The sequence below is a fragment of the Streptomyces sp. NPDC005811 genome (assembly GCF_040630405.1).
In the GTDB taxonomy this organism is placed as follows: Bacteria; Actinomycetota; Actinomycetes; order Streptomycetales; family Streptomycetaceae; genus Streptomyces.
In genome coordinates this window covers 1-57671 of record NZ_JBEXXK010000036.1, presented here as the reverse complement: position 1 = coordinate 57671, position 57671 = coordinate 1, and the positions used below count along the sequence as shown (strand labels likewise).

Annotated in this window: 36 protein-coding genes and 1 pseudogene (1 of these 37 running past the window's edge); 10 read left to right on the top strand and 27 right to left on the bottom strand. The window is 70.9% G+C overall.

From position 1 onward, the window contains the following. The 3 genes from ABZ490_RS32845 to ABZ490_RS32835 all read right to left on the bottom strand — a co-directional run. Positions 1-3018: the 5' portion of a DEAD/DEAH box helicase gene (locus tag ABZ490_RS32845; RefSeq protein WP_358998241.1), read on the bottom strand. Its footprint begins 168 nt before the window's first position; only the first 3018 of its 3186 coding nucleotides appear in the window; it begins with the start codon at positions 3016-3018; the stop codon falls past the left edge of the window. After that, positions 3011-3838 carry a hypothetical protein gene (locus ABZ490_RS32840; protein ID WP_358998239.1) on the bottom strand — a complete coding sequence of 276 codons (828 nt, stop codon included), beginning with the start codon at positions 3836-3838 and terminating at the stop codon, positions 3011-3013. Before ABZ490_RS32840 ends, ABZ490_RS32845 begins: the two co-directional genes overlap by 8 nt. Positions 3839-3939: 101 nt before the next feature. Then, a complete protein-coding gene (locus tag ABZ490_RS32835) occupies positions 3940-4371 on the bottom strand; it encodes an ATP-binding protein (protein WP_358998236.1) in 432 nt (143 codons plus the stop codon). 172 nt (positions 4372-4543) lie between these two features. On the opposite strand from ABZ490_RS32835, the gene ABZ490_RS32830 reads away from it, so the two are divergent. After that, positions 4544-5344 carry a helix-turn-helix transcriptional regulator gene (locus tag ABZ490_RS32830; protein WP_358998233.1) on the top strand — a complete coding sequence of 267 codons (801 nt, stop codon included), beginning with the start codon at positions 4544-4546 and terminating at the stop codon, positions 5342-5344. Then, positions 5341-5538: a DUF397 domain-containing protein gene (locus ABZ490_RS32825; protein ID WP_358998230.1), complete on the top strand. Its 198-nt coding sequence runs from the start codon at positions 5341-5343 to the stop codon at positions 5536-5538. The genes ABZ490_RS32830 and ABZ490_RS32825 overlap by 4 nt, the downstream gene beginning before the upstream one ends. Before the next feature lie 3 nt (positions 5539-5541). Here the strand turns inward: ABZ490_RS32825 and ABZ490_RS32820 are convergent, their stop codons facing one another. The 4 genes from ABZ490_RS32820 to ABZ490_RS32805 all read right to left on the bottom strand — a co-directional run bounded on the left by ABZ490_RS32820 (position 5542) and on the right by ABZ490_RS32805 (position 19716). Further along, positions 5542-7188 (bottom strand): hypothetical protein, encoded by a 1647-nt coding sequence (locus tag ABZ490_RS32820; RefSeq protein WP_358998227.1) that lies wholly within the window; start codon positions 7186-7188, stop codon positions 5542-5544. Positions 7189-7307: 119 nt separating this feature from the next. Then, positions 7308-11420: a DNA methyltransferase gene (locus ABZ490_RS32815; RefSeq protein WP_358998224.1), complete on the bottom strand. Its 4113-nt coding sequence runs from the start codon at positions 11418-11420 to the stop codon at positions 7308-7310. After that, positions 11420-14440 carry a helicase-related protein gene (locus ABZ490_RS32810; protein WP_358998221.1) on the bottom strand — a complete coding sequence of 1007 codons (3021 nt, stop codon included), beginning with the start codon at positions 14438-14440 and terminating at the stop codon, positions 11420-11422. Before ABZ490_RS32810 ends, ABZ490_RS32815 begins: the two co-directional genes overlap by 1 nt. A 50-nt stretch (positions 14441-14490) precedes the next feature. Beyond that, positions 14491-19716 (bottom strand): DEAD/DEAH box helicase, encoded by a 5226-nt coding sequence (locus ABZ490_RS32805; RefSeq protein ID WP_358998218.1) that lies wholly within the window; start codon positions 19714-19716, stop codon positions 14491-14493. 199 nt (positions 19717-19915) lie between these two features. Between ABZ490_RS32805 and ABZ490_RS32800 the strand changes: the two genes are divergently transcribed. Then, positions 19916-20878, top strand: coding sequence for a serine/threonine-protein kinase (locus ABZ490_RS32800; protein WP_358998215.1), 963 nt, complete (start codon positions 19916-19918; stop codon positions 20876-20878). A 76-nt stretch (positions 20879-20954) separates the two neighbouring features. Here ABZ490_RS32800 and ABZ490_RS32795 read toward each other — a convergent pair whose 3' ends face one another. From ABZ490_RS32795 to ABZ490_RS32780, 4 genes are read right to left on the bottom strand one after another with little or no spacing between them, the layout of a single operon-like run. Further along, positions 20955-23921: a DUF3962 domain-containing protein gene (locus ABZ490_RS32795; RefSeq protein WP_358998212.1), complete on the bottom strand. Its 2967-nt coding sequence runs from the start codon at positions 23919-23921 to the stop codon at positions 20955-20957. Positions 23922-23936: 15 nt separating this feature from the next. Next, entirely contained in the window at positions 23937-27539 is a 3603-nt protein-coding gene (locus ABZ490_RS32790; RefSeq protein ID WP_358998209.1) for a hypothetical protein, read from the bottom strand. Further along, a complete protein-coding gene (locus ABZ490_RS32785; protein ID WP_358998206.1) occupies positions 27532-28689 on the bottom strand; it encodes a hypothetical protein in 1158 nt (385 codons plus the stop codon). Before ABZ490_RS32785 ends, ABZ490_RS32790 begins: the two co-directional genes overlap by 8 nt. Beyond that, positions 28686-30314 (bottom strand): PD-(D/E)XK nuclease family protein, encoded by a 1629-nt coding sequence (locus tag ABZ490_RS32780; protein ID WP_358998203.1) that lies wholly within the window; start codon positions 30312-30314, stop codon positions 28686-28688. The genes ABZ490_RS32785 and ABZ490_RS32780 overlap by 4 nt, the downstream gene beginning before the upstream one ends. A gap of 150 nt (positions 30315-30464) precedes the next feature. Between ABZ490_RS32780 and ABZ490_RS32775 the strand changes: the two genes are divergently transcribed. Then, positions 30465-31946, top strand: coding sequence for a serine/threonine-protein kinase (locus ABZ490_RS32775; RefSeq protein ID WP_358998200.1), 1482 nt, complete (start codon positions 30465-30467; stop codon positions 31944-31946). Positions 31947-31949: 3 nt separating this feature from the next. Here the strand turns inward: ABZ490_RS32775 and ABZ490_RS32770 are convergent, their stop codons facing one another. The 5 genes from ABZ490_RS32770 to ABZ490_RS32750 form a co-directional block, all read right to left on the bottom strand. Continuing rightward, the gene (locus tag ABZ490_RS32770) at positions 31950-33728 is read right to left on the bottom strand and encodes an N-6 DNA methylase (RefSeq protein WP_358998197.1); all 1779 of its coding nucleotides are present in this window, start codon (positions 33726-33728) and stop codon (positions 31950-31952) included. A gap of 441 nt (positions 33729-34169) precedes the next feature. Next, complete coding sequence (locus tag ABZ490_RS32765; protein ID WP_358998194.1) at positions 34170-36212, bottom strand: hypothetical protein; 2043 nt, start codon at positions 36210-36212, stop codon at positions 34170-34172. Beyond that, positions 36209-38008: an HSP90 family protein gene (locus tag ABZ490_RS32760; RefSeq protein ID WP_358998191.1), complete on the bottom strand. Its 1800-nt coding sequence runs from the start codon at positions 38006-38008 to the stop codon at positions 36209-36211. Before ABZ490_RS32760 ends, ABZ490_RS32765 begins: the two co-directional genes overlap by 4 nt. A 60-nt stretch (positions 38009-38068) precedes the next feature. Further along, positions 38069-38410 (bottom strand): MazG-like family protein, encoded by a 342-nt coding sequence (locus ABZ490_RS32755; protein ID WP_358998188.1) that lies wholly within the window; start codon positions 38408-38410, stop codon positions 38069-38071. Between the two features lie 42 nt (positions 38411-38452). Continuing rightward, complete coding sequence (locus ABZ490_RS32750; RefSeq protein ID WP_358998185.1) at positions 38453-39016, bottom strand: DoxX family membrane protein; 564 nt, start codon at positions 39014-39016, stop codon at positions 38453-38455. Positions 39017-39165: 149 nt separating this feature from the next. On the opposite strand from ABZ490_RS32750, the gene ABZ490_RS32745 reads away from it, so the two are divergent. Continuing rightward, positions 39166-39492: a nuclear transport factor 2 family protein gene (locus ABZ490_RS32745; protein WP_358998182.1), complete on the top strand. Its 327-nt coding sequence runs from the start codon at positions 39166-39168 to the stop codon at positions 39490-39492. A gap of 69 nt (positions 39493-39561) precedes the next feature. On the opposite strand, the gene ABZ490_RS32740 is transcribed toward ABZ490_RS32745, so the two are convergent. Together ABZ490_RS32740 and ABZ490_RS32735 are read right to left on the bottom strand one after the other, a co-directional pair. Next, positions 39562-40275: an ABC transporter ATP-binding protein gene (locus ABZ490_RS32740; protein ID WP_358998179.1), complete on the bottom strand. Its 714-nt coding sequence runs from the start codon at positions 40273-40275 to the stop codon at positions 39562-39564. A 129-nt stretch (positions 40276-40404) separates the two neighbouring features. Beyond that, positions 40405-41880: an ABC transporter permease gene (locus tag ABZ490_RS32735; protein ID WP_358998176.1), complete on the bottom strand. Its 1476-nt coding sequence runs from the start codon at positions 41878-41880 to the stop codon at positions 40405-40407. A 248-nt stretch (positions 41881-42128) separates the two neighbouring features. Here ABZ490_RS32735 and ABZ490_RS32730 point away from each other — a divergent pair, with 248 nt between their 5' ends. Continuing rightward, the gene (locus ABZ490_RS32730; protein ID WP_358998173.1) at positions 42129-43352 is read left to right on the top strand and encodes a serine hydrolase; all 1224 of its coding nucleotides are present in this window, start codon (positions 42129-42131) and stop codon (positions 43350-43352) included. Positions 43353-43638: 286 nt separating this feature from the next. On the opposite strand, the gene ABZ490_RS32725 is transcribed toward ABZ490_RS32730, so the two are convergent. Next, positions 43639-44436 carry an SDR family oxidoreductase gene (locus ABZ490_RS32725; protein WP_358998170.1) on the bottom strand — a complete coding sequence of 266 codons (798 nt, stop codon included), beginning with the start codon at positions 44434-44436 and terminating at the stop codon, positions 43639-43641. Positions 44437-44498: 62 nt separating this feature from the next. Between ABZ490_RS32725 and ABZ490_RS32720 the strand changes: the two are divergent. Beyond that, positions 44499-46045 (top strand): annotated as a pseudogene (locus ABZ490_RS32720) (alkaline phosphatase D family protein). 15 nt (positions 46046-46060) lie between these two features. Here the strand turns inward: ABZ490_RS32720 and ABZ490_RS32715 are convergent. From ABZ490_RS32715 to ABZ490_RS32705, 3 genes are all read right to left on the bottom strand, one after another. Next, a complete protein-coding gene (locus ABZ490_RS32715; RefSeq protein ID WP_358998168.1) occupies positions 46061-47047 on the bottom strand; it encodes a small ribosomal subunit Rsm22 family protein in 987 nt (328 codons plus the stop codon). A 74-nt stretch (positions 47048-47121) separates the two neighbouring features. Continuing rightward, positions 47122-48279 carry a serine hydrolase domain-containing protein gene (locus tag ABZ490_RS32710; RefSeq protein WP_358998165.1) on the bottom strand — a complete coding sequence of 386 codons (1158 nt, stop codon included), beginning with the start codon at positions 48277-48279 and terminating at the stop codon, positions 47122-47124. Continuing rightward, a complete protein-coding gene (locus ABZ490_RS32705; RefSeq protein WP_358998162.1) occupies positions 48243-49526 on the bottom strand; it encodes a multidrug effflux MFS transporter in 1284 nt (427 codons plus the stop codon). Before ABZ490_RS32705 ends, ABZ490_RS32710 begins: the two co-directional genes overlap by 37 nt. A gap of 98 nt (positions 49527-49624) precedes the next feature. Here ABZ490_RS32705 and ABZ490_RS32700 point away from each other — a divergent pair, with 98 nt between their 5' ends. The 3 genes from ABZ490_RS32700 (at position 49625) to ABZ490_RS32690 (ending at position 52080) form a co-directional block, all read left to right on the top strand. Continuing rightward, a complete protein-coding gene (locus tag ABZ490_RS32700) occupies positions 49625-50620 on the top strand; it encodes a Gfo/Idh/MocA family oxidoreductase (RefSeq protein WP_358998159.1) in 996 nt (331 codons plus the stop codon). Between the two features lie 16 nt (positions 50621-50636). After that, a complete protein-coding gene (locus ABZ490_RS32695; RefSeq protein WP_358998156.1) occupies positions 50637-51278 on the top strand; it encodes a TetR/AcrR family transcriptional regulator in 642 nt (213 codons plus the stop codon). 97 nt (positions 51279-51375) lie between these two features. Continuing rightward, entirely contained in the window at positions 51376-52080 is a 705-nt protein-coding gene (locus tag ABZ490_RS32690; protein WP_358998153.1) for a bifunctional DNA primase/polymerase, read from the top strand. 20 nt (positions 52081-52100) lie between these two features. On the opposite strand, the gene ABZ490_RS32685 is transcribed toward ABZ490_RS32690, so the two are convergent. The 5 genes from ABZ490_RS32685 to ABZ490_RS32665 form a co-directional block, all read right to left on the bottom strand. After that, positions 52101-53114, bottom strand: a complete 1014-nt coding sequence (locus ABZ490_RS32685; RefSeq protein ID WP_358998150.1) for a hypothetical protein — start codon at positions 53112-53114, stop codon at positions 52101-52103. After that, positions 53062-53946 (bottom strand): iron uptake transporter permease EfeU, encoded by an 885-nt coding sequence (efeU, locus tag ABZ490_RS32680; protein ID WP_358998147.1) that lies wholly within the window; start codon positions 53944-53946, stop codon positions 53062-53064. The genes ABZ490_RS32685 and efeU overlap by 53 nt, the downstream gene beginning before the upstream one ends. A gap of 3 nt (positions 53947-53949) precedes the next feature. Further along, positions 53950-55221 (bottom strand): iron uptake transporter deferrochelatase/peroxidase subunit, encoded by a 1272-nt coding sequence (efeB, locus tag ABZ490_RS32675; RefSeq protein WP_358998144.1) that lies wholly within the window; start codon positions 55219-55221, stop codon positions 53950-53952. A 10-nt stretch (positions 55222-55231) separates the two neighbouring features. Next, the gene (gene efeO, locus ABZ490_RS32670) at positions 55232-56371 is read right to left on the bottom strand and encodes an iron uptake system protein EfeO (RefSeq protein ID WP_358998141.1); all 1140 of its coding nucleotides are present in this window, start codon (positions 56369-56371) and stop codon (positions 55232-55234) included. Positions 56372-56560: 189 nt separating this feature from the next. Beyond that, positions 56561-57376, bottom strand: a complete 816-nt coding sequence (locus tag ABZ490_RS32665; RefSeq protein WP_358998138.1) for a heme ABC transporter ATP-binding protein — start codon at positions 57374-57376, stop codon at positions 56561-56563. Between the last annotated feature and the right edge of the window lie 295 nt (positions 57377-57671).

Sequence of the window (57671 nt, the reverse complement as noted above, 5' to 3'; positions counted from 1 at the left end):
CGAGCGCGGGACGCCTGCGAGCCGCATCGCGATCGCGTCTTCGGAGCGGACGCCGTAGAACGCGTACGACGGGATGTTGCGCAGTTCGCGTTGCGCGCCCGGAGGCAGTGACGCGAACTCCTGGCCGAGTGTCAGGGACTGGAGGGCCGACAAGCCCCAGGAGACGGTGGGAGCCATGTCGCCGAAGAGGCGCTGGCAGCACTTGGTGATCGCCTTGAGGTTGTCGGACTCACCGGCCTTCTTGAAGTGGTCGGCGGCCAGCTGTGTGACGGAAGCCCCGTTCACCCAGTCCTGCATGACCCGGGCGATGAAGTCCCCGCTGCGTCCTTCGTGCTCCTTGGCGACTTCGGTCAGGCCCTTGCGAAGCTCGGGCACCTCCAGCATGAGGCCGATGAGCTGGGCCAGGGGCCGCCGGTCGCCCTGAAAGAGAGGCTGCTCCCACACCTCCCGGTTGATCCGCGTGGCGCTCAGCCTGCCGAGCGTGGCCTCGACGCTCTCCCAGGAGAAGCCCGTGCTGTCGACCAGAGTGAGTGCCTTGCCGGTCAGCCGCTCGGCGTACACCCGCACGCTGCGTGTCAGTTCCGCCGCCCAGCCGCGGTCCCTGCGCCGCAGGTCCTGGAAACCCAGCGTGCCGCGGAGGACCTGCTCGATCTCCTCGGCGAACTCCTCGTGGTTCCCGATCTGCCGGTAGGTGTGGGCCAGGTACTGCACGAAGGCGGACCATTCCGGGATGTGGGCGAGGACGTGCAGGTCGAGGTAACCATGAGTGGCGAGGGCCTTGGCCACCATATCGACGAGGGTCGAGTTCAGGTCCGCCACCCGACGGTCGACGAAGTCGCGCAGCTGCCCGGCCCGTACCTCGTCCGGCGCGGCCAGGGCGATCAGGCCGACCTCGCCCTGCTCCACCCGGCCCGCCCGGCCTGCCAGGTTCCAGAAGTCGGAGGCGGGCATGTCCTTGCCGTACGGGTACTGATGGGACGCCAGGACGACGTTCGCCACGGGGAAGTTGACCCCTGCGGCGACGGTTGTCGTGGCCACGAGGTGGGTCAGGTCACCGGACTCCATCAGGAACTCCGTGACCGTACGGATGTCCTCCGGCAGACCTCGGTGATGGATGCCGACTCCCTTGGCGAGCAGCCCCACCAGCGGGAAGCCCGCCCCGAACTCCTCCGTCACGACCTCCTGTACGGCTCGCAGGTCCTCGCTCACCTCCGTCAGGTCCGCCCGGCCGCTCGCGATGCTCTTGGCGATCGTCCAGGCGTAGTCGGGCCGCCCGGCGAGAGTGATGGTCTGCCCCCGTTGGGCCAGGACCGCCGCGGTGGCAGCTGCGAGCTTGGTCGGTTGGCCGGCCTGTGACCAGGTCATGCGAAGGGGCCGGTTTCCGTCCAGGGGCAGCAGATCGGGGACGCTGAGCGTCCCCCGGCTGGTGACCAGGGTCTCCAGCTCCACCTGGAAGCCGCCGTTGCCCCCGGCGTGCCTGCGCCGGGCCAGTGCCAGGATGCGGTCGTTCGGTGTCCAGTCCACGGACAGCCCGACCGACTGCCGGCTCCCACTGTCCAGCCACTCGGCGATGACGTCCCCGTTGTCGATGAAGGGCGTCAGCAGCAGGAACCCCGCGTCCTGTGCCTCCCGGTTGACGGTCGCCAGCAGCAGCTCCAGTTTGATCCCGCGCTCGTCGACCCCCAGATGGTGCGCCTCGTCGGCCACGACGAGACACAGCGGACGGGCGATCTTCTCCTGCCAGCCCGACCGCAGCAGCAGATCCAGTTTCTCGGGCGTGGACACCAACACGCGGAACTGCCGCTCACCTCGGTCGGTGAGCATGTCTTCTTCCAAACCGTCGAACTCCAGGGCGGGACTGACCCGTTCCACCCCGATGCCGAGATCGGCGAAGTCGCGGCGCAGACGACGGGTCACCTGGTTGACGAGCGCCCGGTTCGGGGCGACGTACGCGACCCAGCCCCGCTGCTTGTCGTACGCGTTGAGTGCCTGGAGGATCCGGAACTGCGCGATCAGCGTCTTGCCCGCGCTGGTCGGCAGGCTGACCACGACACTCCGGTGCGCCGTCCGGATCAGGCCCTGCTCGGCGAGGGCGATCCGCTGCGGGGGCAGCACCTCGAAGATCGGGCGTGGCCGGCCCCGGTCGACGAGGGAGGCGACGAAGGCGTTCACCTCCGGGCTGACCGCGCGGGCCACCGTCCACAGACTGTTGTCGATGATCTGGTCCGCCGTGGCGGTCAGCAGCCGTACCAGCACTTCGAGATCGGGATCGGCGGAGGCGGTGGCCGCCTCCAGGGCACGGTCGCAGTGCGACTGCACGCGCTCGCGCACCCCGTAGTGGCGGCTGGGCCGATTCTCACGCAGGAGGCTGCCGGTCGCCAGGTACTCGGCGAGCAGCTCCGCCGTCTTCAGCAGGTGGTAGTGGGCCGCCAGCGCCCAGGCGGCGGGCCGGGCGTCGTCACCGGCCGCCGAGAGGTACGCCTCCTCCGCGCCGTTCTGCTCGCTCCTCAGCCGTGCCACGAGATGGTCCAGCGCGTCGAGGTCGTCCCACCCGCGCTTGCGGAGCAGCAGCAGCCACGTGTCGGCCGCCCCGCGCCGGATGCGGGACTCCCAGTCCTCCTCCGGATCCGGTACGGAGGGCAGCTCGACGTCCGCGAGCAGCCGGGCCGCGAGCGGGGTCTCGTCGGCGATCCAGCCCAGGCAGGCCGTACGCAGCAGTTCGAGCCGTGCCTCGGGAGAGTCGGCCTGCGGCAGCCGGGCCCGCGCCAGGGCGAACATCTGCGCGCACAGGCGTCGCGTGGACTCCGCCTTCGGATCCTTCGCGATCGCGTCCCACGCCAGCAGGTCCAGCGCGTCCACCGCGAAGTCGACCGCCTCACGGCTGTGCGGGGATCCCTCCGGCACCTCCCCGTGCACGGCGCGCAGGGCGGACCCGATGAGCACGCGCTGCGCCCGCTCCCCGGCCTCCTGTACGAGCCCGGGGTCGAGGGCGCCTTCCAGCCAGCCGAGGTCAGCCACCGTCACCCACCCCCGCGGAGGCGTGCGTGGGCCAGGTGGCCTTGGCGATGGGCAGGTACCAGGCCGTCAGCAGGGCGTGCATCGGCTCCACGACCGTCTTGGCGAGCTCGGCGGCGGGACCGCTGAGATCCGTCGCCAAGGGCGCGGTGTCCCGGACCAGGCACCCGAAGAGACGGAAGTCCTTGCCCGCGGAGCCGATGAAACGACGGGCGGCGGTCTGGTAGGCGCTGATGTGCTCCTCGGTCCGGCAGCGGTGCCGCAGCCACTTCAGGAGCGTCATGTGGTCGTTGATCTGGGTGAGCCGCTTGAGCTGCTCGATCATGCCGTCCGGGCGACCGGTCACGACCTGCGGCGGACTCTTCGCTTCCGACGAGGACTTGACTTCGCCGAACAGCAGGGTGGCCGAGCCGTCCGCCACGCATAGTCCGACCAGGTCGGCGCCCGGCAGACTGGCCTTGCGGGTCCGCCGGTCCCGGGCGCCGTCCCACAGCCACACCGCCCCGTGCCAGTGCTCCAACAGCACCTCGGCGAGGGCCTCGCCGTACTGCCAGTCCTTCGGCTCCGGCTCCGTCGCGAGGAGCGTGCCGATGAAGGCGGTCTCCATGTCCGTCGTGGCCAGGGACCGTAACTCGGTGACGATGTCGCGGGTGGCGGCCAGGTCGCCGGCCCGCTCGGCCCAGGGGCCGGCCTGTAACTCCCGCATCACGTCGGTCGTCAGTTCGACACCGCTCCATGTCACGGCCCCGTCCTCGCCGGCGTACACCTCGATCCCGCCCGGGATGCGCGGTAAGGCGCCGCCGACGGCGCTGTTCTCCCCCACGTGTTGTTTCCTTCCCCCAAAGTGATCGGAATTCTCTCCACCTCCCGAGGGGTTGTCCACGCCCCGTGTTCACCTGTGGACGGACTGTCTCGTATTCGCCGTCAGGAGAGTGAAAGACATGCCCAGACGGTCTTGCCGGAGGGCGGGTAGGGGGCTGTGCCCCAGGTGGTGGCGAGAGCCGTCACGAGAAGCAGGCCGCGACCCGATTCGGCGGTGAGGTCGAAGGCGGCAGCGTTGGCCGTACGGGGTTGGGGTGGGCGGTCGCCTCGAGGATCGGCCACTTCGACACGGAGCGTGTCCGGGGCGTCGATGGTGAGGGACAGGCGGAAGCTGCGGCCTCTCACGCGGGCATGCGTGACCGCGTTCGCCGCCAGCTCGGCGACCACCAGGGCGGCGGACTCGCTTGCCGTGCAGGAAGGGGGCCAGCCCCATTCCTTGAGCTGGTTCGTCGTCAGCAGGCGGGCCAGGCGGGCGCCTCGGGGGGTGGCGCTGAGGAGCTGGGTGAAGTGGAGGGTGGAGATTTGTGACTTCATGTCACCGAGTGTGGTCGGGGCGCTCTACGCTGATCAGCGAATCCGCCGGTACGGAGGGTGTGCGTACCGGTATAGACGGTGTGCTGTACCGGTGTCGGCCGTGACCTGACAGGGGGTAGTGGGTGTCCGAGGTGCAGAGTCGTACGACGAGGGTGAGCTGAGCGGTGACCTGATGCGGGCGGTCGGCAAGCAGGTGAAGCTGCTGCGGGAGCGGGCCGGGTTCACGCAGAAGGAGGTGGGGGACCGGTTGGGGTACAGCGAGGATCTGGTCTCCTCGCTGGAGCGGGGGAGGCGGACGCCGCAGGGGGAGTTCCTGGTGGCGGCGGATGAACTGCTCGACGCGGGTGGGTTGTTGAAGGCAACGATCGAGGACATCGAGAAGGCCAAGGCGAAGGCCAGGGTTCGGCATCCGGCGTGGTTCAAGGATTATGCGCGGCTGGAGTCGAGCGCGGTCGAGATCAACTTCTACAGCACTCTTGCACCGCCCGGGTTGTTGCAGACCGAGGACTTCATCCGGACCCTGCTGAACGGTCGACAGCCGCTGCTGTCCGAGGAGACCATCGAACAGCGGGTGGTCTCGCGGCTGGCGCGGCAGGAGATCCTGACGCGGTGGCCACCACCCATGGTCACGGCGGTCATCGACGAGTCCGTGCTGCGGCGGAAACTCGGAGGGCACAAGGTGCGACAGGGGCAGTTGGAGCACCTGCTGAAGCTCGGGCGGATGCGCAACATCACCCTGCAAGTGCTGCCGCTGGACTGCGAGGAGAACTCCGGGGTGGACGGGCCGTTCATCCTGCTCACGCCCAAGGGGAAGCCGCAGGTCGGCTACCTGGAGGTGCAGGGAGTTGGCCAGTTGATCACCGATCCCGAGGAAGTGCGTATCCTGGCCGCGCGCTACGGAAGCATTCGTGGGCAGGCCCTCACCCCGCGTGAGTCCCTCGCCCTGATGCAAGAACTGTTGGGAGAGCGATGAGCACAGACACGACCTCGTCCGAACTCGCCTGGTTCAAGAGCAGTTACAGCGGAGCCGAAGGCGGCGAATGCCTGGAAGCCGCCGCAAGGCCCGGCACCATCCACGTCCGTGACTCCAAGGCACCCACCCGTGCCCAACTGGCCTTCGGTGCCTTGGAGTGGACTTCGTTCGTACGGTTCGCCGTCACACGCTGACGGTCAGGTCTGCGTGTTGTCGGGGTGCGGGCCGATGTACCCGACGTAGACGAAACCCGTGCCGGGGCCGTCGTCGTGGAAGTACAGCCTGGGCGACACCGTGTTGCCTCCGCCGATGCGGAGATGGGCCTGCATGAAGAGCTTCTCGTCCGGGTCGACGGCCTTCGGTACGGGGAACGTGCGTTGGCGACGCCACTTCGTGTTGTTCCCGACCGTCTCGGACTCCTTCATCTTGACCTTGGCGGACGGGAAGCGGTTCTCGCAGGCGTCCGGCAGGTTGTCGCACCAGTGGCGGAAGTCGCCGTTTGCGGTACCTGCGGCGGAGGCCTTGGCGTAGTCGTTGAGGGCGCGTAGGGCGTCCCAGGCCACGGTGACCCAGTTGCCGATGCACTGGGCGTCGAGTTCCTTGGTCTTCTTGACGCTGCCGGTGAAACGCAGGCGCGGGAACTCGCCCATGCGGTCCAGGATCTCGGCGAAGGTGGTGGGCTGGTCGGCGGCTTCCGGGGGCGAGATGTGGGCGAGTCCGTGGACGCCGGCGTCTTCCAGCCGTTTCTGCAGGAAGCGGATCTTGCTGCGGGCGTCCTGGAGGTCGCCGTAGAGCTGGTCGTTCTCGACGATCTGCTCGAAGTCCCGGTCTTCGGCCTGCTTCAACTGCCGACGGAAGTCACGGATCTCCTCGGCGCGGGATTCCTCGCGCTGTTCCGCCTCCTGTATCAGCGCCTCGGCCGTCCGTAGCTCGCCGCGCAGTTCGTGGAGGCTGGAGTCGTCGGCGGCCGGGCGGGGGCGGGTGCGCTGGACGGGCAGGGTGTCCAGGGGGTCGGGGAGCGGGTGGCTCAGGGCCAGCCGTTGGGGGAGGGAGGCGAGGATCCCGGCCGCACGGTTCGTGTTCGCCTCGATGGTGGTCCGGGACATCACCGGATGGCGCTGGGCGTCGGGCCGCCAGGCCGGGTCGACACCGGGGAGGTAGGTGCGGATGCCGCCACCGAAGACGGGGTGGTACTCGAGGGTGGTGTTGAAGGCCTGCTGCGCTTCGGGTCTCAGGACGTACATGACGGCGAGGCCGCTGAGGTGGCGGAAGGCCGGTTCGACGGTCTTCTGCGTCCAGGACTCGGTGTCCTGCCCGTAGGGGACGCTCGCCACGACCACCGGGAGTCGACGGCGTGGCTCGCAGAGTTCCTCGATGACCTCTTCGACGTCGTCCGGCTCGACGAACTTCGGGACCGTGCCGACGTCGGCCAGGCCGTCTTGGGTGGGGAGGGCGTCGAGGAGCAGTTTCGCTATGCCGGGGGTGTTGGCCCGGATGGGTTTCTGGCCGGGGGCCGGCTGGTGCTCGATGTCGACCTGGAGCCAGGTACGGCGGTTGTCGTTGCGGCTGCCCGACCGGACGACCACGGTGGACTGCCATGTGCCCTGGGCCGGGTCCTTGGTTTCACGCAGACGCCAGCGGGAGTACGAGCCGTGCCGGCCCGCCGTGACGTCGTGGTCGAGGGTGACGCCCTCGGCGATCTCGTTGCGGCCCTCGTCGAGGGCGGAGGTGTTGTACCGCTTCATCACACCTAACCAGTGGTGCAGTTGGCGGTCGGCCTCGGCGGAGGCGTTGACGAAGTCCTGCGTGGTCGAGACGACCATGCGGTAATTACGGGGTTCCATATGCGGCTGCCTGTGCGGTCTCGTGGACGGGCGGTGGAGACGCCGAGTACGGCGCGCTGCGGTTCGCTTGCAGCGCGCCGGTGGGGGTGCTCAGGCGGGGCGTGGGGTGGTGGTTCGGGTTACGCGGGGTGGCGGGGGCCCTGGCCGGGGGGTGGGTCGAGGAGTGTCTGGTAGGGGGTGCCGGTTCGTTGGGCTTCGGCCATGCGGTCGTAGACGTCGAGGATCAGGTCCTTGGTGCGGTAGGTGCCGTGGGCGGCCTCGTCCTTGCGCTTGATCACGGGGAACGTGTCCATGACGTAGCCGACTTCGTCTCGGCTGAGGCCGTAAAAGCGGAAGAAGGCCGCATCCAGCTCGGCGCGGAGCAGCTCTCGGCGGTGCTCGTCCCAGTGGAACGGTGGTCCGTTGTCGCCCAGATCGCCAGCGTAGTCGGCCATGTCATATGCGGTGTAGGTGAGTTCAGTGATTCGGCAGACGATCCAATGAGTGCCCACGCCCACCTGGTCGAAGGCAGAGGGCAACGGGACGGGGAGCTGGTACAGGTAGTTGTGTGTCAGGTGGGTGCCGACGATCTTCTGTCTGATGGCGTAGTCAAGGACGAAGGCGCTGAAGCAGGCTTGGAGGAGTGCTGCGAATTCGGCACCCTTGGGGAACATCAGGTAGTACGTATTGCTGGCGCCGTAGGGGGGCAGCGTGGTGACTACGGTGGTGCGGGTGTCAGAGCCGCGCGCGATGTCCCGCCATCCCATCAACCACCCGTGATCCCACCCTCGTTCAGCCAACTGCGAAGCCACTCCGGGCTCCAAAGTGGGCTTGCCCTTTCTGTCCCGCTTCCCCGCGTCGACGTCGAACTCCGGTACCCAGTACCGCGGCATCGGCACGAACCCCGGATCGTCGTGCTGCTCCGGCGTCACCCGAGGCAGCGTGCCCATGTTGGCCTGGGCCTCGGTCTGACCCTCGTAGGTGCCGAGGCGGTGGTCGTAGTGGTGCAGCATCTTCGCTTCGTACAGAGGCAGGTAGCGCTGGCTGCCCTGCTCGAAGACATTCCCGTTCTGGGTCCAACCGTCAGCCACCAACTGATCTCGGGTGCGAAACAGATGAGCGTCGTCGGACATGTGGAACAGCCTCGTGAATGACAGCCCCCACGGGTTGCCGTCCGGATCGTCCTCCCTGATGAGGACCGGCACCCGGCGATAGATCCCCAGCGTGATCTCCGCGTCCCGACGCGACCGGAACACCGGCAACGTACCCGTGTTGGGATTGACCAGCAGGATCTCCTCCGGCGGCATCGCGAAGCGGCGGCTCGGCAGGTCCTCCATGTAACGCGTGCCGAAGGCGAAGGACGCCTCCCGTACCCGCTCCTCGCGGCCCGCCACCGTCAGGAGGCAGAAGCGGACCGAGTGGTGCACGTCCCGGCTCAGCAGGAACGCCTCGTTCTCGAAGTCCAGGAAGGACGCGAGCCGCGCACTGCGCACCAGACTGGAGAAGAACGGCGCCGTCGTGGCGTCCGTCGCGATGCCCGTCGGCAGCACCAGGCCGAAGCGGCCATGAGGCGCGATGCCCAGAGCCGCCGTCTCGGCGAACACGGCGTACGTGTTCACGTCGCCCCGACCGGCCAGTGGGAAGCGTCCGGAGTCACGCAGCAGGTGGCTCACACCCTCCGCCTCGCGCTTGGCCTCGACGAAGTCCGCCAGCAGGTTGCGCTCAGCAGGCTCCTCACTCGTGGCCAGCGCCTTGATCAGCCGCTCCCGAGCCGCCTTGTTCGCCGCCGTCGCGATCTTCTCGCTCCGAGTAGCAAAGAACTCCTGCTCCTGGAGCTTCACTCGCTCCCACGGCGGATTCCCCAGCACACAACTGAACCCCCCACCCCACCCGGTCCGCCCATCCACCCCCACAGCGGAGAAATCCGCGTCCTCCGGCACCGAGAACACCTCGGGAAACTCCAGGTGCCAGTGGAAGAACCGGTACTCCTCCCGCAGGCCCGCGACCCTCTCCCGCGTCCCCTCCGGCAGCTTCGCCCAGCCCCCGTCCCGCAGGTCCAGCAGCCCCTGCAAGGTCAGCGCCGGCGGACGCGCCTCCTCGGTCTTCTCCCACACGAACGCCGCACACCACGCGTCCGCGAGCTCCCGCTCCCGTACGTACTCCGAGTCGGGCCCTTCGGTCAGTTCCAGATATGCGTCCCGCTGCCGGTGGACGTACTCCAACTCATCGTTCCGCGAGTTCGTGATCTTCGCCGCCGCGCGCGCGATCGTCACGTTCGACGCGGCCAGCGCGGTCGTCGACGAGAACAGCTCGCCTTGGTGGACGCCCTCCTTGCGCGCCTCCCAGGCGAGCCGCTCCGCGGCATTCCGCTTACGGAGCTTGGTCCCCCAGGTCTTGTCGTCGCCCTCGATCACCTTGAAGGCGTCGTCCGGAAGGCCGTCCGCGAGCAGCTTCGGCGTCGCGCCCACCAGCCCGTTGCCGTGCTTGACGTGGGCGTCGAGGAAGCTCAGCGGCTTCCCGGGTTCGAGGGACTCGATCCACAGGGAGACCTTGGCCAGTTCCACGGCCATGAGGTTCAGGTCGACGCCGTAGATGCACCGGCCGATGACGTCCCGCAGCGCGGTCCGCGTGTCCTCGGCGCTCGGCTCGGGCGAGTCCGTCCGGACCGACGCCAGGCGCTTGGCGATACGCCGGGCCGCCGCCACCAGGAAGTGGCCGGAGCCGCACGCGGGGTCGCAGACCGTGAGGCGGAGCAGGGCCGCCTCCTGCTCCTCCCGGGTCGTGCCCGACTTGACCGCGTCGTCTATGACCGGGTCGAGGGCCGAGTCCAGCAGGCAGTCGATCAGCGACGACGGGGTGTAGTACGAGCCCGTCGTCTTGCGTTCGTTGCCCGCGAGCGTGCGCAGCTCGAACGTGTTGGCGGCCGGGTTGAAGCGCGGGACCAGCTCCAGCAGGGACTCGTAGATCGAGCCCAGTTCCTCCGCGCCGAGGTGGCGGTAGTCGACGCGGCGCGGGCGGTTGAGCTTGGGGTCGATGACGACCGACAGCGCCCTGATCGCCTTGAACAGCGCCTCGTTCGGCAGCTCCAGGCCCTCCAGGACCTCGTCCGCCTCCGTGCGCTCGAACAGGCCGCCGAGGCCGGGCAGGCCCAGTTCCGGGCGGCCGCCCTCCGTGCCGAGGCCCTTCAGGACCAGGTTCAGCGCGTGCCACTGGTCGCCGTGCGGGCCGCCGGTGCGGCGGGTGGCCGTACGGCGCAGGCGGGCCGTGGAGAAGTACTTCTCGTAGTGCTCGCGGGTCTCCGCCGGGGCGTCCTCGGGGATCAGCAGGCCCCGGTCCTCCGCCACGAACAGGAACAGCAGGCGGTACACGAGGTGCAGCAGCGCCGGGTGCATGTCCCGGACCGTCACCTCGGACTCGTACAGCTTCTCGCGGAGCCCCGTGTTGGCCTGGTGGGCGATGAAGCCACTGCCCAGGGTCTCCAGGGCCTTCTCGACGCCCAGCCGGAGCTGTTTCAGCGCCCGGGTGCCGCTGGCGATCGCCTCCGCGCGCCACTTCTCCAGCCAGCAGCCGGCCGGGCCCTGCTCGCTGTGCGGTTCGAGACGGGAGCGGTGGGTGAGGCGCCACAGGAGGAGGAAGTCGGCGAAGCGGTCGCCCTCGAAGATGCCCTCCAGGTCGAACTCGACGTACGCCGAGCCGACCATCGACGTCGAGTCCCGCAGCAGGCGGACCAGGCGGCCGTTGGCGACCAGGCCCCACAGTGCCTGATCGCCGCTGCGGTTGAGGTACTCCTGCACCAGCGGCTGAGGGATCGCGCCCCGGCCGTCCAGTGCGACGTTCCAGCCCGTCAGATGGATCGGCACGCCCTGCCAGACATGGCTGACCGCGAACCGCTTCTCGCCGTCCGCCGACGGCAGCCCCTCGGCCGGTCCGTCCGGCAGGCGGCCGTAGCCCAGCTGCTCGAACAGCGGCAGCAGCCAGCGCTCGACGGTCAGGCCCACCGCCGCGATGTCCCTGTTCCTGTCGGCGCCGTCTTTGACCAGGGCGTCCTGGTAGGCCGTCCACACGCCCTTCAGATACGACCAGGAGCGCTCGGCCGCGTCCCGGACCGTGTCGTTGGCCGCGAACAGGCCGTAGTCGGAGGGGTGGGCGCCGGGGACGTCCTTGCCGTCACGGATGCGGGTCAGCGTGTCCGGCGGGAGGAGACCGCCCACCGTGAGGACGGAGTCGGTGACGATGGTCTTCGCGAGGCTCATCAGCGGGCTTCCCCGTTCGTGGTCGTACCGTCCGTGCTGTCGAGGACGGGGACCGGCAGATAGTGGTACACGCCGAGCACGTCCGGGCGGCCCTGGACGTCGACGCGCAGGCCGCGGCGGGCCGGGCCGGTCATGCCGCGTACGTCGCGGAAGGCGCCGCGCACACGACGGTGCGCGTCCAGGAGACGGGCCGCCAGTTCCTCGCCGCGCTCCTCCATGACCGGCATCAGCGATTCCAGCGAGCCGAGGATGCCCTCGACGCGCTCCTGCGCGAACTCACGCTTGGTGTTGCCCGAAGCACGGGCCTCCAGCAGGGCCACGGCCTCCTCCTCCGGCAGCCACTCGGGGGCGTTCGCCCCGCCCCGGAACGCCAGCACCCGGGCGTCCTCGGCCAGTTGCTGCCGGGTGACGCCGTCGCGGCCCGGCAACGTGAGCTGGAAGCGGTAGCGGACCAGGAGGAGCGTGGTGCGTTTGGCGACCGCTGTCGTACGGACCACACCGCAGCGGCGGGCCGGACGGTCCGACTGGGGCATCTGGTCGTCGAGCGCCGCGTCCAGGACGAAGCGGGCGACCGACGCCACCACCGGGTCGGTGCGGGTGAGCGCCACCTCGCCGCGCGGGGCGGTGGGGGCGTCGTGGAAGGCGACCGGGCGGGGGTGGCGCGGGCCGAGGAGCGTGTCGAACGCGTCGCGCAGGGCCGCCGGCAGGGCCTCGGAGTTCATCGTGAAGCCGTCCGCGTCGCCGCGCAGCGCGCCCGGCACACCGCGCAGGGCCGTGAGAGCGTGGCGGGTGAAGCGGCGCACCTCCTCGCCGGTGCCGAGCGACGCCCGTACCTCGGCGACCTCCTGCGCCACCTCGTCCTTCTTCACCGCGTTCTGCGCGTACCGCGAGCGGGAGGCCTTCTCCCGCTCGGCGGCGCTCTGCCAGGCCTCGTGCAGCTCGGCCGTCTGCTTCCCGGCCGCCGACTCCACCGTGAACAGGCTCTCCTGCTCGTATTCCGGCCGCTCACCGCGCAGGATCAGGCCCTCCAGGACCGCCTGCATCACGTTCTCGGACGAGTCCGGGACGGGCACGGAGATACCGGTCGCCTTGCGGATGCGGGCGTGCTTGCGCAGCAGGACGTCCAGGACGATGCCGTCGATCGCGTTGTCCGCGCCGTACAGCGTGACCGCCTTGACGATGTCCCGGCGCTGGCCGAAACGGTCGACGCGGCCCTCGCGCTGCTCGTGGCGGGTGGGGTTCCAGGCGAGGTCGTAGTGGATGACCGCGTCGAAGCTCTCCTGGAGGTTCACGCCCTCGGAGAGACAGTCGGTGGCCACGAGGACCCGGCGCTCCGGGGGCGCCTCGCCCTCCTCGTCCTCCTCCGTCAGCGCCGCGATGCGGGCGACGCGCTGGTCGGGGGAGAGCTCGCCGGTGACGGCCTGGACGGCGTACGTCCTGGCCTTGCGGTTTTTGTTGAGGGCGCTGTCCAAGTGCTCCTTGACGTACTCCGCCGTGGAGATGAAACGGCAGAAGACGATCGGGTTGTAGCCCTCGTCCAGCAGCTCCTTGACCGTGGCGATCAGCTGCTTCAGCTTGCGGTCCTTGGCGGGACCGGCGAGTGCCCCCGCCGCCTCGGCCAGGGCCAGCAGCCTGGCCGTGTCCTCCTCGTCCAGGGTCGCCGCGTCCGGGTCGGTGTCGCCGGCGGCGAGCAGCGCGCCGGGGACGGCGTCGGCGGACTCGGCCGACTCGTCGTCGGCGGGGTCCGTGACGGTCCGGCCGCCGATCGCGTCGGCCTCGGTCACCGAGTCGGCGTCCTGCACACCGGCCCGGGTGCGCAGCGTCTTGCGGACCGCTGCCGGGGAGGAGCCGAGGGCGCGCAGCAGGGCGAGGGCGGACCACCAGCGGATGCGCTGCTGGAGGGCGCCGTCCGCGCTGCGGACCGTCTCCCGGGCGTAGGAGATGACCTCTTCGAGGAGCCGGCGGTAGTCGGCGTGCAGGGGGTAGTCGACCTCGGCCGAGAGGCGGTCGCTCGGGAAGTTCGCGTCGTCGCGGAAGTCGTCCCGGATATCGGCCCGGCGGCGCTGCACGAAGTGCTGGGTGAGCAGGTCGCGGCCCGCCCCGCGGTCCAGACTGAGCGTCTCCAGCCGCTTGTCCAACAGGCCCAGCAGATTACGGAACGGCTCCTCCTTGCCGCTGTGCGGGGTCGCCGTGACCAGCAGGAGATGACGGTTCGGGTCGTCGGCGAGGGTGCGCAGCAGGGCGTACCGCTGCTGGCGCTGCTGCCTGCCGCCGCCCTGCCCGGTGTCCGCGACACAGGTGTGGGCCTCGTCGACGATCACCAGGTCGGGACAGTTCTTGACGAAGTCGTCCCGGTGGCGCGGAGACTTGATGAAGTCGGTCGAGACGACGTAGTTGCGGTCCGGGCGGAACACCGACTGCCCGTACATCCGGCTGCGCTCCAGCCGCCCTATCGTCGAGGCCAGCACCAGCTCCGCGTCGATGCCGAACTTCCCGCGCAGCTCCGCCCGCCACTGCTCGGCCAACGCCGGACTGCACAGCACCACCAGGCCGCGCGCGTCGCCCTGAGCCAGCAGCTCGGCGGCGATCAGACCGGACTCCACCGTCTTGCCGATGCCGACGTCGTCGGCGATCAGCAGACGCACGGTCTCCTGGCGCAGCGCCATCAGCAGCGGGACCAGCTGGTACGGGCGGGGCTCGACGGAGATGCCGGCCAGCGAGCGGAACGGCCCCGCGCTGGAGCGGAAACCGATCCGCAGGGCGCTGCGCAGCAGGCCGGCCGCCGACTGGTCACCCAGGTCCGACGGGCTCGGCGGGGCGAAGCGGGCGTGCTCCACCGGCTCCAGGGCGGTCAGGACGCCAGCGATGTCGTCGTCGGTGCCGCCCAGCGGGCGCAGCACCAGCAGCTCCGGCGTCGACTCGGGCAGGACGACCCATTCACGGCCGCGGGCACGCACCAGCGAACCGACCGCGAACCGCTGACCGGCGTCCTGGGCGGGCGCGGTGATGGGCGACGTCATCGGCGGACCTTTCGGGAGAAATGCACGGAAGGAGGAGTGGAGTGTACGAGTCAGTCACCGACGCCGAACACCGAGCCGTACCTGCGGGTGACCTCGGACCAGTCGTCGTCGTGCCTGAAGCGGATGACCTCCCAGCCGTCGTCGTACAACCGCTCCTGCGCGTCCTCGTCACGCTGGGCCTGAAGCTCGTCGTCGTGGTGCGGGCCGTCGATGAAGACCGCGACGGGTCCCATCTTCGTGTCGTACACGAAGTCCGGGCGGGACAGGGCGCTGGAGACGAAGACCTGCTGCTTGTCCGGCAACCGCAGGCCGTTGCGGGTCAGGAAGGCCACGAACCGCTGCTCCAGCGTGCTGTCGGCACCGTCGATGAGCGCCTGCGCGTGCTCGTCGCGGGAGACACCCGGACCGGTGTCGGTGACGCGCGCTCCGGCGAAGCTCAGCAGAAGGTTCTTCACGAGGTGGCGGTCGATGAACTGGTGGTGGCGCTGGTTGCCGAAGGACAGCAGGCAGTCGTAGCAGCCCATCTCGCACGCCGGCCCGCCCTCGCGGCCGCCCTTGTCGGTGCCGTCCCGCTTGAAGTGCGCGATCTCCAGAGCGCGGGCGGCGGCCCGGCGCAGGGCGTCGGGCTCGGCCTGGAGGCGTCGCAGGACGCCCGCGCCGCCCTCGCTGCTCTCGATGAACAGGATGCGGTCCCGAAGCCCGTCGAAGGGGGGCAGCTGCTCGGTGTCCAGCTCACTGTCCTCCAGCTGGAACTCCGCCTCGATGCCCCGCTCCAGGGCGTACTGGAGCGTGACCGCCGTCTCCGGGGTGATCGGTGTGGCCAGCTGGAGCACGAGGATGTTGCGGGTGTCCTGGACGTAGGGGATCACCGGCACCTTGCGGTCCGCCTTCTCCGCGCTCTCCAGGCCGTCCTGTTCGTCGGTGGTGAGCCGGCCCGGCTTGTCCTGGTCCTTCTTGGCGTCCAGCCACTTGCCCTCGATCGGGTCCAGCCAGAAGCCGGAGCGCTGCTTGCTGCGCCGGTGACCGAGGTTGGTGAGGCGGACCGTCGCGCTGTCGCCGTAGGTCAGGTCGGCGAGCGGGGCGCCGTCCGCGGCGGCGGCCGTCGCGTTCAGCGAACCGTCCCGGGAGCCGTGCTTGTTGAACTTGTACGACACCTCGACGACGTAGCCCGTGCGCTGGCGCTCCTCCTCGTCGGAGGAGATCCGGTCGCGGCGCCTGGTGAAGACGGTGCGCAGCGGCAACAGGTTGTAGCGGGCGTCGGACAGCTCCACGCCGCAGAAGTCGCAGGTGTTCTCCAGGTCCTCCCCGACATGCAGGTAGCCGCAGTGCTCGCACACCTTGGCCTCCTCGGTCTGCAGGTCGCCTGAGGCGCTGGTGGGGAGCTGGACGCGGTCCACCTGGAAGCGGCTGCCCTCGTGGTAGATGAAGGCACCCGGGCCGAACTCCCGGATCGCGATGAACCGCGACCGCTGGAGGTAGTCGCCGTCCCGGCCACCGCGCGCGGCCCGGCCGGTGCCGGGGATGAACGCGGCCAGGGGCAGCCGGGGGAAGGAGTAGCCCGGCAGGAAGCCCTCGGATGCCAGGTAGCGGTACGGCGTGAAGTCCGACAGGAGCGTGCTGCCGTTCGTGTCCTCGTTCTTCAGGAGCTTCAGCTGCGTCTCCGCCTGGTGGCGGCGGCGCTCGGCCTGGGCCGAGGCGTCCTTGCCCAGGGTGTTGTCGACGATGCGCCGGTGCTGGATCTCACGTTCCTTCAGCGCCTTCAGCAACAGCTCGCGCCAACGGCCGAGCGCGTTGTCGAAACCGCCCGGAGCCTTCTCGACCGTGCGCTCCAGCCACTGCTCGTCCCACCACGAGGTGGCCTTCAGGACGTCCATCGAGTCCTTGAGGACCGCGGTGGACCTGCGTAGGGCCCGGCGCTGTGCCGCGGGGTCGCGGATCTTCTCGACGTACTGCGGGTAGATCCGCAGCGAGGGGGTGTCGCCGTCGGCGTCGACGAAGTGCGGGATGCGCCTGCCGAGGTCGAGGTTGGTCTCCGCCAGCCAAATGGCGTGGATGTGCGAGCGCACCAGGTCCTCGTTGGCGAGGTCCAGACGGGGCGGGGCGACCGCGCCCGCGACCATCAGGTTCGAGCGGCGGAAGTAGTACTGGTCGTGGCTGTTGCCGGTGGCGCAGTACGTCGTCACGAGGGCAGGCTGTCCGGAGCGGCCCGCCCGGCCGCTGCGCTGGGCGTAGTTGGCGGGCGTCGGTGGGACGTTGCGCATCGCCACCGTGTTCAGACTGGCGATGTCGACGCCCAGCTCCATCGTGGGGGAGCAGTAGAGCACGGGCAGCGGGATGCCCTTGCGGAAGTCCTCCTCACGGGTTTCGCGGACCGGTGCAGGCACCTGCGCGGTGTGCTCGCGGGCCACCAGGCCGGCGAGCGTGGAGGCGACGTTCTTGTAGAGGTCCTTGAAGAAAGGGTTCACCCGCGGGCCCTGGCCCTTGCCGTACGTGCGCCGCAGCCGGTCCACGGCACCGAACTCGTCGTCGCGGGCCGTCCACACCACCGTGGTGTGGTTGATGCGGTAACCGGGGGTCTCGCCCCGCCCGGCGGGGACCTCGGTGAGCAGACCGGCCTCCGCCAGTACGGCCGCCAGGTCTTCGATCAGCTCCTGAGCCTCGGCCATGTCCAGCGGCCGTCCCTGCGAGGGGAACTGGCCGGGCCTGCGCAGGAAACGGCCGAAAGCACCCCGGGAAGTGATGTTCAGCTCGCTGCGCGACCGGTTCGGCCGGCCGGCGCGGACGTACGCCGTGCCGGGCGGGGGCGGGGTGCGCTCGGTCTCGGCGAGCCCCCAGGCGTCGTTGAGCAGGTACGACAGCCTGCGCAGCTCGTCGAACTCGGACTGCTCGAACGACGGGAAGTCGACGGCCCGGACGCGCCTCAGCTCGTCGAGGAGGATGCGCGAGAGCTCGGCCCGCTTGGCAGGGTCGGCCGTGCGCAGCGGGCCGGACGCCTCGGCCCAGCGCTCCTCGTCCTCGCAGATCTCCTCCAGGTCCGCGTACTCCAGGCGCAGCAGACCGGTCTGCTCCAGGTTGGGCATGGTGACCCGCCAACCGCGCTCCAGGTCCAGGTACAGCCGGTACTCGACCACCTTGGCCAGGGCCCGCAGCGTGCGCCTGGCCTGCCCGGACGGCTCCTTCGGGTTCTGGGAGTAGTCCTGCGGGCTCAGGCCCAGGTTCTTCACCACGGCGGGTGCCACGTCCTCGTGCAGCAGCCCTTCCTCGCCGGCGTCGGCCATCGCCTGGTAGAGGCCGCCGCGCAACTGCGTGACCAGGACGAAGTCGTTGAAGTGGCCGGCCTGGAGGCTCGCGTCCTGGCGGTTGTCGACGAAGGTGAGCAGTTTGCGCGCGTCCTCGTCGAGTTCGCTGGTCGGCAGCTCCTTGAGGTGACGCACGATGCTGGAACTGATGAGGGAGGTCGCCGTGGAACGGCCCTCGCGGTCCATCGTCATCAGCTTGGCGAAGTCGTTGCCGCGCGCGGACTCGTAGCTCACACCGCAGTTGAGGCAGAACATGAAGGGCATGGGGATGTAGGCCGCGTACATGCCCTGCCCGCGGTCGACCACCGATCCGTCCGGCTTCACCCACACCTGCTGCGGGACCCGCTTGCGCCGGCTGTCCGCCAGTACCTGGATGCCGCCCTTCTTGTCGTCGGTCACCACCCAGCTGTCGGGGAAGCGCTGCTCGTCGATCGCTTTGCCGGTCTCCTCGGGCCAGGGGTTCTCGGCGCTGACGTACAGGTAGCCGTTGTCCTCGTCGTCCTCCGTGCGCGGCCGGAAGCCGAAGGATCCGTCCTTGCGCTCCTCGCGGGCGACCGTCAGGTACTCCTGGCCGCACTCGCGGCAGAAGGACAGCGGCAGCAGGATCTTCTCCTTGGCACCTGGCACACGCAGCTGGTACGTGCGGCTGATGTACCGGTTCTCCTCGTCCTCCAGGGACACGTACACGGAGTCGCCCTTGGACAGGAACTGGTGCAGCCGGAAGGCGAACAGGGGCCTCTTCGATTCGTCCTCGGCCTGTGAACCCGCGTGCAGGGTGTCGCGGATCGCGGACACGCACGCCTCCTCCGACTCACCGGTGCGGCCTGCGAGCTTCTCGGCGGCGGCCTTCACGGTGGTGGGCTCGGCGCGCACGAGGGCACCCTTGTCCGGTCCCTCGGTGAGCGTGCGCAGACCGAACTCGGTCTCGATCCAGGCGGCGAGCGGGTCCTTCTTGAGGACGTCGTGGTCGGTCGAGGGGGCGTTCGCCCGTACCCGCTCGGCCAGTTCGGCGTCGGCCGGCTCATGCTCGGAGGTGGCGCGGACCAGGGTCTCGCCGACCACGCGGTCCGGGGTGACGGAGGCCGAGAAGAGGGTGGTCGCCACATCGGCGACCGCCCGGCGCCGGTCCCCCAAGGTGCCTTCGGTGGACATGGTCGCCGAGGTGCCCACGCACTGGAGGTCGTCGGCGGCCAGGGAGTCGCGCACCCGGCGGACCAGCAGACCGACATCCGCGCCCTGTCGGCCGCGGTAGGTGTGCAGTTCGTCGAGGACGAGGAACTTCAGCCCCTTGGCGGCCCGCATCAGCGCCCTGCGCTCGCGGGGCCTGGTGAGCATCAGCTCCAGCATCACGTAGTTGGTGAGGAGGATGTCCGGCAGGCTCTCCAGGATCCTCTCGCGCTCGTCCTCCTTCTCCTGCCCGGTGTAGCGCTCGAAGGTGACCGGCTCGGCGCCCTCGCCGTACCCGTGGCGCAGGAACTTCTCCAGCTCGAACTTCTGGCTGTTGGCCAGCGCGTTCATCGGATACACGATGATCGCCTTGACGCCGGAGGCCGCGCCCTCCTGCTTGGCGCGCAGGACGTGGTCGACGATCGGCACGATGTAGCCGAGGCTCTTTCCGGAACCCGTGCCCGTGGTCAGGACGTAGCTGCCGCCGGACCGGGCGGCTTCGATGGCGTCCCGCTGGTGGCGGTGGAAGGCGATGGGGCGCCCCTGCTGGAGCGGGCCTTCCTTCTCCTTGCCGACGCGGAAGACCCGCTCGCACTCGGGGTGCAGCAGTCCCTCCTGTGTCAGCTGGGTGACCGAGCCCCCGGGCTGGAAGCTCGGATTGAGGGAAAGCCACGGGTGAGGCCACTGGTCGCCCTGCACGAGCGCCTCGTCGACCGTGCTCTTGATCCGGTCGTTCTTCAGGACGACCGAACTCGTGGTGAAGGCTCGGTAGTCGGCGATCAGCTGCTCGTGCACCTTGAAGACGTCCACAAAACCCTCACTAGTTCCCCGCGTCGACCTGCGCCTTTACCGTAGCCGGTGTGGTGGGGCGGCTGGCCGTGATGCCCCGGCTTCCATGAGAGCACCGCTTGTGAACTCAGTCAACGGTTATTTCTGATCCGGGTTGTGAACGGCTCTCTCGGGGGTGGCGATTCCCCGCCGTAGATGACAGTGGCACACTCAGTCACCTATGGACATCGGAACGCTCATCGCCAAGCGCTATCGCATCAAGAGCGCCATCGGTCACGGCGGTATGGGGCAGGTGTGGATGGCGGACGACGAGCACCTGGGCCGAGGTGTCGCCGTCAAGACGATGACTCCAGCGAGTGGGCTGACGTCCGCTCAGATCGCCCAGGATGCGGCCCGGTTCGAGCGCGAGGCCAAGGCCGTGGCCAAGCTCGACCACACCGGGCTCGCGTCCGTGTACGACCTGGGTGTGGAGACCGGCACGCACTACCTGGTCATGCAGTATGTCCAGGGGCTGGACCTGGGCGACTACATCGCGGAACACGAGACGCTCACCGTGGAGGAGACCGCGGCGGTCGGCGTGCAGATCTGCTCCGTCCTGGCCGCCGCCCACGCCCGCAACGTCGTCCACCGTGACCTCAAGCCGGGCAACGTGCGCATCCGTACCGACGGTGTCGTCAAGGTGCTCGACTTCGGTGTGGCCGCGATCCTCGACGACACCCAGAAGCTCACCACGACCGGTGAACGGCTGGGCAGCTTCCTGTACATGGCGCCGGAACAGGTGATGGCCGAACCCGTCGACCGGCGTACCGACCTCTACGCGCTTGGCTGCCTGATCCACGAGATGCTCACCGGCAGGCCGGTGTTCGAGCATGAGTCCCCGCTGGTGGTGCCGAGTCTGCACACGGATGCCTCGCCCCGGCCGCTGAGGGAGTTGCGGCCGGACGCGCCGGAGGAGATCGAGGCTCTCGTTCTGGAGCTCCTGGCCAAGAAACCGGCCGACCGCCCCGCGCACGCGGGCGAGGTGTACCGGCGCCTCGCCGGGCACCTGCCCGCGCCCGGGACGGCGGACGGTGCGCTGGTGCCCTGGGCGGAAGCCGATCCACGCCGGCCGTTCCTCCACCCCATGGCGCCCGACGCGCGGCCCGTTCGTCAGTGGGCGCGGGAGGCGGACGGGCCGCGGTGACGGTGCGCTGAGGGGGCGATGTGCCGTCGGGCGGGTGCGGCGGCGTCGTGGCTGGGCGCGCGGTTCCCCGCGCCCCTCAGGGGGTTGTCGTGGACGCTCCTTCAGGGCCTCGGCGTGAGGGGATGTCCAGGTCGAAGGTCAGCTGCTCGGCAGGTGCCTCCTGTTCGGGAGCCGTTTCGACGCCCGGTGCCGCGGCCGTGTCCGGGTCGGCGTCGGTCGTGGTGTCGGTGGTCTCGTCGCCGTCGTCGTTGACGGTCGGCAGCACGTACTCCTGGGCCAGCCCGGCAAGGTGCAGGGGCAGGGGCAGGCTCAGCGCGTCCGGGAGGTCGGGGGCCTGCCGGAGCTGGTGGACGGCCAGGGCGAGCGCCTCGGGCGCGTCGCCGTCGCCGGGGTGGCAGCCGAGGACCGCGAGTTCCACCAGGCCCGGGTTCCAGGCGGCCTTGTCGGTGTCGATGGTGACCTTGCCCTTGGTGTTGACGCGCGGCGCCAGCTTGTCGGCGGCCACCGAGAGCTTGAAGGTGCGGGCCTTCGGCGTCGTGGACCAGAAGACCCGGGCCGACTCCGGGGCGGCCGTCGGGTCCGTCCACAGGTGCGCCGCCAGACCGTTCGCCCCGTCCGGGTTCACGGCCCACCACTGCGCGGTCTCGCGATTGCGCGCCGTCCGCACGCGGACCAGCCGCAGGTCCGGGTCCAGCCTGCGGGAGGGGGCGTGGCCGTCACGGAGCTTGTCCACGACCACGTTGCCGTCCTGCAACCAAGTCCAGTGCGAGCGCATGTTCTGCCCATGCGCCAGCAGCAGGGTCGGTGTGCCGCGCAGCGTGCGGCGCACCCGCTGGAGCCATTCCTCCGTCGCCTGCCGCTGCTCCTTCATGTCCGCCCACCAGGACAGCCGGGCGACCGGAGCCTCGCCGTCGCGCGGCACGGGGATCGCGCCGGTCGGCACCTCGGCCTGTCGGGTCAGCCGCAGGAGCATCCTCGGGTACGGCACCCACTGGCGCGCCTCGTCGTCCCAGCCCTCCACCCGGGCCAACCCCTCGCGGGACCGGTCCGGGGTCACGAGCACCGCGACCGGCACGTACCCCGCCCACCGCGTGCGGCTGCGCCGGTTCCTGCGCACCATCCACACCGCCGCGTACCGCATGTCCCTCGGCAGCCGCTCCCCGAGGCTGTGCTCGGGATGCACCCGCACGCCGAGCTGCCGAAGCCCGTCGTCCCAGGCCTTGGCCGCGCGGAACTCCTTGTTCTTCTCGCTGTTGTAGCCCTTGGCCTTCTTCGGTACGGCCATGAACTGGGTCAGCACTCCGGCGTCCGCGCAGCCCAGCCGCAGTGCGAACTTCGCGTCGTGGTCCGCGGATGTGAAGTCCTTCGCCCGGTCGATCTCCACCAGGGCGAGCGTCGGCGCGGACTCCGTCGCCGAGGGGGAGTGCTCCTCGGCGAGGAAGGCCGCCATCTCCCGGCGACGGTCCCTGATCGCGGTGGTGACCGCGTCACGCGAGTGCCGCGGCCCCTCCGGCAGGGCCAGATCGTGCCCGAGGGATCGCGTCAGCCTGCGGCAGCGCAGGCGCACGACGAGCTCCGGCGACTGCCACTCCAGCATCACCGCGGTGTCGTAGGCGTCCTCCGAGGACGGCGCACCGCCGTCACCCTTGAGGTCGAGGTGGGCGACCAGCGCGGCGATCGCGGTGCCCCGCATCACCGGTGTCTGCCAGAGCAGCCGTGCCTCCAGCACGGGAAGGTCCCCCGGGGAAACGGCCGGGGACAGGTGGTGCAGCGCGAACGCCGTACCGTCACGGCGGACCTCCGCGCGCCTGCGCTCCTCCTCGGTCTTGACCGGCTCCTTCGAGGACTCCTGGCGAGGGTTGCCCGGCGTGCTGCCGGACAGGCGGGTACGCACCAGCGCCGGCACCGGCAGCAACTCCTCGGGCAGCGCCTCCAGAGCCCATTCCACGATCTTCGACCGCTGGTCCGTCATGAGACCGGCGCCGACCTTGTGCGAGCCCATCGCGGTGCTGTGCAGCACGGCCGCCCGCATGCCGTTCGTCAGCCACCCCTGGGGGTCGGTCAGGATGGCCTCGGCGTCCGGGAACGACTCGGTGAGGGACATGCCGCGCAGCATTCCGGCCGGGCCGCCCCCGACCCAGTCGTGCCCGCCCCGACTCCAGGCCAGCCGCGCCACCGCGAACCGGTCGCTCGCCGGAGCCCCCGGCAGCCACGGCACCCGTGGCCGCAACAGCACCGTGGTCCGGCGGCCGAAGGGCAGGTACAGCCTCCCGGTCCTGGCGCTCACCCGGGTCGCGTACCTGCGGACGTGGCTGTGCACGTGGAAGCGAGGCAGCGGGTCGAAGGGCACCGTCTGGAGCGTGATGTTGAGGACGACCGAGAACCACTCGGAGCCGTGGTCTCCCTCGAACTCCAGTGCTTGGGAGACCAGTTCGGCACCCTGGTCCCTGGGGCCGCGGGGCATCGCACGGAAGTGCAGGCGTCCGGCCCCGAAGTCGTAGGGGTCCAGGGAGAGGACACGTCGGGCCAGCCAGTCGGTGGTCAGCTGGAACTGACGCGGATCGGGCGCGGCCGTACCACCGTCGGTGGGCCGCTCGTGGCGCAGCAGCTCCACGGGCACGCCCTCCTGCCACCGGGGAGGGTGCTCCAGCAGCGCGGACCGGGTCTCGGAGAGCAGCCCACGGAACTCGGGCTCCGGACGCAGATCCCTGAGCCAGGCGCCGAGGAGTCCCTTCAGCGCCATGTCGGGCAGCGGATCGGGCACGTCCTCGGGGGCGTAGAGCCAGAAGTCACGGTCCTCCCCCCGGTGCCGGTTCGGGCGGGGCCGCACCAGGACATCGGGGGCCAGCGTCTGCACGACCTGGTCCATGCGGAACGTGGGGACGCTCTCCAGGGGCTTCTCGCGGCCCGCGTTGCACAGGGTGAGCAGCGCACCGGTCCACTCCTCGGGGAAGGGCAGCGCACGATAGCGCTCGACGACGGAGGACTCGGCGGAGACGGGGCGGGCGGCGGCGGTGCGGATGGAGGCGTAAGGGCGTGCCATGGCGTGTCCTGCCTTTCAGGAGGTGTGGTGCGTGATGTCGCGCAGCGCCTTGTACAGCGGTGAGTAGAGGAGCCGGGCGACGACGGGGTCCGCCGGATCGGGGCAGTCGACCGGCGGGGTCCCGTCCGTGAAGTACGGGGCGAGGACGTCCCGCAGGCCCGTCAGTAGACCGTCCTCGTCGGGAAGCGGTGCCGACGTGACGCCCGGCGACAGCAGCTTGGCCGTGCGCGGGGCGAAACGGGCATCGACGAACACGACCCGCGCCGGTACACCGCCACGTACCAGACGGCCGATGACCTGCCAGATCGTCACGAGCTGGTCCCAGGTGAAGGACCTCTTCTCGTGGTCGGACAGCCGGGAGTAGATGTACCGGCGCGACAACAGCCGCCGCCATTCGCCCCGGGCCACGTGCCGGAACGCAAGCCCGGCCTCGTCCAGTTCCCGTGCGGCCACGGCCAGCTTGCTGAACGTGCCCTGCGACAGCCCCGGTTCGTCGCGGGTGAACCGTGTCGCCCAGTCGTTGATCGCGAACACCGCGAGGGCGAGGTCGTCGGGGCGCGGATGAGGCCGGGCGAGGAACAGCGCCGTCCCGAAAGCCGCGTTGCGCTGGGTGTTGAGGATGTTGTGACCGCGTTCCACGGCCATCAGCGGTGCCACGAGGATCTCCGCCGTGGGGTCCTGGGCGAACGTGGCGAGATCACCTCGGCGCAGGGCCGTGGCCCGCTCCGCCTCGGGACGGGGGAGCCCGGAGCCGCGTACGGCCTGGTCCAGATCGGCGTCGTCGGCGGCCAGGACCCGGACCCGGCCGTGCCAGCGCTCCATCTCGTGCAGCGCGTCGGCCGCCGTGTTCGCCTCCTTGTAGCTGCCGACCAGGAGGATCGCCCGGCGCCTACGGCTGTCGGTGACCTTGGCCAGCTCCTGTTCCAGCGGGCTGGGCGCCCCACCCCGGCCGGGCAGGCCGAGCCGGCGGACCATCGCCTTGCAGGCGGCCGGCCGCGCCTTCGGTTCCGTGCCGGACAGGCTGAGGGGGCGGCCCTCGTCGTCGTACAGGAAGCGGGTGGTGAACACCGACTTGCTCACCGCCTCCAGCGACCGGCGGGACGGCGTGAGCACCGCGCCGACGGGGGCGACGACATGCGCGCGAGTGGAGGTGCCCGCCCAGCTGGTACCGGACATCAGCACCACGTGCGGGCCCTTCCGGCCGCGTCCGGGGTCGGCTCCCACCTCGGGGAGGGTGAGGAGGAGTTCGCGGCCGACGCCTGCGCACCGGAAGAACCGCAGCGTGCCGCTGTGCTGCCCCTCGACGTTGCGTTCCCGTTCGTCGGGCAGGTACTGGAATCCCAGGACGTTGCCCATGGGGGCCTCGGGGACCAGCGGGGCGTAGTCCAGGGGCGGCCGACGGGAGAGCTCGTTGCCGGTCGAGTCGAGGTGCAGGGCCGCCTCGACCTGCGGCCACAGGAAGACCAGCCGGTCCAGACGCTGGTTCAGGGCGCTCAGCAGCAGCGTGAACTCCAGGCGCCGGGCCGTCAGGTCCAGCCAGGCCTCGTCCTGCGCCCGCTCGGCCGCGGGAGTGCCGGACAGCAGAGGGCGCAGCACCGCGAGGACGCGCGCCCGGGTGCCCGGGGAGGACAGCGTGGTGAGCAGGTCCTGGGCGAGGCGCACCAGCTCGTCGGTGGTGTTTCCGTACGGTCCGCGGCCGCCGAGGGGATCGTCGCGGAAGTCGTCGAAGCGTTCCGTCAGCTCGGCCCGGCGGGCGTCTGCCTCGGGACCCGGCGACTCGGGCACGGGTGCGTCGTCCTCGTAGGCCTCGTACAGTTCCGTCTCGTCGGCCACCCCGTCCGGAGCGCCGGTGCCGGAGTCCCGCGCGAACCAGGAGCGCATCAGCTTCTCCTGGAGCGTCCACGGACTGAAGTACTCGATGTCGGCCCACTCCCGAAGATCCGCGTCGGAGATGAGCAGCTTGTAGAGGCGGTCCGTCGCGGCGTGGACCACGGTGAGCGAGGCGGACCAGCGTTCGATCTCCTGATCGGTCAATGGCAGCCGGCCCTGCCGGGAGAGCTCCTCGATCCGGTGGGTCTGCAACTGGTCGAGCCAGGACTCGGGGCCGGGGGAGACGAGCGTCGCCGACGGCGCGAAGATCTCGTCCAGCTTCATCTGCACCGAGTCGGCCTCGTCCACGACGATGATGTCGCTGCGCAGGCAGGCCAGTTCAAGATGGCGCAGCCTTTCGTCCCCGAGGTGGCGCGGTACGGCGGACTGCACGAGGCTGGCCGGGTTGGCCACCCAGATCAGCGAGTCGACGAGTTCCCGGGCCGTGCGGTGACGCGGGCAGGCGTACCAGACAGGGCAGCCATGCGGTGTGCCCTTGGCTTCCGGGAGGCGGTCGTCGTCGGAGGGGGTGTGCCGACGGCCGGGCTGGTACGGCTCGGGGAGCGAGCTGTCCGGCTTCTCGTCCTCCGTGTGCTTCTTCTCCGGGTGGAGCGAGGTGCACGGTGCGTCCGCGAAGCGCAGCGGCTGGGCCGCCTCGGTACCGCGGAGCGCGTCCACCACACACACCGTGCTCAGGTGGTCGAAGCCGGGGTCGTCGTGGTCCAGGAGATTGGCGAGTCCCCGGGAGGCGATACGGCGGTGCAGGCGCTGTACATGGGTCTCCCGTGTGGTGAGGCCGAGCACGGGCGTGGCGGCCAGATCCAGGTCACGCAGCAATGCGGTGATGCGGAGCTGCTCGGCGACGTCACCGACGACGAGCGTGGTGCGCAGCCCCGGACTCCGGCGGGCCCCCCAGACGGCGAGCAGCGTCATGAGCGTCGACTTGCCGGCGCCGACCATGCCCGCAAGGTGCAGCAGACCGTCGAGACGGAGATCGCCGTCCTGCGAGAACCCGAGCCCGTCGGGATCCCGCGGCACGATGTGCAGCTCTGTCAGGCGGTCCTCCCAGTGGCCGGGGTGCTCGACCTCGTTCTCCCGCTCCTTCGCGTCCATCCAGCGTGCGGTTTCCACGAGTTCGGCGCGGGTGATCGTGAGGGGCGCGCCGTTCCCGGGACGTCCCGCTTCCGGCTCGTGCCGGGGGCCCGGCTCCGGGCGGAGCCACTCGGGCAGCGTCACCGAGGTGGGCCGTCGCCGGTCGACGAAGGTGGCGCGGCCCGCCGGAGCCAGTTGCAGGGGCTTACGGGCGAGGCGGGGCAGCGCGGCGAGGGCTGCGTCGTAGACGGCGAGACGGTCCGACGCGACGGCCGGTTCACGGCGGCGCGCGGGCCGGTCCGGCACGGGGACGTCGAAGGCGCGCAGCCGGTCCGGAAGGGCCAGATACGTCTCCAAGGTCTGCTGCCAGGTACGCCGGCGGCGCAGGTGCCAGAGCAGATGACGGCCCGCGGTGAGCATCACCTCGTGCTCGGGAGTCGCGGCGTACCCGCGGGCACGGGCGAAGCCGTAGCCGCCGAACAGGGCGTACGCCCCGGAGGCGGGCTCGTCGGGGGCGATGCGCTCCAGAATCCGCAGCGCCAGCTCCACCTGGCACAACAGGCTGGGCTTCACCGCGCCCAGTTCGGGCGGCACCTCGTCCCACAGCCGGGCCAGTTCGCCGCTGACGGGCCTGTGCCAGCTCTCACGGTCACGCATCGCGTGCCCCCTTCGGGTCTGGGCCATCCCCGGTCAGCGCGAGCCGGTCCTTCGCACGGGCGATCAGCTCGGTGTCGGTGAGCAGCGGTACGTGGCGGCCTGCGGCCGGGCGGTTGCGCTCGTAAGCAGCGATGTACCCCGGCCGGTCGTCGACGCGATCCTGCGGCACCACCCAGAAGGCCTCGTCGTACGGCGGTTCCTGGGGCACTGGGCGAGCCGCCCGCCCGAGGAAGGCGGGGTGGGCCCAGTCCTTCACGTCCACGGCCCACACGCAGCCGTCGGGGAACATGATGTGCACGTCGTAGGCGTCGTAGGCCGGCCACATCCGCACCTTCACGCCGAGTGCGGTCAGCCGCTCTCCCAGCACGACCTCGGCGCGTCCGGGACCCGTGACGAACTGACGCAACGGCCTGGCCAGCTGCAGCAGTTCACCGACCTCGTCGCGGGCGAAGCGGCGTCCCACCGGAGGCTGCCCGCGTCGACGGCAGCGATCCCGCTCGCACCACCAGCCACCGTCGTGCAGCGGGACGAGGAGGGTGCGGCAGCGGCCGCAGGCCGCGTAGCCGTCGCCGCGCAGATAACTGTCCGGTACGGGGCGGTAGATGCGCCCGAGCAGCTCCTTCACCGGATCGAGCACATGGTCCATGGAGAGGGCGAAGTCCTCGGCCGAGGTGAGGACGGGCCGGGTGACCAGGATCCGGCGGAACTCGGTGTAGGCGTCCTCCTCGCCGTACTCGCGGCACAGCCGCAGCGCGGTGCGGATGATCTCCCGGTCGTACAGCACCACCGCGCTGTCCGAGAACTGTTCCGCCCACTCGTAGCACAGCTCGGTGGGGCGGGAGGAGTCGGGATCCAGCAGTACGTCGTCGGGGCCCGCCGCCTCGGCCGGCAGGTCCACCGGCCAGTCCGCCACCGGGCGTTCACGGCACCAGGCCAGCAGGTCGGGCAGGCTCGCCGGGGGATGGGCCCCGCGCTCCAGGCACGCCAGCACCGTGCGGTCCAGGGCCCGCTGGACCTCGGGGGGATAGGGGAGGGAGTAGGCCTCGGGGCCGGTGGCGGCGTCCAGGACGGTGAGTGCCGTGGCCAGCGTGCGCATCAGGGGAATGCCGCGGTGGGCGGACCAGTCGACGGTGTGCGCTGCCGTGCTCACAGCGCCTCCAGATGTGCACGACCGGGCGCACAGTGCGCGAGCACGTCGCAGCCCGCGCAGTGCCCGTCCGGGTTCGGGGCGTACGTCTCGTCGACGGCCCACGGTCCGGCGAGACCGGCGATGATGCGGCGGGCCTCGGTCCGGGTGTCCGGATCGCCGGGATCGACCTCCTCGCAGCGCGAGCCGTCCTCGTACAGCACCTCGAGCTCGATCAGCGAGCGGCGCGGGTCGCCGCCGGGTACGCCGGCGGCCATCATCAGCACGGCAAAGGCGAGTTGCGGATAGGTCTCCATCAACTCCTGCTTCTCCCAGGGGCGCTTGGCGGCCGTCTTCGTTTCGTGCCAGATCCACCCGCCGGAGCGGGTGTAGAGGAGGTCGGGGTCGGCGATCAGGACGACGTCCAGCTCGGGGTCGTACGCGGTAAGGCGCGGCTGCACCCGCACCCACTCGGTGGACGGGAGGCCGTCGAGCGGGCAGGCCCGCTGGTGCTCGGCGAGCATGGCGAGTGCGGTCGGCAGCTCGGTGGACGATAGGCGGGGCAGGGTCTCTGGCAGCGAGGCCGTGCGGCAACACCCTTCTGTATGGCGGAGGTTGAGCCAGTCGTCCACGGCACGGCCCCGGCGGATCGGCTCGCTCTCCGGTTCCCCGGACTTCAGGTGGAGCACACGGGTGAGGTGGAACCGCGCCGGACACTGGGCGTGGACGCGCAGATCGGTCGCCGAGAGGGAGCGGCGTCCTCGCGGGCGGCGCGGTCCGGGTACGCCGAGGACGCCCGGGGCTCGGCGGGGGAGGTCGCAGCCGCTCAGGCCCTCGCAGCGTACGCAGCTGGAACCCGGGTTGAGCCGGTCGTCCTCGACAACCCGGGCGAGGACCGGCTTGGCGTGAAGGGCGAACCGCTGTTCGGCTTCCTCGGCATCCCAGTCGGCCAGGACGTCGTGGTCACCGGTGCCGCATCCGACGCCGACGACGCGCACACGCCCCGGTCGGGCCGTGCTGCCCTCGGCCGCACGGAAGACGTCACCGAAGGCCGAGTGAGCGGGGATGCCGGTCACCGCCACCGCAGCCGCCTCCGCGATCTCGGCGGGCGGCCGGGCCTCCTTGACGTGGTTCACGGACAGCAGCCACAACTCGCGCTCCGAGCCGTCGCCAGAGGCATAGCGGCGGCCCCACGCGGTGCGCTCGTAGCGGATCGCCCCCCGGGCGTCGGGGATCTCGCTCTCTGTGATGGAGGTCCACTGGGCGCGCACGGCGAGCGTTGCCGGACGCCCGAGCGCCTGCCTCTGCGCCTCCCGTGTGCTGCGCGCCGCCAGATAGGCGTGAACCGCCAATTCAGCCCAACTTGCGTGACCTGCGTGGTACTTGTTGTTCTTCCGAAGTCGCGCCAGCGCACTCTCCGCGTCCAGTCCGTCGTACTCGATCATGTCCAGGACGTTCATGACCGGTCCGAGCGCGAAGTCCTCGACCGGCTTCCGGCGCGGACGGTCCGGAACCTGGCGGACGAACGGCCTGGCGCGCAGGGCGTTGGCCCGGGGGCAATCCTGGGGATCCTCGCGCAGCAGCGGCAAGGATGTGCGGATGAGCCGGATGTCGCCGTCGGTTCCAGGCGGAGGCAGGTGAAGCGACACGGTGCACCCCTTTGCGGGTGTGGTCGGGAGAAGAGTGCCAACGGCTCCAGAGAAGCGCACATCTGTGAACTCAGTCAAGCGACTTTCTATGTGTGGCGCGTGAACCGCTACAGTATGGCTGACACCGTGTCATCGAAAGCGGGGTGAGGCGTGGAAGCGGGGGAAGTCCTCGACGGCCGCTACCGGGTTGAGGAAGCGCTCGACCAGGGAGGCATGGGACTCATCTGGACGGCCACCGACGTGGAAACCGGTCAGACGGTCGCGGTCAAGGTGTTGCGCTTCGACGCCTACACGCTGGGCCGCTTGAGTCCGGCCGAGCGCGCCCGGCGCAGGGTCGAGCTGCTGAAACGGTTCGAACGCGAGGGAGCGATCCTCGAAGAGCTGAACCACCCCGGGATCCCGCGCCTGCTCCACCGCGGCTACCTGCGCGAGGAGCCCTACCTCGTCATGGAGTACGTCGAGGGCGTCGGGCTGCGGGAGTTTCTGGACCTGCGGCGCCCCTTCCCGTTCGATGCGGCGATCGCCATCGCCGTGGACGTCGCCGAGGCTCTGGGGCATGCCCATGCGTGCGGCGTGGTGCATCGGGACCTGAAGCCGGGCAACGTGGTGGTGGCCTTCGAGGGAGGTGTGGTGAAGCTGCTCGACTTCGGCATCGCCCACCTGACCGATCCCGACGCGACCCGGTACACCGCGCTCGGCGACACCCCCGGCACCGTCGGGTACATGGCGCCCGAGCAGCGCCGTGGTCAGCAGGACATCTCCGCCTCCGCGGACCTCTACGCGTTCGGCTGCGTCCTGTTCGAACTCCTCACGGGTGAGCGGCCGTTCGAGGACAAGCCGGACCGGAACAAGGACATCCAGCACCTCGAAGACCTCCCGCCGCGCCTGCGCGGCATCAACGTCGGCATCCCCGAGGAACTCGACGACCTGGTCTGGGACCTGCTCGCCAAGGCGCCGACCGACCGCCCCGGCACCGTCGAGGAGGTGCTCGGCGTCCTGCGGGACTTTCTCCCGAAGCCCGGCGATCCGGCGCCTGATCCCCAGATGGAACCGGACCCGACCGCCCGCTACCGACTGGCGGAGAGCCGCTCCCAGGTCGACGCGAGTGGTCCCTCCGTGCGCCATGGCGTGACACGACGGTCTTCACGCCGTCGCGGTGGCTGGCTGGGGCGGAACGATTTCGCGGGACGTGTCGCCCTGGCCCGGGCGGAACTGGCGGACGCTCCTGGCGGCCGCTGCGCCGAACTCCTGGACCTGCTGCCCAGGGCCGTCGAGGACTGGGGTGCGCGGGAGCGGATCGTTCTGGAGGCACGGCTGGTGTGTGCCGACGCCGCCCTTCTGGACGGCCGGTCGGCAGCCGCGAAGACCCTCTACGAAGACGTCGCCGACGGAGGGGAACCGTCTGATCCCCTTGTCTTGGAGGCCGAACTCGGTGTGGCCGAATGCCGCATGACCGAAGGCGACTTCGTCGGCGCCCTGGCCGGCTGGCAGGCGGTGGTCGGCATGGTCTTCTCGTTCATGCCGATGCCGCACGGGCTGGTTCGTCGATGCCGTGAGGTCGCCCTCGAACTGCGTGAGTCGGGCTACCAGGAGGAGGTGGACGCTCTCCTTCCCCGGTTGCCCGAATCGTAGGAGTCACCCGCGGGGCAGCTGTCCCACGGCAAGAAGGTCCCCCAGGGATCGGCTGAGCTCGGCGCCCACCATCCTCAACTCCCGCAGCTCGCGCTCGAAAACGACGACCCTGCGGTAGATCTCCCCGTACCGCCGTTGCTCCTCAAGGGTGAGCCTCGGGACCTGTAGTCGTCGGACGTCGATACGTGACGTGGTCGACGCATGGGTGCCCGCCTGCTGCACGTTGGCAGGGGCACGAAGGCAACCCGCCAGAAACCAGGGATCCAGGACGGCCGGTGTCACCCGAAGCGCGGACAGCTGAGGGCCGAGGACCGACGGGGCGTCGGTGTCGACCTGGACGTCGAAGGCGCGAGCCAGCACGGAGACGATGACGTCCTGTGATGCCGTGACGGTGAGGAAGTCCTCCTCGTCGCCCTTCGCGACAGCCGACGACGGAAGCCACAGCTGCGGCTGCCCGGACAGGGGGCTCGCGGTGAGGACGCGTGCTTCGCCTTCCCGGCGCTCCCCTCGGCGCACGAGGTCCTCCGGCACTCCCTGACCGGAGCGGATCTGCAATGCCCCGGCCCGCTCCAACTCGCCGACGCTGATGAGCGGCACGGTCTGGTCATGGTCCGCGGGCCGAACCTCGGACAGAACGTCGGCGGCACCACGGAGTTCGCTCAAATGGGCGTCGAAACGTGACCAGTAGCGGCGAAGGTCGACCATGGTCGCGGCACGCGTTCTCGGGATGTGACGGGCGGGCGTCAGATCCACCTGCTCGTCCAGCAGATCGACCACAGGGACGGTCACCGCCCCGCTCATGTCCGTGCCGCGGAGGACGTCCGTCACCTGCGCGGTCACCGCCGGCCAGTCGACACCGCCCCTTTCGACGGCCGGGGTCCTGTTGTCGGAGGTGTCCACAAGGGTGAGCTCGGCGCGCGGTTCCGCCGGCCGCTCGCCGGAGCTTTTCGCGCGCAGGACCCACAGATGCAGACCGACACCGTACGGCGGTGCGGCGCCGGGTGGCAGGGCGATCACCGCGTGGAGCAGACCGGACCGCAGGAGCCCCGCCCGGATCCGGCGGCCCGCACGACGGGCCGCGACCGCGGGCGGCAGCACGAGCACCGCCACGCCTCCCGGGGCGAGTGACGCCGCGGCGTGCTGCACCCAGGCGAGTTCAGGCTCTGTGCGTGGCGGCTGTCCGTACACCCAACGGGGGTCTGTGGCGAGTTCGGAGTGCCCCCAGTCCCGCTCGTTCGACGGGGGATTGCACAGCACCACATCGGCCTGCGCGGTGGGATGCGCATCGGCCCGTAGCGTGTCCCCCGCAGCCAGGGAAATGTTCGACAGGCCGCTGTCGGTGAGACCCTCCATCGCGAGCCGCGCCGTGGCCAGTCGTACAAGGACGTGGTCGTTGTCCTGGCCCAGCAGCCGTACGCGCGGCTCGTCCCCGCGACCCCACTGACGGCCGGCGGCCATCAGCAGTGTTCCGGTACCGCATGCGGGGTCTAGAACCGTGCGCACCGGATCAGGGTGGCTGACTGCTGCGATCTTGAGCATCAGCTCGGCGAGTCGCGTCGGGGTCGTGGTGATCTGCCGTACGTGGGCGCGCAGCCATCGTTCCAGGAGCAGGCGGAAGGACCCCGGGGGGTCGTCCTTGACCGCCAGCTCCAAGGTCCTCTTGAGCAGGTCGGCCCGGCGCGGATCGGCGACGCTCTCGTCCGGCGGTCCGGCGAACTCGGCCCCGCTCAGCCGGAGCCCCACCTCGGCCACCAGCAGGCCTGTCGCATCCCGCTCACCCAAGGCTTCGTATTCCGGCCACAGCCGGTCCAACGGGTGTACCGCCGACTTGAACTTGTTCTCTTGCTTGAGCCATGCCTCGACGTCCGGGAGAGAGAACTGCGGACTCGCATCGGTGCCGCCGACCGGGGACGGAAAGCTCTCGTAGCGTCTCCGCCAGTTGCTCACGGCAGCACGTCCGACTCCCGCGATACGAGCGATCTCCGCCAAGGTCACGAGAACGGGGGACGGCCCTGTGCTCTTGGACATGATCTCCTCCGGAACCTGAGCTTGCCGACTGGTACGGAAACCAGCTCGCTTGTGCATGAGCGACGCCATGACGTATCGCTTGACTGAGTTTACGTACACATACCCCTCCCGTTCGAGGGCCCCGGCAAGTCCGTCGGACGCTGCCTCGCCACGGCATGGGACGCAGCCGCCGCGTCCCACCTGGCCCGCCGTCCGTCACAGGTCCCAGCCGTCCCATCCCTCCAGATCCTCCGCGTCTACCTCGTGCTCGGTCATCAGCCGATCCGCCTCCTCGTGGGCGCCGACGGCGCGCAGGGTGTGGATCAGTGCCAGGGCGGCGTTCCAGCGGCTGTCGTCCCAGGGGTCGCAGTCCGCTGTCATGGTGAGGGCCGCACGGGCGGTCTCCTCCGCCGGGCCGAGGGCGCCCAGACGAAGATGGACGCCCGTCAGGGCGGTCAGGACGGCGCCGAGGAGTTCAGGGGACGCGGCGACGGCGCGGGCGGTCGACAGCTGCGTCGCGGCTTCCGCTTCCCGGCCCTCGTCGTGCAGGGCGCGGGCGTAGGCGTACAGCAGGCCTGCCCTCGCCTCCGTCGGTGCGGTCGCGGACCCCGGTTCCGACAGAGCCCGGTCCGTCTCCGCGAGCAGCCCGGGCAGCGCCTCGGCGGCAGGGCCGCGCGACAGGGCCTTCCGCAAGGCGGACAGGCGGTCCGCCGTTCGGCCGGACACGGCGAAGCCCCGAGCCGCGGCCGCGTAACGGCGCGACGACTCCGGGCCGTGAGGCAGCCAGCCGCCCAGCATCACTTCCAGTTCCGGGCGGGCAGGCAGGCCGGGAACCTCCCCGGGCCCCTCGTCCAGCAGCTCACACAGTCGGCGAACGGCGCCGCCCCGGTCGCCGTCATGGTGGTAAGCACGGGCCAGGAGCAGGCGGCAGCGGGCGGCGTCCTCGGTCATGCAGAGCCGTTCCAGCTCACGGATCGCCTGTTCCGCCGCTTCCACCGCCTCCGCGGGGCGCTTGGCCTCCAGCAGCGCGTTCGCGGCGGCGAGGCGGGCGACGGCGGCGCCCTTCTGGTCACCCGCTGCGGTTCTGGCGGCCACCTGCTCGACGAGGTCACGCACCTCTGCGCCGCCGGGCGGGCCCGACTGTGGCGAGGAGAGGGAGAGTGAGACGGATTCACCCAGGGGCTCGGCCGCCATCCAGCGGCGCAGGCGCCCGCTCTGATAGTCGTTGCCGTTACGTGTGTCGAAGCGGGCCGCGATGTCCAGCGCGCGCCGGCGGAGTTCGTCGGCGAGGGCGGTGACCGTGGTGTCCGGGCGGCGGCTGCCGTCCACCGCCGGGAAACGCAGCAGCAGTTCGCCCTCACCCGAGCGCTCCGCCACGGTCAGTACGGCGGCTGCGGCTGCCGCGAACTCGGCCTCCGCGAGCGGGGTCCGCGCCCGGTCCAGCCAGGTGAGGTGGCGCTCGATCAGGTCCAGGCCGCGGCTCGTGTTGCCGGTGTGGACGCAGAACAGCAGATGGAGCGCGAGTTCGGCGAGGTGGTGCGGGTTGTCGCGGATCCGGCGGTACGCCGTGCGGTGCGCCTCGACCGCCTTCTCGCCCTGGCCGGTGCGGACATACGGCAGCAACAGCTCGGAGTTGATCCACTGAGGCTGCTCGGTGCAGGACGAGGTGCGGGCCGGCTCGCCGACGAGGATCGCCTCCGCGTCCCGACCCAGCGCGACGAGCGTGCGCACCTGGCTGCTCGGGACGCAGCCGGAGCAGTCCGAGAGGGAGTCGCGCCGGGTGCGGGACATCCGCTCGTAGTAGTCCTGGGCCTGGTCCAGTTCGCCCACGCTCTCGGCGATCAGGCCGCGGTGCTGGAGCACGGCGTGCACGCTGTGGCCGCCGCGCCGGTAGCGGCGCTCCATGTCGTCCAGCAGGTCGTGGGCGCGCTGGAGCGGTATCTCCGGGAATTGGTGGACGCTGTAGATCATCCACTTGATGCCCCACAGGAGCCGGCGTTCGGCTCGCGGACCGAAGCGTTCGGGTTCGCGGTCGTAAGCCGCAAGACACCACGAGTAGGACAGGAACGCCTTGGCGGGGACCCAGCTGTGCTGGAACTCCGAGGTTGCCCGCATCCGTACGTCGAAGCCGAACTCCACCAGGCCGAGGGCGTCCGCGTGCCGCATCACCTCCTCCAGCGCCGCGAACTGCGCCGCGCCGCGCGGCATGCGGAAGGTGTCCTGGTAGAGCTTGCGGACTTCGGCTTCCGTACGGCTCATCGGGCACCTCCGGCCACCGCGCGACCGATGAGGCCGAGGAACGACTGATTGAGTACGGCGGTGTCCGCCGGGCGGAGCGGATGATGCCCCAGCAGCAGCGCCTGGACGTAGAGGCCCTCCAGGCAGGTCGCCCGCAGCTCGGGGTCCTCCAGCGCCAGCACTTGGCGGGCCAGGGCGTTGCGATGATTGAGGACGAGGCGGGGGCGGGGCTCCTCCTCGGTCCGGAAGGTGCCGAGGATCGACGCCCACAGGTCGTCCACCTCTTCGCCCGCCTCCTTCAGGTCCACCTGGAACGCCGTGTCGTCGTCCAGCAGAAAGAGCGCCGGCAGCCCGGACGGCTCGAAGGACCGGACGAGGAGGTTGCAGCCCAGCTTCTCCAGGATCTGCTCCGATGCCGCGAGCGCTGGGGCGATCGCCTGCTCCTCGGCCGCGGTCAGCCGCTCCAGATGCGTGGTCAGGTCGGCCGCGCGCAGCTTCTCGGCCTCCAGCCGGCCGTCCACCGTCAGCAGCCGGTCGATGATCTCGGCGTCGTACACATAACCGGCGTTGACGACGGCTAGACCCTGGGCGGCGGCGACGGGAGCGAGCTGGCGGAACTCGTCCACCAGCGGAGTGAACCGCACCAGCCCGTAACGGTCCCGGAACTCGGCGAGGGTCAGCGGGCCGACGTTGGTCTCCATCGGCCAGTACTCCGTGACCAGCCGGAGCATCTCGTCGTCGTGCAGGGCCAGCGCCTTCACGCCCAGATGGTGGACGCGCAGGAACTCCCGGAGCCGGGCCGGGTCCTGTCGGCTGAGCCGGACCAGCCAAGCGCGCAGTCCCGCGCCGAGCGCGTCCCGGGTGCTCTCGAGGAGCGAGTCCTCGTAGAGAGCCTCCCTGCTCGCCGTGGGCCGCAGTTCCGCCGTGTCCGCCACACAGCGCACGAAGAACGCCCACTCGGGCAGCAACCGTTCGGCGCCCTCCGCCAGCAGCATCTGCTTGAGATAGACCCGGTGCTTGGCGGGGACCGCCGGGTTGGCGGGCATCGGCAGGACGAACGCGACGCCGCGCAGGCCCGCCTCGGCCGCGGTCAGGTCCACCGTGTCGAACGGTGTGAAGCCGAACACCTGCTCGCAGTAAGCCGCCAGACGGGTACGGCGCCGGGCCGCGTCCTCGCCCTCGACGAGTTCCCAGGGCGCGGGGCCGCCGGTGATCGGCGTACCGTCGACGGTGACCGTGTGCGGCAGATGGGCGCCGTAGTGGGTGGCCAGCTCGGTGACGGCCTCCCGGGTCAGGAGATGTTCACAGCCCGGGCGGGGTCGCAGGGTGACCGTCGTACCGGCTTCGGCGCGGTGCTCCTCGGCTGGGGCCGGGCGCACGCTGTAGCTGCCGTCGGAGCGGCCGTGCCACAGCACGGTGGGCTCGCCGGCGCGTCGCGTGGTCACCTCGATGGAGTCCGAGACCATGAAGCAGGACAGCAGACCGATGCCGAACTGACCCAGGAACTCGTGCCGGGCGAAGCCGAGTTCGTCCCGCTTGGAGCTGCGCCCGATGGTGGCCAGCAGCTCATGGACCTGGGCCTCCGCGAGGCCGACGCCGTTGTCGCTGATGGTCAGAGACCCGTCGCCGGTCGCATCGGCCGACTCGATGGCTATCAGCCCGACTCCCCGGACCGTCGCGTCAGGACCGTGCCCAGCCGTGATCGCGTCCACCGCGTTCTGCAGCAGTTCGCGCGCATAGACCTGCGGGCTGGTGTAGAGGTGGTGGCTCAGCAGGTCGACGATCCCGCGCAGATCGACGCGGAAGGTCTGGTTCACGCTCTCTCCCCGTTCTGGACTGAGAGCACCTTAGACGCGGGCACTGACAGCGCAGAACGTTTATCCCTTGCCCAGCGACCTCTCCGCCACCCCCGCCAAATGCTCCCCGAACACCCGCTGCGGCTCCGGTGTCAGTGTCCGCAGGGCGACGAGCGCAGTGATCACCACATCGCACAGCTCCCCCTGCACGTCCTCCCAGCTGTGGCTGACGCCCTTCCGCGGGTTCTGGCCCATCGCCCCGATCACCGCCTCCGCGACCTCGCCCACCTCCTCCGAGAGTTTCAGCATGCGGAGGAGGAGGCCCTCCTGGCCGTCGTGGGCGCGGTTGGTGTTCAGCCAGGTCCAGAGGGCGTCGATCGTGGGCCAGATGTCATCAGACGTGGGGGAGGGGGCGTCAGTCATGAGGGCAGCTTGGCATGGGGAGTCGAGCCGCTGAATCGCGTCTCACCCCAGCAACAACTCCCCCTCCTCGAACAACGCCGCCTGCTCCCCCTCCTCCCGTCGTCGGACCCGGCGGTTGCGCGTGCCCACCACCACCGCCGTCAGTACGCCCGTCGCCGCCAGGGCCGTCGGGACCATCCAGCCCCGGTCGAAGACGTGGCCCAGGGCGTGGTCCAGGGAGAGGCGGCCGGGGCCCGTGATCGCGAGGCCCGTGGCGGCCAGGCCCAGGGTGGCCGCGTACTCGTAGCCGCCGTCCATGTTGAAGAAGCCGTTCGGGGCGTGAACGGCCGCCGCGCCCGCCATGCCGCCGGCCGCCGCCGCGCCCGCCGCCGGGGTGGCCAGGCCCAGGGCGAGGAGGGTGCCTCCGCCCGCCTCCGCCAGGCCCGCCGCCGTCGCGCTGGCCTTGCCGGGCCTGTAGCCGACCGACTCCATGAACTGGCCCGTGCCCTCCAGGCCGTGGCCGCCGAACCAGCCGAACAGTTTCTGTGCTCCGTGCGCGGCCAGTACGCCGCCCGTGCCCAGCCGTAGCAGCAGCAGGCCCACGTCACGGCGGTTGCAGAAGGTCATGGGGACTCACTCACTCCCTGAGCAGACAGCAGCGGCAACCCCCCCGGTTTCCGGTTTCCGCATCCACCGTCGCATCTCCCCACCCCACCCGGCCCCTCCTGCGCGCCGTTCGGGTGGCGGGGCCCGAGGCGCGGTGTGACGCTGCCCTTATGACGATCAAGACCGGCAAACTCACCGACCCTGCCGTCCGGGCCTTCGTCAGTGCCGTCAACGACGGTGACCAGGAGGCCTTCCTCAGCATCCTTGCGCCCGACGCGACCATGGCCGACGACGGTTCCGACCGTGACATCGCGCAGTGGATCGACCGGGAGATCTTCTCCTCCCGCGGCCACATGGACGTGGTCAACGAGTCCAACCACGGCCAGGACCTCGTCGTGAACTACCGCAATGACACCTGGGGCGAGATGCGTACCCGCTGGCACTTCGACGTCACCGGTGACGGGCACATCGCGCGGTTCGAGACCGGGCAGGCGTGACAACGGGGAAGGGGCCGCTCGCCGGACAAGCGGCGAGCGGCCCCTCGGGCAGGCGGTGGTTCCCGGGGCTCAGTAGCCCTGCTGCGCCGGCACGTACGCGTTCTGCGCGTGCTGCTCGGTCAGCGTGATCTGCCCCGCCTTGATCGTGGCCAGGCGCGGTGCGCGGCGGGCGATGGACGAGTCGTGGGTGACCATGATGAAGGTCAGGCCGTACTCGTGCCACAGGCCCTCCAGCAGGGCCATGATGTCGTCGCGGGTGCCCTCGTCGAGGTTGCCGGTGGGTTCGTCGGCGAGGAGGACCTTCGGCTTCTTCACCAGCGCGCGGGCGATCGCGACGCGCTGCTGCTGGCCGCCGGAGAGCTCCGAGGGGGCGTGGCCCAGGCGCTCGCCCAGGCCCACCGAGCGCAGGGCCTCCGCCGCGCGCTCGCGGCGCTCGGCCGGCTTCACGCCCAGCGGGACCAGCGCCGTCTCGACGTTCTCCTGCGCGGTCAGCGTCGGGATGAGGTTGAAGGACTGGAAGATGATGCCGATCTTCTCGGCCCGCAGCCGCGTCAGCTTCGCCTCGCTGATGCGGGCCAGGTCGACGCCGTCCAGTTCCACGCTGCCCTCGGTCGGGCGGTCCAGGCCGCCGATCATCTGCAGCAGGGTGGACTTGCCGCCGCCCGTCGGGCCCTGGATGACCAGCTGGTCGCCGTCCTCGATCGTCAGGTCGATGCCGCGCAGGGCCTCCACCGTCTCCTTGCCGCGCGAGTAGCGCTTGGTGACGCCGGTCAGTCTGTACATGGGGTGCTCCAGGTCCTTGGCCGCGTAGCCGCATAGCCGCATAGCCGCGTAGAGAAGAAGAAAGAAGAAGAGGGGCGGGGCGCCGCGCACCCGGGGGGAGTCGGAGGCGGCGCCCCAGCAGAGGGGGTGTTACGACACGCTGCGCAGCGCGTCCGCAGGGCGCATCCGGGAGGCGCGCCAGCCGCCCATCGCGCCGGCGATCAGACCGCCGGCCACCGCCAGGCCCACCGCGAGGGCGATGGTGGTCGCGGAGACGGGGGCCGACAGGGCGATCTCCATGGTGTTGGAGGCGGACTGCTGGCCGGGACCGCCACCGCCGGGGCCACCGCCCATGCCGCCGCCACCGCCGCCGGTGCTGCCCAGCTCGGCCGTCAGCTTCGGGCTGATCGCGGTCACCGTGTACGCGGCCGCCAGGCCGAGGCCGATGCCGAGGGCACCGCCGAGGAGACCGTTGACGATGGACTCGCCGACGACCTGCCGGGTCACCCGGCGGCTCGGCCAGCCGAGGGCCTTCAGGGTGCCGAACTCACGCACGCGGCGGGACACGGCCGAGGAGGTGAGCAGCGCGGCCACCAGGAAGGCGGCGGCGAGCACCGCGATCGACAGCCACTTGCCGACGCTGGTCGCGAGGTTCGAGGCGGTGGAGAGGGAGCCGGAGACCGTCTCGGCGAGGTCGGCGGAGGTCGTCACCGTCGTACCGGAGATGTTCTTCTGGATCGTCGCCTTGACGGTGTCGATCTGCTTGGAGTCGGTCGCCTTGACGTAGATCGTGGTGACCTGGTTCTTGGCGTCGGCGAGGGTCTGCGCCTGCTTCAGCGGCAGGTAGACATCGGTGGTGGAATCGCTGCTGTCGGGCGTCGCGATGCCGATGATCTTGTACTTGGTGCCGGAGATCTTCAGGGTCTTGCCGACCTTGTACTTGTTCTCCTTGGCGTACGACTTGCTGACGACCGCGACCTTCGCGTTGGTCTGCGCGGAGGTGAAGGTCGTGCCCGTGGTGATCTTCGAGCCGGCCAGCGGGCCGAGGTCCTGGTTGGTGACGTCCACGCCGGCCACGGAGTAGGAGTTCACGTCGAAGGAGGCGCCGCCGCCCTGGACCTGCGGGGCCGCGGTGGAGGAGCCGCCGCCCTGACCGCCGCCGGGACCGCCCTGGTTGCTGCTGCTGCCGCTGGTGGAGGACTGCGCCTTGCCCTGGGTGAAGGAGCCGTCGACCTTGGTGACGTTCAGGGTGATCGCGCCGACCGCGTCCGCCACGCCCTTCTGGGCGGCGACCTTCGTCACCAGCGCGGACTTCAGGGCCTGACCGCCCTGCGTCATCACCCGGTCCGAGCTCTGCTCGGTGTCGTCGTCGTTCGACTTGGCGTCGAACTCGAATCTGGGCTGACCGGAGCTGTTGCTGGTGGGCGCCGTACGGGCCTTGGTCACCGTCATGTCGGTGCCGAGGCCGTACAGCGATTGCAGGACCTTGTCCTGCGCCTGCGTCATACCGGCCGACACCGAGTTGACGGTGATGACCAGCGCGATACCGAGCGCCAGACCCAGAGCGATGACCAGGGCCGCCTTCTTGCGCCGGCCCAGCTCGCGCTTGAGATAGATGCCAAACATCCCGTTCCTCGAAGGTTCTTGGCGCCCGCTGTGGACGCGACCCAAAAACTAGGGAGGAACCTTTGAGCCGAACTGAGTAAAAGATGTGTAAGGACTGAGAATGAGGACCGATTCCGCAGGCCTGGATCAGAATTGCATCAGACAGCTCATTCCTAAGCTGTGGAGGGGGTTTTCCCAGGTGGAAGGGGTTGGCTGGCCGACGCTCACGGTGTTTTGCCGCCCACAGGATCCCCTTGTACGGTCCCGCCGTGCACGCATTCTCCCGCCGCTCGCTGCTGTCCTTCACCGCGCTCGCGCCCCTGGCTCTCGCCGCTCCCGCGGCCGCCGCGACGGGCACGGTGATCGGCGGTGCCCGGCTCGCCCGTGACGGCGTCCAGACGGCCGTCCCCGCCGGCCTGCCGAAGAAGCTCACCGCCCGCGCCTGGCTGGTCGCCGACCACGACACCGGCGAGGTGCTGGCCGCCTACCGCGCGCACACCCGGCTGGCGCCCGCCTCGACGCTGAAGATGCTGTTCGCGGACACGGTTCTGGACAAGTTCGAGCGCACCGAGCGCTACACCGTCACCGACGCCGACCTCGCCGACATCCCCGCCGGCTCCAGCCTCGTCGGCCTCAAGCCCGGCCTCACCTACACCGTCGAGCAGCTCTGGCAGGGCGTCTTCCTGCGCTCCGGCAACGACGCCGTGCACATCCTCTCCCTCATGAACGGCGGGGTCGCCCGGACGGTCGCCGAGATGCAGGCGCGGGCCGCGGACCTCCAGGCGCTGGACACCCACGTCGTCTCCTGCGACGGCTACGACCACACCGGCCAGCTCTCCTCCGCCTACGACCTCACCCTCTTCGCCCGGCACGGCCTGCGCGACGCCGACTTCCGCGCCTACTGCGCCACCAAGGCCGCCGACTTCCCCGCCGGGGGCCGCAAGACCTTCCGCATCGAGAACACCGACCGCCTCCTCTCGGGAACGTACGGCGTCACCCCGTACCCGGGCATGATCGGCGTCAAGAACGGCTACACCACCCACGCCGGCAACACCTTCACCGGCGCCGCCACCCGCGACGGCCGGACTCTGCTGGTCACCGTGCTCCATCCCGAGAGCGGCCACAACGCGGTCTACGAGGAGACGGCGGCCCTCCTGGACTGGGGCTTCGGGAGGGGGAGTTCGGCCACGCCGGTGGGGCAGCTGGTGGAGCCGCTGAGCGAGGGCGGCGCCACCGCCTCACCGGCCGCCAAGTCCCCGCACGGGGGTTCGAAAGCCACCGCGACGGGCGACGGCTCGGGCACGGGCTGGGCCGCACTGGGAACGGCGGGAGCCCTGACCCTCCTGGCGGCGGGCGCGTACGCGGTGCGAAGAAAACTCCGGGCAGACCAACACCCCGAAGGGGCGCGGGGAACTGCGCGAGACACCACGACGAACCCGCAGTCCGCAGACGACAGCACCCCCGACCACGAACCCGACCCGGCCGAAAAATAAGTGGCAGCCGCTCCACCCCACCGGAGCAAACCTCGCGGTCCCAGCGAGGCCCACCCCCACCCGGTGCAGTGGAGCGGCTGCCCTTCCCCCCTCGGTGTGGCTCAATCAGTCAAATCGGCCCGATCAGCCCAATCGGCTCAGTCGGCCAAATCGGCGAGGCGTTCCCGTGCGGAAAGTGTGAAGTTCTCGTGGAGATGAGTTGAGCATAGGTCCGCTACCGGCCGCAATGGCCCGGATGGCCAAATTCCGCTTGTATGGGTGAGGGAGTTGACGGCCCGTGGGCCCCTCACCCCCTCCCCACGTACGGCATCGCCGTCGCCAGTACCGTCGCGAACTGCACGTTCGCCCCCAGCGGCAGCTCCGCCATGTGCCGCACCGTGCGCGCCACGTCCGTCACATCCATCACGGGTTCCGGCGCGATCTCGCCGTTGGCCTGGAGCGCGCCCGTCTCCATCCGGGCCGTCATCTCGGTCGCCGCGTTGCCGATGTCGATCTGTCCGACGGCGATGCCGTACGCCCGCCCGTCCAGGGACAGGGACTTGGTCAGCCCGGTCAGCGCGTGCTTGGTCGCGGTGTACGGCGCCGACAGCGGGCGCGGTGAGTGCGCCGAGATCGAGCCGTTGTTGATGATCCGTCCGCCTCGCGGCTCCTGCTCCTTCATCTGCCGGAACGCCGCCTGGGCGCACAGGAACGCCCCGTTGAGGTTGGTGTCGACGACATGCCGCCAGGCGTCGTACGGCAGGTCCTCGAACGGCACGCCGCCCGGCCCGAACGTCCCCGCGTTGTTGAACAGCAGATCCAGCCGCCCGAACCGCTCCCGCACGGCGGCGAACAGGGCGGCCACCTCCTCGGGATCCGAGACGTCCGTCCGTACGACGAGACTCGCGGCCCCCGGCACCAGCGCCGCCGTCCCCTCCAGGGCTTCCGCGCGCCGCCCCGCGAGCCCCACCGCCCAGCCCGCCCGCAGCAGTTCCACGGCGACCGCCCGCCCGATGCCGGAACCGGCGCCGGTGACGATCGCGATCCCGGCGGTCTCCGTGCTCTCCGTGCTCTCCGCGCTCTCCGTACTCTCCTTGGCGTCCATGGGGCCGCAGCGTACGGCAGGCCGAAAGTCGGCGTCCGCCATGCGGAACTCCCTCGTCCGCCGTGTCCCAGCACACCCCCGAACTCCGCGAGGCCGCCCGCCGTATCGCCCGCCGCCGCTTCCTCACCGTCACCGGCGCGGCAGCCGCCCTCGCCTTCGCCGTGAACCTGCCCGCCGCCGGCACCGCGGCCGCCGCCGAACTCGACCCCGCGCAGCTCACCGACGACCCTCCCCCACTCTCGGCTTCGCTCGAGCGGGGGGACCCCCACCGGGCTCCGTGCTGCTGTGGACCCGCCTCGCCCCCGCCCCGTACCAGCCCGACGGCGGACTGCCCGCCGCACGCGTCCCCGTCCACTGGGAACTGGCCCGCGACGAGAACTTCCACCGGACCGTCAGACACGGTACGGCCCTCGCCCACCCGGAGTTCGGACACAGCGTCCACGTCCAGGTCGACCACCTCGACGAGGACCGCACCTTCTACTACCGCTTCAAGGCCGGCACCTGGATCAGCCGCACCGGCCGCACCCGCACCGCCCCCGCCCGCGGCGCCAGGTCCTCCGCCCTCACCCTCGGCATCGTCTCCTGCCAGCGCTACGACCAGGGCTACTACACCGCCTACCGGCACCTCGCCGAGGACGACGTCGACGTCGTGTTCCACCTCGGCGACTATCTGTACGAGTACGCCGTCAGCGGCGTCGGAGGCGCCCGCGCCCACCCCGCCGGGACCGTACCCGCCGTCTACGGACACGAGATGGTGACCCTGGACGACTACCGCCTGAAGTACGCCCTCTACAAGTCCGACCCCGACCTGCTCGCCGCGCACGCCGCCCACCCGTTCGTCGTCACCTGGGACGACCACGAGACCGAGAACAACTACGCGGGAGCGGTCTCGGAGAACAACGACCCCGCCGGCCCCGACGTCCGGCTGTACCGCCGGCTCCACTGGGGCCGGCTCGCCCAGTTCGACGTCCTCGACACCCGCCAGTACCGCTCCGACCAGGCCTACGGCGACGGCTGGCAGTTCCCCGGCCCGACTCCGAGGGACCCGGCCCGCACCCTCACCGGTGACGCCCAGGAGCAGTGGCTGATCGACGGCTGGCGGCGCTCACGGGCCCTGTGGAACGTGGTCCCGCAGCAGGTCACCTTCTCGCGGCGGTACAACTCCACGGCCGTACCCTCCCGGGTCTCCATGGACTCCTGGGACGGCTACCCGGCCTCCCGCGAGCGGATCCTCGCGGGCGCCGAGGCCGCCGGGGTGGAGAAGATGATGGTCCTCACCGGGGACGTGCACGTGCACTACGGCTTCGACATCAAGCGCGACTTCGCCGACCCCGCCTCCCGCACCCTGGGCACCGAGATCGTCACCACGTCCGTCTCCAGCGGCGGCAACGGCTCCGCGCAGCCGTCCAACTGGCCCACCTTCATGACCGCCAACCCCCACCTGAAGTTCTACAACGGGCTGCGCGGCTACGCGACGGTCACCCTCGGCCGCGACCTCGCCCGCGCCGACTTCAGGACCGTCCCGTACGTCACCACCCAGGGCGCCCCGATCAGCACGGCCGCGTCCTTCGTCACCGAGATCGGCGACCAGGGCCTCAAGCCCGCCTGAAGCCCGTCCGGCCGCTCAGGGCCGGGGCGGCCAGGTGTCGCCCCAGTCCGCGTCCCGGGCCGCCCGGTACAGCTCGCCGTGCTTCTTCGTCACCGTCGTCCGGGTCAGCCGCTCCTCGGTCTCGCACAGATCGAGGAGCACCTGCCCCTTGCGGATCTGCGGCCTGCGCACCACCCGGGAGGGCGCGGGCGAGACCGGGAAGCGCGCGGCGGCGACGTACGAGAACTTCTCGTCCTCGTACGGCAGGGAGCCGCCCTTGACCTGCCGGTGCAGGGAGGAGCGGCTGACCCGCGCCGAGAAGTGGCACCAGTCCGTGCCGGGCACGATCGGGCAGCCGGCGCTGTGCGGGCAGGGCGCGGCGATCCGGAAACCGGCGCCGATCAGCCGGTCACGGGCCTCGATCACCCGGGCGTACCCGTCGGGCGTGCCCGGCTCCACGATCACCACGGCCTGCGCGGCAGCGGCGGCGGCGTCCACCAGCGCGGCGCGGTCCGGGGCGGCCAGCTCGTTGAGGACGTACGAGACCGTCACGAGGTCGGCCGGGTCCAGCGCCAGGGCCGACCCGATGCGGGCGCGCCGCCAGTGGACGCCGGCGAGCGCCGGGTGCGCGGCGGCGATCTCCCGGCCCAGGGCCAGCGCGGGTTCCGCCCAGTCGAGCACGGTCACCGGGCGCGTCCCCTCCCAGACCGCGCTCACCGCCCAGGTCGCCGCCCCCGTCCCGCCGCCCACGTCCGTGTGGCTGCCCGGCGTCCACTCCGGCACCGCGTCCGCGAACGCCTCCAGCGCCGAGCACACCGCCTCGAAGGTCGCCGGCATCCGGTACGCGGCATAGGCGGCCACGTCCGCCCGGTCCCGCAGGATCGGCGCGTCGGTGGGGGTGGCCCCCCGGTAGTTGGCGATGAGCCGCTCGACGGCCTGGGCGGCCTGCCGGGGCGGCAGACCGTCGAGGAGTTCCCCGAGGGCGCTACGGAGGGTTTCGGCGGCGGAGACGGAGACGTTCACCCGCCGATTTTCTCAGGTCGCGGCCGGCCGGTTCACCGCGGTCGCGGCCGGCGGGTGCACCGCGGTCGGCGGGTTCACCGCACCGCCCGCGCCATCCGCGTCGCCGCCCGCGCCCGCGGCCCGCTGTCCGGGGTCGCCCGCACCGGATGCACCGTGTTCGCCAGCAGCACGACGAAGGAGTCCGTGGCCGGGTCCAGGACCAGCGACGTGCCCGTGAAGCCGGTGTGGCCCGCGGCGCCCCCGCCGGACAGCTCGCCCATGAACCACGGCCGGTCCACCTCGAAGCCCAGCCCCGGCGGGGCCAGCAGCAGCTCCACGAAGTCCGGGCCGAGGATCCGCGCGGGGCCGTAGGAACCGCCCGCGAGCAGGGTGCGGCAGAACACGGCCAGATCGCGGCCGGTGGAGAACAGGCCCGCGTGCCCGGCCACCCCGCCCAGCGCCCACGCGTTCTCGTCGTGCACCTCGCCCCGCAGCATCCCCCGGTCCGCCTTCGCCCACGGCCGCCGCTGGTCCTCGGTGGCCGCCGCGCCCGGGCACGGGCCGAAACGGGTCGCGGTCATGCCCAGCGGCCGGGTGATCCCCTCGTGCACCAGGACGTCGAGCGTCCGGCCCGTGAGGCGTTCCAGGAGCTGCTGGAGCAGGAGCATGTTCAGGTCGGAGTAGACGTACGTGCCGGGCTCCCCGGCCGGCGTCTCCGCCCGCAGGAGCTCCAGCCGCTCCGCGGCGTCCGCGCAGTCGTACAGCGGCAGCTCGGGGCGCAGGCCCGAGGTGTGGGTGAGGAGCCGGCGGACCGTGACGCCGTGCGCGGCGACCCCGCGGAAGTCGGGCAGATAGGCGCCGACCCGGGCGTCGATGCCCAGGGTGCCCCGCTCGATCTGCTGCACCGCCGCCACCGCGGTGTACAGCTTGGTCAGGGAGGCCAGGTCGAACGGGGTGTCCACGGTCATCGGGACCCGTTCCCCGGGCGGCAGCTCCACCCCGGCGCCGGCCTGCGGGTCGTACGACGCGTACCGCACCGCCCAGCCCGCGGCCTCCTCGACGGCGATCACCGGGCCGCGGCCCGCCACCACCACGGCGCCCGCGGCCCAGGGCCGGTCACCGGTGGTCAGGTTCCTGACGTCGTGCACGAGGAGGCGCATCTCCTCCGGGTCGAGCCCGGCCCGTTCCGGGGTGTCGACGCGCAGTCTCGGTGCGCTCAGCTCTCCTCCACGGTCTGTCTCCAGGGACGGCACAGTCCCATGAAACAGGCCAGCGCCACCAGCGCGGCCGCCAGCTGGACGACGGCCATCGGGACGGCGGTGCGCTCCCCGGCGATCCCGACCAGCGGGGAGGCGATCGCGCCGATGAGGAAGGAGGAGGTGCCCAGCAGCGCGGAGGCGGACCCGGCGGAGTGCCGGACCCGCATCAGGGCGAGCGTCTGCGCGTTGGGCAGCGTCACCCCCATCGCCGACATGAGCACGAACAGGGCCGCCGCCACCGGCGCCAGACCCACCGCGCCGAACACGCCCGACGCCATCAGCAGCAGCGCGGCCGCCGCCAGCGTCACCACCGTCAGCCCCACGGCCAGCACCCGGTCCAGCCGGACCCGGCCCACCAGCACCTTGCCGTTGATCTGCCCGACCAGCACCAGCCCCACCGAGTTCACCCCGAACAGCAGACCGAACGTCTGCGGGGAGGCTCCGTAGATCTCCTGGACGACGAACGGGGACGCCGAGATGTACGCGAACAGCGCGGCGAAGGCGAAGCCGCCGGTGAGCATGTAGCCGGTGAAGGACGCGTCGGCCAGCAGCCCGCGCATCGACCGCAGGGCCTCGCCCACCCCGCCCGCGTGCCGTCCGGCGGGCTCCAGGGTCTCCGGCAGCCGGGCCCACACCAGCGCCGCCAGCGCCAGCCCCACCACCGTGAGCAGCGCGAACACACCCCGCCAGTCCGTCACCCGCAGGATCTGCGCCCCGATCAGCGGCGCCACCACCGGCGCCACCCCCGAGATCAGCATCAGGGTGGAGAAGAAGCGGGCCATCGCCACACCGTCGTACAGATCGCGCACCACGGCCCGCGCGATCACGATCCCCGCCGCGCCCGCGAGACCCTGCGCCAGCCGGAACGCGATCAGCAGTTCCACGGTCGGCGCGAGCGCGCACAGCACGGTCGCGACGACGTACACCGCGAGACCCGCGAGCAGCGGGCGTCTGCGCCCCCACCGGTCGCTCATCGGCCCGACCACCAGCTGCCCCAGCGCCATGCCCGCCAGACAGGCGGTCAGCGTGAGCTGGACGGTCGCGGCGGGCGCGTGCAGACCACGGGTGACCTCCGGCAGCGCCGGGAGGTACATGTCCATCGACAGCGGGGGAGTGGCCGTCAGACCGCCCAGGACCAGGGTGACGAGCAGACCGGTCCGGCGCGGGCCGGCCGACGGCGGCGCGACCGCCGTCGTCTCCGCTCGCTCGCCCGCCCGAGGTATCGCCCCGCCCTCCGGCATACCGCCGCCCCTCCCTCTTCCCTGTCCCCGCCATGTCCTCGCCACCTATGCTCTCAGCTCGGAACCACTGCTGGTACGGCGCGAGGACGGGACGGGGTATGACGACGGACACGGTGCGATGGGGAATCCTGGCGACCGGCGGCATAGCCGCCGCGTTCACGGCCGACCTGGTCGACCTGCCCGACGCGGAGGTCGTCGCGGTCGGCTCCCGCACCGAGGCCTCCGCACAGGCCTTCGCCGAACGCTTCGGCATCCCCAAGGCCTACGGCGACTGGGGCGCGCTCGCCGAGGACACGGACATCGATGTCGTCTACGTCGCCACCCCGCACGCCGCCCACCGCGCCGCCGCCGGCCTCTGCCTGAAGGCCGGCCGGGCCGTGCTGTGCGAGAAGCCCTTCACCCTCAACGTGCGCGAGGCCCGGGAACTCGTCGCCCTGGCCCGCGACCACGGCCGCTTCCTCATGGAAGCCATGTGGATGTACTGCAACCCGCTGATCCGGCGCCTCAAGGCCCTCGTCGACGACGGCGCGATCGGCGAGGTCCGCACCGTCCAGGCCGACTTCGGCCTCGAAGGCCCCTTCCCGCCCTCGCACCGGCTGCGCGACCCCGCCCAGGGCGGCGGCGCCCTCCTCGACCTCGGCGTCTACCCCGTCTCCTTCGCCCACCTCCTGCTCGGCGAACCCGACGGCATCTCCGCGCAGGCCGTCCTCTCCGCCGAGGGCGTCGACCTCCAGACCGCCCTCGCCCTGTCCTGGGACTCCGGCGCGCTCGCCGCCCTGCACTGCTCGGTCACCGGCGGCACCGGCACCACCGCCTCCGTCACCGGCTCCCGCGGCCGCATCGACATCCCCTCCGGGTTCTTCCACCCCGACCGGCTGGTCCTGCACCGCGCCGGCCGCGACCCGGAGGAATTCCTCACCGACCCGGCCGACGGCCCCCGCAACTCCTTCCGCCACGAGGCCCGCGAGGTCATGCGCGCCCTCAGGGCCGGCGAGACCGAGTCCCCGCTCGCCCCGCTCGACGGCACCCTCGCCGTGATGCGCACCCTGGACGCCGTACGGGAACGGATCGGCGTGCGCTACCCCCACGAGTAGGCCGTACCGTCGACCCATGGTCACCCAGCCCGCCAAGCCCGCTCAGCCCGCCCGACCGGCCCCCGACACCAGCCGCCGCAGCGAGAGGTCCCGCCGCGCCATCTACGAGGCGGCCCTCTCGCTCGTCGCCGAGGCGGGCTATCCGAAGACCACGATCGAGGGGATCGCCGCCCGCGCGGGCGTCGGCAAGCAGACCATCTACCGCTGGTGGGGGTCGAAGGCCGACGTCCTGCTGGAGGCGTTCCTCGACCTCGGCGAGCAGGCCGCCGAGGCCGCCGGCCACGCGCCGTACACCCTCCCCGACACCGGGGACCTCGCCGCCGACCTCAAGGCCGTCCTGCGCGCCACCGTCGACGAACTCCTCGACCCCCGCTTCGAGGCCCCCGCCCGCGCCCTCTCCGCCGAGGGCCTGGTCAACGAACCGCTCGGCCGCGAGTTCGTCACCCGGCTCCTCGAACCCCAGCTCCAGCTCTACGTCGACCGCCTGCGCGCCGCCCAGCGCGCCGGCCAGGTCCGCCCCGGGATCGACCCGCGCATCGCCCTCGAACTCTTCGTCTCCCCGCTCGCCCAGCGCTGGCTCCAGCACACGGGCCCGATCTCGTACGACTACACGGACACCCTCGTCGACTACGCCCTGTACGGACTCGCACCCCGCTGACGGGCTTTGCCCCGTTTGGGGGTACGGGACCCCCGATGCGCAGGATGATGGGACCATAAGGCATGCTGTCCGCATCACCAGCGAGGCGAGGCGATAGATGAGCGCGGAGTTCGCCGGCCTGAGCGGCCTGCGGGGCAGACTCACCCGGTGGCTGCGCGGAAGCGGCCCGAGCCAGGCCGCCGACGACGGCCGCGAGGCCCTGCTGCTCGCCGCCGCCGGGGCCGGACTGCCCCTCGCGCCCGCCGCGCACCCCGCCGCCGACTACCGCTGCTCCTGCGACCGCGTGGGCTGTCCCACCCCGGCCCGGCACCCGGTGTCCTTCGCCTGGCAGACCCAGTCGACCACCGACCGGGCCCAGATCGAGCGGTGGGCCCGGCACCAGCCGCAGGCCAACTTCATCACCGCGACCGGCATGACCCACGACGTCCTCGACGTCCCCCTGGAGGCCGGCCGCGAGGCCCTCGACCGGCTCCTCGGCGCGGGCGTCGAGGTCGGCCCGGTCGCCGAGAGCGACGACGGCCGCCTCCTCTTCTTCACCCTCACCCGGGGCACCCCCGAGGACGAGGACGAGTGGTGGCCCTGCGAGCTGGACTGCCACCCCGAGACGATGGACGAACACCCCGGCCTGCGCTGGCACTGCCGTGGCTCCTACGTCCTGATCCCCCCGGCCCGCCTCCCGGGCGACGACCACCGCTCGGTGTACTGGGTAAGGGGCCCGGAACATCCCCTCCCGGACCCCCTGAGCCTCCTGGAGACCCTGACGGACGCCTGCGCCCGCCATGTCGAGGCCTTCGGCCTCTAGAGGTCCGCGTTCCCGGGGTTCTACTCGCCCTTCGCTCCGGTCAGTCCCTCCAGCCGGCTCAGCAACGACACCTTCCCGTCCCCGGACCCCTTCACCGGATCGAGCGCGATCTCGTTCGCCACGAACTCCATCGTCAGCGACTGCTTGATCTCCCCGGTGGTCAGCGCCTTCACACTCACGTTCGGCGCCGGCACGGACGCCCCCGTCGCGGCCGTCTGCTTGACATAGTGGTGCGAGGAGAAGAACACCAGCGCCCCGCCGTCCGCCGTCCGCAGCGCCAGAGGGGCGAACTCCCCGCCGGACAGCGGCTCGTCGATGTACTGCTGCACCAGCCCCGGCTTCTCGGCGTTCTTCGCCCGCGTGGTGCGCAGGGTGCTGGTGTACGCGCCGTCCGCGAACACGCCCCCGCCGTCCTTGAGGTAGGCGGTGTAGTCCTTGCTCAAGTCCTGCGGCGCCCGCGTCAGTTCGGCCGAGTCCGCCGGTACCGCCTCGGCCCAGCCGTCCTTGTCCTTGCTGAACTCCGGCAGCGCGCCCTGCGCCACCAGCGTCAGATACGCCGCCTGCCACGGCTCGGAGAGGTCGCCCCGGGTGAACACCAGCACCCAGCGGGCGTCACCGCCCTTGTTGGCCTTGGCGTCGGCGACGAACCAGCGCGGCCAGCCCGCCTTCTTGGGGATCGTGTACGTCGCGTCCGTCAGCGTCAGCGGGGTGTGCTGCGGGTTGCCGCCCGGGTTGTTGACCTTCCCGGCCTTCAACCGCGCCCCGTCGATGGCCCCGAGGGCACCGGTCGTGTACTCGGCGTCCAGCGAACCGTCGTACGCCTGGTCCGCCTTGTTGTACGCGGCCGTGAACTGATCGAGCGCCTTCGCGGCCTCCGCCTGCGTCGCCGAGGGGAGCACCACCCGCTCCCCGTGGACGACCACACAACCGCTCGCCGTCAACGACAACGCCGTCGCGCAGGCCGCCCACAGCGCGTTCCGCTCAAGCCTGCGGAGCCTTCGACTGCCGCGATCCCCGGTCGTCAGGTGCGTCATCAGGAGCCTTCACCTTCCCCTTCCCGGAGGCGAACCCTACCGGGGAGAGGAACAGCGCGAGCGTGGGGACCAGGTACAGCAGCCACACCGTGACCTGGAGGACGGTCGGATCGGGCTGGAAGTTGAACACGCCCTTCAGCAGCGTTCCGTACCAGCTGTCCGGCGGGATCGTGCCGCTGATGTCGAAGGCGAGGCTGTTCAGCCCCGGCAGCCAGTCGGCCTCCTGGAGGTCGTGGAAGCCGTACGCCAGCACGCCCGCGGCCACGACGACGAGCATGCCACCCGTCCAGGTGAAGAACTTCGCCAGGTTGATCCGCAGCGCCCCGCGGTAGAACAGCCAGCCCAGGAACACGGCGGTCGCGAGACCGAGGGCCACCCCGATCAGCGGGCGCGGGGTGCCGTCACCGGCCGCGTGCACCGACGCCCACACGAACAGGGCGGTCTCCAGGCCCTCCCGGCCCACCGCGAGGAACGCGGTCGCCACCAGCGCGCCCGTGCCCATCGCGAGGGCGGCGTCCAGCTTGCCGTGCAGTTCGGACTTCAGATGCCGGGCGGTGCGCCGCATCCAGAAGACCATCCAGGTCACCAGGCCGACCGCGAGCACCGACAGCGAGCCGCCGAGCGCCTCCTGCGCCTCGAACGTCAGCTCCTGCGAGCCGAATTCGAGGACACAGCCGAAGCCCATCGCGATGAGGACGGCGATCGCGATACCGGTCCACACCGGCTTCAGCGCGTCCCGGCGGTCGGTCTTCACCAGGTAGGCGATGAGGATGCAGACGACGAGCGAGGCCTCCAGGCCCTCCCTCAGTCCGATCAGATAGTTGGAGAACACGGCTCAGGCCTCCTCGGGGAACAGCGTCCGGCCCCACCAGTCGTCCTTGTCCCGGACGCCCGGCGGCACGGCGAAGACGGCCGAACCCACGTGCTGGATGTACTCGTTGAGCGCGTCGGTCGCGAGATTGCGCTGGATGCGGATGAACCCGTTGCTCACGTCGCGCATGTAGGCCAGGAAGAACAGGCCCGCCTCCAGACGGCCCAGACCGTCGGTGCCGTCGGTGAAGGAGTAGCCGCGGCGCAGGATCGTCGACCCGTGGTTGGAGTCGGGGTGCGCGAGCCGTACGTGCGCGTCGGGCTTCATCGCCTTCAGGAACGGCTCGTCCCGCTCCTTGGCCTTGCCGACGGGCGCGCCCTCGCCCTTGTCCCGCCCGAACACGTCCTCCTGCTCCTGGAGCGAGGTGCGGTCCCAGGTCTCGATGTGCATCCGGATCCGCCGGGCGACGACATAGGAGCCGCCCACCATCCACTCCGGGCCGTCCTTCTCGTCGACCCACACGAACTTCTTCAGCCGGTCGGTCTCGGTGCCCGCGATGTTGCGGGTGCCGTCCTTGAAGCCCATCAGGTTGCGCGGGGTCTGCGCGTCCGGGGTGGTGGAGGAGGTCTTGCCGAACCCGAGCTGCGACCAGCGGATGGACACCTTGCCCATGCCGATGCGGGCCAGGTTGCGGATGGCGTGCACGGCGACCTGGGGGTCGTCGGCGCAGGCCTGGACGCACAGATCGCCGTTGGAGCGGCTCGCGTCGAGGGCGTCCCCGGCGAACTTGGGCAGATCGACGAGCGCGTCGGGCCGCTGGTCGTCCAGCCCGAACTTCGCGAACAGCGACGGCCCGAAGCCGAGGGTGAGCGTGAGCCGCGAGGGCTTCAGGCCCAGGGCCTCACCGGTGTCGTCCGGCGGGGCCTCGGCGAGTCCGCCGTACGCCCCGTCGCCGACCGTCTTCCCGGAGGTCATCCGGCGCGCGGCGGCCGTCCAGTCCTTCAGCATCTGGACGAACTCGGCGCGGTCGGTGGTGTCCACGTCGAACGCGGCGAAGTGCAGCCGGTCCTGGACGGGTGTGGCGATACCGGCCTGGTTCGCGCCGTGGAAGGCGACCGCGGCGCCGGTCTCGGCGGCCGTCGGCTCGATGTCGTCGCCGGTGCGGGCCACCGCCACCGCGCCGCCGGCCACGGCGGCCCCGAGCGCGAGCCCGGCCCCGCCCCATCCGATGAGCGACCGCCGCGAGGGGTGGGGGTCGTCGTTCCTGGTCTCAGTGATCTCGGTGATCTCGGTCATCGCCGTCCCCTTACTTGACCACGGCCGCGGCGAGCTTGGACAGGGGCTCGGCGAGCGAGTTCACCGCGTCCGAGAGCTCCTTGCGCTGCGCCTCGGTGACCTTGTCGTAGGAGACGAAGTCGTACGAGGCCTTGTCCGTGCGGTACTTGTCGAGCAGCGTGTTCAGCGCGGCGAACTGCTTGTCGAGCTCGGTGGTGAGGGCGGCGTCGTTGGTCTGCGCGACCGGCTTCAGCAGCTCGTACGCCTTCTGCGCGCCCTCGACGTTGGCCTTGAAGTCGACGAGGTCGGTGTGCGAGTAGCGGTCCTCCTCGCCGGTGACCTTGCCGGTGGCGACCTCGTCGAGCAGCTCCTTGGCGCCGTTGGCCATGGAGGTCGGGGTGATCTCGGCCTTGCCGACCCGGTTCTGCCAGTCCTTCAGGTCGGTGACGAGCTGGTCGGCGAGGTTCTTCTCCTCCTCGCCGATCTTCTTGTCCTCCCAGAGGGCCTTCTCCAGCCGGTGCCAGCCGGTCCACTTCTGGCCGTCCTCCAGGCCGTCCGCGCGGGTGTCGACCAGCGGGTCGATGTCCCCGAAGGACTCGGCGACCGGCTCGGTCCGCTCCCAGCCGAGACGGGAGGGCGCGTAGGCCTTCTGCGCGGCGGTGAGGTCGCCGGCCTTGATCGCCTTCACGAAGGTCTCGACGAGCGGGATGGTGGCGTCGGCCTGCTCCTGCGCGTACTCGCGGTAGTCGGCGACGGCCTTGTCGAGCTTGGGGTTGCGCTTGGCCACGCTGCCGCCGGTGACCTTGAGGTCCTGCCGGATGCCGGTGCCCTTCATGCCGGGCTTGCAGGCGATCTGGTAGGCGCCGGCCTTCACCTCGGCGGTGACGCGCTGCTTGGTGCCGGGCCCGATGTTCTCCCGCTCCGTGACGACCCGGTCGTCGGGGAACAGCACGTACACCTCGGTGACCTTGGAGCCCTTGTTCTCGATGGCGAGCTCGACGTGTCCGGCGGAGATCTCCTTCTTGGAGGTCTCGCACTTGGAGTCGGTGGCGGTCACGTTGATGATGCGGTCGCCGTTCTTCGCATCGCTCTTCTGGGTGCAGCCCGTGACGGCGGTCAGTGCGGTCACGGCGGCGACGGCGGTGACGACGGACAGTCTGGCGGCTCGCATTCGGGCTCCCGGCGATGGCTGAATATTCACGTGACGGGACTCACAAGGATTGGTGAGCCTCGCCTAACTTATCCAAGGCTTACCTGCGTAATACCCGCCTGTGCCGTGATTCAGCTCTCATAGACGCTGTAAGAGCACGAGCCGATCACGGTGGCTCAAAACGGACCCCAAGGGAAGGTCAAAGGAGATTCAAAGATTCCGCTTCGGGGTGACGAGGAGCGGACCGCCACGGGGGTGCGGGAACACCTCGACGGCGTGCTCGTACACCTCGCTGAGCAACGGCTCGCCGAAGACGTCCGCCGGGGTCCCGTCGGCCGCGACACCGCCCGCGCGCAGGACGACGACCCGGTCCGCGTAGGCGGCGGCGAGCCCCAGATCGTGCAGGACGACGACAACGGCGTCCCCGTCCCTCGCCCGCTCCCGGCACACCCGCAGCACCAGTTCCTGATGCCGGAGGTCCAGCGCGGCGGTCGGTTCGTCGAGCAGCAGCACGGGTGCCCGCTGGGCCAGCACCCGGGCGAGCGCGACCCGGGCCCGCTCGCCGCCGCTCAACGCCGAGAACGGCCGCGCGGCGAAGTCGGTGACCTCGGTGACGGCCATGGCCTCGGCGACGGCCGCGTCGTCCTCGGCGGGCGAGGAGTGGTGCGGCGCCCGCCCCATCCGCACGACCTCCTCCACGGCGAACGGGAACGACAACTCGGCGGCCTGGGGCAACACGGCCCGCCGCAGGGCGAGTTCCCCCGCGGACCACTCGGCGACGGGCCGCCCGTGCACATGTACGACCCCCTGCGCGGCCGCGACATCCCCGGCGAGCACCGTCAGCAGGCTGGACTTCCCGGCCCCGTTGGGCCCCACCAACGCCAACACCTCCCCACCCCGCACTGACACATCAACCCCCCGAAGGACCTCCCGCCCCCCGATCCGCAACCCCACCCCGACGGCTTCGACGAGAACGGCCCCTGGGGCGAGGACGGGAGGGGGGCTGAACCGACGACGAAGACTCACGAGGAACTCCTTGGGGAGGGGAGGGGACGAACGCGGGTACGGCACCGCCGCGCTGCGAGCCGGCGGCTGAGCGCCGTTGCGGCGGGGAGAGGGGCCGGGTGGGGTGCGGGGGTGGAGAGGGGCGGGGGAGTGAGTAAGGGGTGAGGAGGCAAGGGGGGAGGGGGAGGGGAGCGGTCGGGGTGGAGGGGGGCGAGGAAGGGGCGGGGGTGGGGAGGAGCGGAGGGGGGTGAGGGGTGAAGCGGTGGGGGTGGAGGGGGGTGAGGGGCGGAGCGGAGGGGCGGAGCGGAGGGGAGAA

Coding starts and splice junctions, on each gene's coding strand:
- ABZ490_RS32835 (WP_358998236.1), bottom strand. CDS start 4,371: ATGAAGTCACAAATCTCCACCCTCCACTTCACCCAGCTCCTCAGCGCC.
- ABZ490_RS32830 (WP_358998233.1), top strand. CDS start 4,544: ATGCGGGCGGTCGGCAAGCAGGTGAAGCTGCTGCGGGAGCGGGCCGGG.
- ABZ490_RS32825 (WP_358998230.1), top strand. CDS start 5,341: ATGAGCACAGACACGACCTCGTCCGAACTCGCCTGGTTCAAGAGCAGT.
- ABZ490_RS32820 (WP_358998227.1), bottom strand. CDS start 7,188: ATGGAACCCCGTAATTACCGCATGGTCGTCTCGACCACGCAGGACTTC.
- ABZ490_RS32815 (WP_358998224.1), bottom strand. CDS start 11,420: ATGAGCCTCGCGAAGACCATCGTCACCGACTCCGTCCTCACGGTGGGC.
- ABZ490_RS32810 (WP_358998221.1), bottom strand. CDS start 14,440: ATGACGTCGCCCATCACCGCGCCCGCCCAGGACGCCGGTCAGCGGTTC.
- ABZ490_RS32800 (WP_358998215.1), top strand. CDS start 19,916: ATGGACATCGGAACGCTCATCGCCAAGCGCTATCGCATCAAGAGCGCC.
- ABZ490_RS32795 (WP_358998212.1), bottom strand. CDS start 23,921: ATGGCACGCCCTTACGCCTCCATCCGCACCGCCGCCGCCCGCCCCGTC.
- ABZ490_RS32790 (WP_358998209.1), bottom strand. CDS start 27,539: ATGCGTGACCGTGAGAGCTGGCACAGGCCCGTCAGCGGCGAACTGGCC.
- ABZ490_RS32765 (WP_358998194.1), bottom strand. CDS start 36,212: ATGAGCCGTACGGAAGCCGAAGTCCGCAAGCTCTACCAGGACACCTTC.
- ABZ490_RS32755 (WP_358998188.1), bottom strand. CDS start 38,410: ATGACTGACGCCCCCTCCCCCACGTCTGATGACATCTGGCCCACGATC.
- ABZ490_RS32750 (WP_358998185.1), bottom strand. CDS start 39,016: ATGACCTTCTGCAACCGCCGTGACGTGGGCCTGCTGCTGCTACGGCTG.
- ABZ490_RS32745 (WP_358998182.1), top strand. CDS start 39,166: ATGACGATCAAGACCGGCAAACTCACCGACCCTGCCGTCCGGGCCTTC.
- ABZ490_RS32740 (WP_358998179.1), bottom strand. CDS start 40,275: ATGTACAGACTGACCGGCGTCACCAAGCGCTACTCGCGCGGCAAGGAG.
- ABZ490_RS32735 (WP_358998176.1), bottom strand. CDS start 41,880: ATGTTTGGCATCTATCTCAAGCGCGAGCTGGGCCGGCGCAAGAAGGCG.
- ABZ490_RS32725 (WP_358998170.1), bottom strand. CDS start 44,436: ATGGACGCCAAGGAGAGTACGGAGAGCGCGGAGAGCACGGAGAGCACG.
- ABZ490_RS32705 (WP_358998162.1), bottom strand. CDS start 49,526: ATGCCGGAGGGCGGGGCGATACCTCGGGCGGGCGAGCGAGCGGAGACG.
- ABZ490_RS32700 (WP_358998159.1), top strand. CDS start 49,625: ATGACGACGGACACGGTGCGATGGGGAATCCTGGCGACCGGCGGCATA.
- ABZ490_RS32695 (WP_358998156.1), top strand. CDS start 50,637: ATGGTCACCCAGCCCGCCAAGCCCGCTCAGCCCGCCCGACCGGCCCCC.
- ABZ490_RS32690 (WP_358998153.1), top strand. CDS start 51,376: ATGAGCGCGGAGTTCGCCGGCCTGAGCGGCCTGCGGGGCAGACTCACC.
- ABZ490_RS32685 (WP_358998150.1), bottom strand. CDS start 53,114: ATGACGCACCTGACGACCGGGGATCGCGGCAGTCGAAGGCTCCGCAGG.
- efeB (WP_358998144.1), bottom strand. CDS start 55,221: ATGACCGAGATCACCGAGATCACTGAGACCAGGAACGACGACCCCCAC.
- efeO (WP_358998141.1), bottom strand. CDS start 56,371: ATGCGAGCCGCCAGACTGTCCGTCGTCACCGCCGTCGCCGCCGTGACC.